The sequence below is a fragment of the Phreatobacter oligotrophus genome, from assembly GCF_003046185.1.
Lineage (GTDB): Bacteria > Pseudomonadota > Alphaproteobacteria > Rhizobiales > Phreatobacteraceae > Phreatobacter > Phreatobacter oligotrophus.
Genome location: NZ_PZZL01000013.1, coordinates 1 through 50,394, shown reverse-complemented (window position 1 = coordinate 50,394; position 50,394 = coordinate 1). Strand labels below are relative to the sequence as shown.

Below are 50,394 nucleotides of genomic sequence, written 5' to 3'. Positions count from 1 at the left end.
CAAGCCTGGCGATCCTGGCCTACAATATGAAGCGGGCAATCGCTGTTGTGGGCGTGGCTCCGATCCTCAGGGCCATCAGAGCATGAACCGCTCGTACGTTCTCTAACAAACCGGCGAGCCCGCAGCGTCCAAGCGCTTAACGTTCTCACACAGCCTCGGGCCCCAAGCCGACATCGGAAAGCCTGCTCTGTCCAACCAATCGTCTCCAGCCGGAGACGCCGGAACTCGGCTGCGTGAAATCTGTCCGGCTTCAACCCTCTCCGACCTCAAGAGCCATGGTCCCGAGGCAGGCATGGACGCGGCTTCCCTGGGCCGGCGGGTGGCCATCGTTACTGGTACCGGGTGCGCTATCCGCCCCCGGCCCGATCTGCACAGGGAAGTCCGCGCTGTGGCGCGCTGACGCAACGATTCCTGCAGAGACCGATCGGCGGTTCGCTCTCCGGAGGGACTTGCGCATCAGTCTCGCCCTATTCTGACGCGCCCCCGGCGCTCCTGGCACTGGTTGGGGTCTCGCCAAAGCGCGATCGAAACCGACGGTTGAAATAGGAGACATCCGAGAATCCAACCGCCAAGGCGACGTCGATCACCCGCAGCGCCTCGCCGGCGGCGTCTGCCCCGGTCAGCAGACGGTAGGCACGCTCAAGGCGGAGTTCGAGGAGATGGGACGAATACGATTGGCCACTCTCCTCGAACAACATTTGGATCGACCGTGATGACAGTCCGCAGGCGCGGGCCACGGTGCTGAGTGAGAGCCCCGGGTCGCAAGCATTGTCGGCGATCCACCTCTTCACCAGTTCGAAGCGCGCTGCCCGCTCCGGCGAACGCAAAGAAGGATCGGCGTCGGGCCGCACATTCCCAAGGGCTATCGCAATCAGGGCGGCGAGGTGATCCCCCATCAGCGCCAAGGTGGCCGGAGATGAGTCTCCGGCATGGCTCACGATCAGGCGGCCATAGGCCTGGACGAGCCTCATGGCCTTGGCGTTGCGTCCAACGGACTGCATCACCACGTCGTCCGGTGCGTCCAGATGGGCGCTCATCAGCCGGCGCGGGATGATGACGCCGACATATCGGCCACCGTTCGGGGCCGCGAGTGCCCCGAACTCGTCGCTCGACAAGAGAACGCCATCGGTTCCTCTCAGCACGGTCTCTTGCCCGCGCTGGCGTGCGACCACCGAACCGGCCTCGGACCAGGCGAAGGTGAACGAGTTGGAGTTCGGATCAACCAGTTCCCGGTCCCGAAAACTCTCGGCAGGACTGGTGACGGAGCGTGAAAGCGTGATCGCGCCTGCGCGCACGACCTCCATCTGGACGCGAAACGGCTTGTCGCTGAGAGGCCGGAAATCGAGCCCGAGGACGGCACGGGCGACATCCTCGCGCCAGAGCCGCATCGTGGGGGGATCGGCGATCGTCGGACTGTCGAGGTGGATAACGGTCGGCTGGTCTGCACCCATGGCCTGCCATGTCCCCTGCCATGCGCTGGTCCTACAGAGACCAGCCGTTCCGACACCTCACCGTATCCCGTGGGATTTCGAGGGGTCCATAGAGGGTTCTACGCAAAGGACGTTATCCTGCCCTGCAATTGCCCTTCCCCCAAAGATAAGGCCCATACCAGCCAGTGGCATGGACTTTCGCGCAGCCGGTCATGGAAAGTCCACGCCGCAGAGTCCAAGACCTGCCCCCGCCAACCTCTAGCCTTTACCCAATGGAACGTCTGTGGGGCGCCGGGCGCCCGGGCAGAAACATCGTGGGGGCAGTCCGTGCAGAGTTGGATGGGTTGGCGAGGCAGGCACCGCGCCGTTTTGGTGGCGCTGCTGCTGGCAAGCGGTTCCGATCTTGCCGTCGCCCAAGCCCAGCAGGGCAGCTGGACCATGACAGCCGATACCGAGGCTCGCTATTACTCGTGGCGGGACTCCCTTGGCAATCGCGGGAGCCAGGTCTTCGTTCCGGTCGGCTTCCAGCTCACGGGTCGGCCCAGTTCCGACTGGAAGCTCGAATCGGTCGTACGCTCCGGCTACATGTGGTCGAGCCAGAATTCGGGCGGTGCGAGCAGCAATCTGGCCCGACCCGTCGACCTGACGCTGTCGCAGCGTGTCACCTATTTCGGCATCAACGGAATCCAGCCCTTCGCGGCAATCTCGGTGTCGATCCCCACCGTCTCAAGCTTCGCCGGGGTCAACGTCAACAATTCGAAATCGGCACTCGATTCCGACATCGTGCCCAATCCGGTCTTCGGCCAGGGCCTGAACATCGGGCCGTCGATCGGCGCCAATATCGCGGTCAATGAAAACGTCACCGTCGGCTGGGGGCTCGGCTACACGTCGCGGGGATCGTTCCTGCAGAGCCAGGTTCCGAACTTCTTCATCCGCTACAATCCGGGCGACGTTACGACAGCCAATTTGTCGGCCGGCTACCGCGGCGATGCGCTCGTCATCAAGGCGATGCTCTCCTATTCGTGGGAACAGGTCACGACGCTCACGAACCCCTTCGGCACTGCACCGCAGTTCCGGGCCGGCGACCGCATCATGGTCGGCGTGAAGAGCGGCTATACGTTCAACGATCGCTGGGCGGCATCCCTGAACCTGGACTTCACCAGCATGGGCCGCAACCAGGTCCTGTCGGCGGCTCCACCGCCGCCTCTCGTGACCGAGCCCGCGAATTCCAATTCCAACATGGTCCGACTGACCGGCGGCGTCACCTATTCGGGCGCCAGCTACACGATCGGACCGACGCTGTCGTTCCTCTATCGCGACCGCAACGGCTACGACTCCACGACGTTCCAGTTCCTGCCGGCCAAGAGCACCTGGACCCTCGGCCTGGCCGGTGCCTACGACCTGGGCAACGGCGTGAAGTTCAACGCATCGGTGGCGCACGTCTGGATCAACCAGAGCGTCAATCCCGACAAGGTGGTGGGTGGCGTCATCCAGGTCGGCTCGGGCCAGCCCGCTGTCGCGACCAACGCCTGGATCGCCAGCTTCGGAACAAGCTTCAGGATGTGATGCGATGACTGGAACCCGTTCGAACACGCTCGTCATGGCCCGAACGATCGCCTCGGCGATGGTCGTGGCATCCGTGCCGCTGCTCGTCCCCGTCCCGGCATTGTCGCAAGCCGCGCAGACGGCACCGTCCGCCTGTCCGGAGGGGCGCACCTTCTCCGGTGCCTGTGTCAGACCCGACCTCTCCTCCGACATGCGCCTCCACATCCTGTCGGCGACGCAGCCCAAACTGAGCGTCTCTTCCCCGCCCCTGCTGCCATCGCAGGATGGCCAGTTCGCCCAGCCGCGCGATCGGGGCGAGTTGCAGCGCCTCTATGGGGTCGACGTCCCCAATGGCTATCGAGCGCCCTGAGGACCGCCGGCCGAACATCGCCTTGTCCCTTGAGTGACTGTCCGCATTCCGAGAGGTAGGTCATGCGCGCCGACCGATGGTTCAGGTCTTCCAGGGTCCGCGCGGTCCTCGGCTCGATGCTGCTCTCGGCCGTCATCGTCATGGGGCTGGGGACAAGCGCGCACGCCAACACGGTGACCGACAAGCTCAAGGACTGCATGGGTGTCGTCGGCGCCGTCGTTAACGGCGTGGACGCGGTGGCCGAGGGCTCCCTCAAGGTCGCCAATGCCCTGGCTGATCCCACCTATGCCCAGTGCGTCTCGCAGGCTGCCGCCGGCGACCCTTTTACCATCGCCGCCATGGCTGCGATGACGGGCATCTACATCGTGACCACGGCCGGCGGCAACGAGCCGTTCACCGATCCCAAGAGCTGCAACGCGGCCATCGGCACCTTCGTCGCGGGCCAGATCGCGGACTTCCTCAGTGGGCTCATCGAGGACCCGGACAGCCTGATCGGCGGCGCATTGCGCAGCATGCTGCCACAGGTCGCCATCGACGTGATCAATTCGGTCGCCCATCAGGCGGCGGGCGAGATCGGCGCGGCGCTCAGCGAAAAGTTCATGGCGGCGCTCGGACCCATCGGAGAATATCTGAAATGCGGATGCGCGGCAGCCGGGACGGCCGCGATTCTGAAGAACGTCGCTGAGGACATCGTCAATGCGGCCGCCGCGGCAGGCAACAGCGCCGAGGCCTGCACTGATCTGGCCGGGATGGTCCTGGACGATCCCAAGGCCGTTGTCGGCGCCCTGTTCGACGATCCCGGCGCCGTTGCCACCGCCGTGGTGGAGGCCGTGTGCGGCATCAACAAGACCACCAAGGAGATCTGCGGCACGATCGGCGAGGTCTACAAGACCGCCAAGGAAGTGTGCGACGCCGTCCAGGTCTGCCCCGGGCTCGACGAGATCTGGGGCGGCGTGAAGGATGTCGGACACAGCATAGGTTGCTTCTTCAAGAGCTGTTCCGATGAGCCGCCGCCGCCAACAGGCCCTCCCGCAGCGTGCAGTCCGGGCACGACCTACCAGACCCTTGCCGACACGCGCACCTGCACCTGCGCGCTCCCCAACGGCTGGAAGACGGTCTGGACGAACATCTACAGCAGCCTGAATGGCGGCTACATTCCGACCCAGGTCTATAGTTGCGCGGCCTGTTCGGCCGCGGAGACCAATGTCGACGGCTGGTGCCGCGCCTGCCCCCATGGTTTCAACCGTGACGCGGCAACCGGTCAGTGCTCCCGGCCGATCATCTGCGCGCCCGGCCACCTGATCAACACCGACAATTCCGGCTGCTGGAGCTGCCCGGCCGGCTTCCAGTTCAACACGGGCGGAACAGGCTGCACGCCGAGCTGCGCGGCCCGCCCCTGGCTGCAATACAATGCTTCGGCCAACGACAAGCCGACCACCTACAATGACACCATGTTCGCGCCCTATGCTGGCGGCGCCTGCCAATGCCCGAGCGGTCAATACGACACCGGGTCGAGCTGCGCGGCCATCCCGGCCTGCGCCAGCGGCAACTTCGACCAGAAGGCCGGACGATGCATCCCCAACTGCGGCGACGACGCCGTTCCTAGCGGGCGCTTCATCAACGGGGTCGAGACCTGCGACAGCTGTCCCATCGGCCAGCGCAACATCGACGGCACCTGCCGCACCCCGTGCGCGAGCGACCAGATCCGGGCTGGCGATACATGCATGAGCTGTCCGGTCGGCACCCAGATCAGCGGAGGGCGTGGCGGCAGCGGCGAGTTTCTCTCCTGCGCCTCGGTCTGCGGTCCCGGCAGCATGTTCCAGGCACCGCCCTTCCAGCCTGTGACGCAGGCCAATGCCAATATTGGCGCCGGACTGCAGGGAACCCTCGCGCCGGGTCCCAGCGGCGCGCTGACCGCGGGCGGTGGCCTCGGTGGCAATCAGGTGGCGGGCGGAGTCGAGATCGCGATCCAGAGCCCCCTGCCCGGAGGGGGAATGGCGGGCGCTGCGGCGAGCGGTGGCAGCACGGCTCAGCCAACGACCTGCCGGCCTTGCGCCGACAACGAGCGCACTGTGGCCCTGACCGCGGTCACCGCATCGGGCGGGACCATCACCCAGAACCAGTGCATGGCATGCCCTCCCGGTCAGGTGGGCAGCCGCAACGGCGACCAGTGCGTCGGGCGGGTTGCCGGACTATTTCCTGCAATCCGCCGCGCCGTTCCGCGCGATGTGGTGCCGCCGACGCGGACCGCGCCGCAGCGCCCCGCAGTGCCGACCGAGCGGGCAGCCCCCGCGCCCTCCCGCCCCAACGTCCAGCCGGCCGCCGCGCGGGAACCGCTGCGCTGTCCGCCGGGCCGTGTGCCGAACCGGGCCGGGACAGCCTGCGTGCTGGATGTCGGCGACTTTGACCGCGGCCCGGGTGGCTCCTCGGTGGGTGGACGCAGTGGGCGCTGAGGCGAGTGACAGTGACGAGGAACCCACGGCCATGACCGGACAAATGCTTTCACGCGGTCGGAGATCGCTTGTGGCGCGAGGGCTGGCCCTCGCCATGGGCTTCGTCGCGATCGCCCCGTTCACCGCCCTCAGCCAACCCGCGGAAACGGTGACGATGCGGGACGTCCTGCTCTCGGGCCAGGGATTCCGGCTCGCGGCGGAAGCGATCGACATTGCCGGGTCGAGCGCCACGCGCTCATCCCTGGAAGCGGCTGTCCGTTCCGGCAACCCCGATGCGATGATCGACCGACTGGGGCAACTCGGCGCCTCCAGCGTGCGCTTCACCAACCTGCGCGTTGAACGCAGCCAGGGCGGGCCACGGGCGTTCCTTGGATTTGGCAGGCTCCAACTGACCGGACTGTCCGCAGGCCGGATCCGTCAGGCACAGGGCACAGATGGACAGTTTGGCTCCGGCCCGTCGCAGCCAGCGCGCTTCGCCAGCTTCAATGCGAGCGAACTCGACGCAGCCTTCCTCGTCCGCCTGATCGGCGGTGCCGCGCCGCCGTCCGACGCGGCCAGACCGGTTCTCCGATCGGCGGTTCTGGAGCGCGTCGAAGCCGTGTATGGAACCGGAACACGGGTCTCGGCCGAGCGGGCAACCCTGTCCGATCTCAGGCTGATGCCAGGTGCGCGGGCCGGCGACTTCGGGCTCATGGGTGCGGTCGAGATCAGCGACATCCGGCTCGTCACACCGCCCCGGACCGGCCAGACGCTGCCGAACGAGATCCGAATCAAGGCGCTGGTCATTGGCGCCGATCGCCCCTCGTCCGACGATGTGCCGACGCGGTATCGGGCGCGCCTCGACGAGGTAACCGTGCCGCTGCCGGCGGCTGACACAACCCCTTCCATCCGCAACATCCGCGCACTGGGCCTCGACGCGCTCGTCGTTTCGGCGGCGCTGGAGGGAAGCTGGTCCCCCGCAGCCCGAGAACTCAAGCTCGACAGACTTGGGGTCGATCTGCCGGGCTTGGGTGCCATCACCCTCGCCGGGCTGATGAGCAATGTCGCGCCTGAGGTTTTCACCGAGGTGCCATCGGGCGCCAACGCCCGTTGGAATGAAGCGCAGATTCGCACTCTCAGCGTGACGATCCGCGATGATGGCCTTTTCGAGCGGGTGGTTGCCCGCGATGCCCGCGCCACCTCCCGCTCCGTCGCTGACGTTCGATCGACCTTCTCGCGGCAGGCCTCAGGCATCGTGCAGCGTATGACAGAAGGCGTCCCCAACCGCGCCGTTCCCGATGCGCTGATGCGGTTTGTGTCCGACCCGAAGGTTCTCACCATCGCCATCGCGGCAAAGCCAGGCGCCTCCCTGCCGCTTTCCGCCCTGCTGGCGACCGGCGGGCTCGCGAGCCTTTCCGATAGGTTCGAGCTGACAGCGACCACTCGTTGACGTCCCCAGAAGCGGCGCGCAACGGACGTTGCGTCGTCTAACTCATCTTCGGGTCATTGCGTCCCTCCCGATCTTGCCGGAACTCCAAGCATCCATTGATGCGAGCCCGACCGGCACGACAACCTTCATCGGCGGCGAGAAGGGTGGAGCCTTCACGAAGGAAAGCTTCGGCAACTGGTTCCGCGAGGTGTGCAACGACGCCGGGTGCAGAAATCAGCGCACGGACTGCGGAAGGCAGGCGCGACCAGGGCAACAGAGAACGGTGCAACCGAAAGCATGTTGGAAGCGATATTCGGATGGGTCGGCGGTCGACAGGCGTCGCACGACACCCGCTCAGCCAACCGAAAGAAGCTCGCGGAAGCGTCAGCGCACCTGCTTCGGCGAGAGGGCTTAGGCCGCGCGCTATGCTGGGCCTAAGAGGTGGGATGGTGGGGAAAGCAGAAGTACGATTCTTGTTTTAAAACGTTATTCTAAGTCCGAAGTGCGAGCACAAAGGGAGCTTTGAACCGCCTAAAGAACTTGTCCTGACACTCTTACCTGTACGACGGGCGACGCGCTAACTCGGTCGCCTCTGTGTGGCCTTGTTGGGCCTTAGGATCGGCGCCCCTGTTCCGAGGGACGAGAACGCCAATGACTCGGGTGAGCCTTTGACCGGGACCGGGATTGATCCGGACATCCCGGGTGAAGGCTAGTCGGTCTTCACGATCCTCACCGCCCCCTCGTTCGAGCACCCGTATCGCTCCCGCAGGCCCTTCAGTACCTCTGTTAGTCCTGAAGTGGACATCGGTGGAAGTTGGCTTGTCTCAACTTTCATCATTCCGAGCGGAAGAACGTCGAGGTTGATGGGACGGGAAACACCGAAGTAGAAGGCATGGTCCAACTCAACGACGCGCATTCTCTGGAGGAAACCGTTCGCGATCAGTGCCTGCTCGATCGCCGGTAGCGCTGCAAGCTCGATCTGTTTCCCATTGTTATGGATGAAGAGATACTGGTGTTCCGGATTTGGTGGCACCACCTCGAAGACAGTTAGACCGCCTCGCCCCGAATGGTAGATGCGCTCTTCTTCAATGCTCTGGAGGCGCGACATCACCGACTGAATTTGCCGGTACATGACCCGCATTTCAGGCGTTGCATGTTCCTGCATCTTCCGGATGCCTTGCGTCATCGTGACGGGGTTGAGGGTTTGGAAATCTGGCTTCTGCGTCTCAGTGATCGCGCTGACGAGCGACGCCTTCGCGACCTCCAGATCGTCCACCTTCGTAAGGGAATAGACGATCGCGCGGTACATCGAGTTATCAAACGGAAGCCGGTCTCCCTTCCGGACCATATGGATCGTGGCGCCACCTTGCGAGTGGCGAATTCCGAGTTCGTAGAAGGCGTTCGGGTTGAGGAACGAGAGGTCTGCGATCACGAGGTCAAACGTCAACAGCCGTTCGATGATCTGGCTATCGATCAACCCCGGAGCGTTGATCGTGTCCGCCCTTACGACCTCGAAGTTGGGAAAATGCTCCCAGAAGACAGGGATGATGATCCCCTTCAGGAGCCAATCCGCGTGAACTCGTTCGGGCGTGTCATCCCCGCCGATGGGTCCGACGACGAAGCAGGTCTTCTTCTTGTCTTTGCTTTTGGCGTCGTCGCTCATCAGCGCTCACTCGTGACGGAGGATGCATTTCGCGGCGCTGAGAGCCGCGTCTTGCGCCGCTTGCTGTGCCCGAAGGATTCGCTCTGTGACCTCCGTCGTCGGATAGTGGGGCAGCTTGGGGTCCGCATTAATCCAAATCGAAATTGTCGAGTTGAGCGTCACGACCGCCGCAACCACCTCGATGACTTCTTCGGTCTGAACGGGACCCCTCCTCTCCGCCTCGATCACCCCGAGGGATTTCCGGATCGAATCCACCGAATCGTGGATCGACCAAACGCCGAACAATGGGTTCTCGATAAGCCGACGCTTTTCTGTGGATGAAGCGGATGCCCATGCCCGCCGAAACGCGGCTCCCTCGGAGACGCTGATTGGAGGTATCATCTCGGATATCTGATCGAGTGGACGCCGAATTGACGCGGTCTCTTGGGTCACAAGGCCACAAGCGTTCGCGACAGCGAACGACAGTGAGACCATAAGCACCACGACAATCGTCCGAAGCGACATGAGACCTCCGCTGAGCCGGTCGGATTTCTGCACGCCCAGAGTGCAGACGCAATGGCGCCTTGACAACAATGTTCTATTTTTGTTCCAGATCAGTATGACTAAACGAAAAGGCGAACTGATCGGATCGAGGATCGACCGCGAGTAGCCTCATCAGGCCATCACCACGGCTTGCTCGCACCCTGGTCTTTGATGCCACCAAACCCGCATAACCGCTGGGCCTGAGAGGTGGGATGGTGGGGGAAGCAGGACTCGAACCTGCGAAGGCATAGCCAGCGGATTTACAGTCCGCCCCCTTTGCCGCTCGGGACATTCCCCCGTCCCATGCCCGGATCGGGGCGGTGGCCCCGGGGCGTGGCGCGCTTGATAGGGACACCCCCCTGCCCTGTCAACCGGCAAAGCACCGCGTCGGTCCCGGCGGCGCCGCGGTCCACAGCGCGGCGGTCACGCGGCCTGCGGGAGGCACGGCCAGCGCTTCGCCGTTGCGCCGCGACCAGCCCCATGGGATGAGGGCGCATGAGCACGACCCCTCCGCGCGGCCCGAAGAAGCCGTTCCGCCCCTTCTCCAAGCCCGGCAAGCCCTTCAAGGGCCGTGGTGGCCGGGTGCTGCGCGAGGCCGCGCCCGAATTCGAAACCGGCACGGTGCTGCTCTATGGCTGGCACACGGTGTCCGAGGCGCTGAAGAACCGCGGCCGGCGTATCCGCCTCCTGCTCGCCACCGAGAATGCCGCCAAACGCCTCGACGAGGAGGGCATCGCCCACGAGGCGACCATCGTGCCGGTGCGCGAGATCGACAAGCGCCTCGCCGCGACGCCCGACGCCGTCCACCAGGGCCTCTTCGCCGAGGCCGATGCGCTGGACGCGCCGGATATCGAGGACATGCCGGCCGAGGGCGTGCTGCTGCTGCTCGACCAGATCACCGATCCGCACAATGTCGGCGCCATCGTCCGCTCGGCGGCGGCCTTCGGCGTCAAGGCCATTGTCACGACCAACCGCCACTCGCCGGAAGCAACCGGCGTGCTCGCCAAGAGCGCTTCGGGCGGTCTCGAGCATGTGCCCTTCGTGACGGTGCAGAACCTCGCCCGCGCCATGGCCACCCTGCGCGACCAGGGCTTCCAGATCATCGGCCTCGACAGCGAAGGCGAGGAGGACCTCGACGCGGTGAAGCTGCGCGCGCCCGTCGCGCTGGTGCTCGGCGCCGAGGGCAAGGGCCTGCGCCAGCTCACCCGCGAGACCTGCGACGTCCTCGCCCGCATCGACATGCCCGGCGCGATCAAGAGCCTCAACGTCTCCAACGCCGCGGCGCTGTCGCTCTATGCCGTCACGACGCGGCTCGGCCTGCGGCGCTGAACCGGCTCAGCGGGCCCGCGAGGGCTGGCGCATCGCCGGATCGCCCATGGTGATGACGCGGGCGTCGGACCCGCTGGGATAGTAGGGCGGACGCGGCCCCATCGGCAGGCGCCCGGTCACCGGGTCGCGCGGCGCGCCGGTGACGCCATAGGGCCCGGAGCGGGGCAGGCCCGGGCGGGCGGGAATCACCTCGGGCGGATGGCTGTAGATCGGCGGCTGGTAGATCGGCAGGGCCTGGCCATAGTCGACCGTCGGGCGCTGGCGCCACGTCCCCGCCCTCACCCGCCGCACCGGGCAGCCATCGCAGCGATAGATGTGGCGGGTCACGAGGGTGCCGTCCGGCAGGTGCTCGTCGGTGATGACGATGCTGCGGGTCTGGGCGACGGCCGGTGCGGTCGCCCCGGCAGCCACGAGGAACGCAACGCCGAGCAGCGCCCCGAGAGGGAGCGCGATGCGATGCGAGGGCACGATGCGGGACATGGCAGGACCTCCCGGATGACGCGGGTCGGCCCGCGTGGCTGTCGCCAAGTCTAACCCAGCTCGGGCCCGGCCGCAGGCGCCGCGGGCCGCGGCGGGGCTTCATCCTTGATTCATCATGAACGCGCCCGGCGCGGCATGGTGCCCATCGCGGGCCGCATAGCCGAATACCGCCGCATCGCCAGCCAATACGACCACTGCGACTTAAGTCTCATCAACCATTGTCGAGGCGACAAAGCGTCGCTGCGCGGATTAGTCCTAGGACAGCGGTTCCTCGCGCGGAACCGGCAACGACAAGAAGAAGCAGTCGCGGCCACGCCGCCAACTTGCCACCCCAATTCAGGAAGGAAACACCCCATGACCATGGCCACGGCTGCGGGCGCGCCGGTAACCCCGCGTCCCATGACTGCTGAGGAGCGGAAGGTCATTCTCGCATCCTCGCTCGGTACCGTCTTCGAATGGTACGATTTCTACCTCTACGGCTCCCTGGCCGTGATGATCGGCGCGCAGTTCTTCGCGCCCTTCGACGCCAATACGCGCGCCATCTTCGCGCTGCTGGCCTTCGCCGCCGGCTTCCTCGTGCGCCCGTTCGGCGCCCTCGTCTTCGGCCGCCTCGGTGACCTCGTCGGCCGCAAGTACACCTTCCTCGTGACGATCCTCATCATGGGCGCCTCGACCTTCCTGGTCGGCCTGCTGCCCTCCTACGCCACGATCGGCTGGATCGCCCCGGTCATCCTCATCATCCTGCGCATGCTCCAGGGCCTGGCGCTGGGCGGCGAGTATGGCGGCGCCGCGGTCTATGTGGCCGAGCACGCCCCCGTCGGCCGCCGCGGCTTCTACACCGCCTGGATCCAGACGACGGCGACCATCGGCCTGCTGCTGTCGCTGCTCGTCATCCTCTCCATCCGCGTCTATCTCGGCGAGGCCGAGTTCGCGGCCTGGGGCTGGCGCGTTCCCTTCCTGCTGTCGATCTTCCTCCTCGCCATCTCGGTGTGGATCCGTCTGCAGATGAACGAGAGCCCGGCCTTCCAGAAGATGAAGGCGGAAGGCACCGGCTCGAAGGCGCCGCTGTCGGAGGCTTTCGGCCAGTGGAAGAACGCCAAGATCGCCCTGCTCGCCCTGTTCGGCCTCACCGCCGGCCAGGCCGTGGTCTGGTACACCGGTCAGTTCTACGCCCTGTTCTTCCTGCAGAGCATCCTCAAGGTGGACCTGTTCACCTCGAACGTGCTGATTGCCTGGTCGCTGATCCTCGGCACCGGCTTCTTCATCGTGTTCGGCTCGCTGTCGGACAGGATCGGCCGCAAGCCGATTATCATGGCCGGCTGCCTCATCGCCGCCGTCACCTTCTTCCCGCTCTTCGCCGCGCTGACCAAGGCCGCCAACCCGGCCCTGCACCGCGCCCACGAGCAGGTGAAGGTGGTGCTGACCGCGGATCCCGCGGGCTGCGGCAACGTCTTCAATCCGGTCGGCACCCGCGTGTTCACGGCGCCCTGCGACGTGGCCCGCGTGGGTCTGGCCAACCAGGCCATCAAGTATGACCTGGTGAACGGCCCCGCCGGCTCGGGCGCTTCGGTCACGGTCAACGGCACGGCGGTTCCGATCGACGCGCAGTACGTGGCCAACCTCACCCGCGCCACCCAGGCCGCCGGCTACCCGGCCCCGAACAATCCCGAGATCATCAAGGTCAACGGCTTCTTCGCGGCGCTCGGCAGCGGAACCGCCCTGTGGATCATCGGCATCCTGACGATCCTCGTCATCTACGTGACGATGGTCTACGGCCCGATCGCCGCGGCCCTGGTCGAGCTCTTCCCGACCCGCATCCGCTACACCGCCATGTCGCTGCCCTACCATATCGGCAACGGCTGGTTCGGCGGCCTGCTGCCGGCGACCTCCTTCGCCATGGTGGCGGCCACCGGCGACATCTACTACGGCCTCTGGTACCCGATCGTGATCGCCCTGATGACCTTCGTCATCGGCGTGCTCTTCGTGCCCGAAACCAAGGACCGCGACATCTTCACCTACGACCACTGACGGTCGCGCCTTCCACCGATCGACTGCGCAGCGCCGGGGCCCTCCCCGGCGCTGCTGCTTTGTGACGGCCAGATGACGCTAGGTCATGCGTCTTTGCAAAAATGCAATTGTTAACTGGCGACGATTTAGGCGATTTCGCATTCTCGTGATTGGAAAGTGAGCAGCCGAGGGTCCATCTCACGGGCGTCGACGGCGGACACCTCCCGCCGACAGCTGAACACAACTCGCGGCGGGCGTGTCCCTCCCCCCGCGAATGATCCGATGGAGATCGTCATGAAGAAGCTCATCCTCGCTGCCGTGCTGGCCGCCCCCCTCGCCGCCCCGGCCCTCGCCCAGTCCGAGACCGCCGGTTCGGTCACCGAGGCCGCTGCCGTCACGCAGTACCAGACCCAGGCCCCGCGCGAGTTCGCCGCCCGCCGCTTCGCCAACCCGGCCGCGGTGACGCAGGCCCAGCAGGTCCAGATCGACCGCCAGGGCAACCCCTACAACTACTGAACTGCTCCGCCTCAGGGCGGAACCAGCAACGCCGGGGCCGCAAAGCCCCGGCGTTTTCGTTTGCACGGGTCTTCCCATGGGCCGGGTTGCCAGCGGCGGCGCCGCGGGCGGATAGTCACCCGGTCCGCCGGAAGACCGGGCGCGGCGCACTGGCCGCAGGGAGGCCCGCCATGACGCAACCCACGCTCGACGATCTCGCCGCCATGGTCCCTCACGGGGCGAAGTTGGCGCTCCCCGTGGATTATGCCGGCGTCTCCATGGCGATGACCCGGCCGCTCATCGCGCGGGGCCTGCGCGACCTCCACGTCGTCTGCCTGCCGACCGGCGGCATGCAGCCCGACATGCTGATCGGCGCGGGCTGCGTCGCCACCATCGAGACCAGCGCCATGACGCTCGGCGAGGCGGGCGGCGCGCCCTGCTTCACCCGGGCCGTGCGGGAAGGCTCCGTCAAGGTGATGGACGCCACCTGCCCTGCCGTCCATGCGGGCTTCCTGGCGGCGCAAAAGGGCGTGCCTTTCGCCACCCTGCGCGGCATGATCGGCACCGACCTCCTCGCCAACCGGCCGGACTGGAAGGTCATCCAGAACCCCTTCTCCGACGAGCCGGATCCGATCGTCGCCATCCCCGCCATCCGGCCGGACGTGGCGATCTTCCACTGCCCCATGGCCGATCGCGACGGCAATGTCTGGATCGGCCGCCGCCGCGAGCTCGCCAGCCTCGCCTATGCCGCCGAGCGCACCATCGTCACCGTCGAGCGCATCGTCGAGACGAGCCTGCTGGCCGATGAGGTGACCGCGGCGGGCGTCCTCCCCGCCCTCTATGTCGAGGCGGTGGCGGTGGCGAAGAATGGCGCCGCGCCCATTGGCCTGTGGGGCGAATATCCCGCCGACATGGAGGCCATCGGCCGCTATGCCCGCGAGGCGCGCACGCCGGAGGGCTTCCGCGCCTTCCTCGACGGCGCCGACCGCCTGCTGGAGGCGGTGTGATGGTTCTTGTCCTGCCGCGCGAGCGCCTGATCGTCGCCATTGCCGGCCTGCTCGACGGCGTCCGCCATGTCGCGGTCGGCGCCTCCTCCCCCATTCCGGCCGCCGGCGCCATGCTGCTCAGGGCGCTCGCCGAGCGCGACGGCAAGCCGCGTGTGCGCATCTCCATCCTCGGCTCGCGCGAGCACAACTTCTTCACCAACGGCTCGGCCGAGCTCTTCGACTGCGCCGGCCAGGGGCGCATCGACGCCTTCTTCCTCGGCGGCGGCCAGATCGACGGCGAGGCCAACATCAATCTCGTGGGCACCGGCGACTATCCGCGCAACCCCGTGCGCTGGCCCGGCTCCTTCGGCTCGGCCTATCTCTATTTCGTCGTGCCGCGCGTCATCCTCTTCCGCGAGGAACACACGCCCCGCGTCTTCGTCGAGAAGGTCGATTTCGTCTCGGCGCCCGGCACCAGCGATGGCGAGGTCTACCGTCCCGGCGGGCCGCACGCCCTCCTCACCAGCCTCGCCCTCTTCTCCTTCGACAAGGCGAAGCGCCGGTTCCGGCTGGAGAGCGTCCATCCCGGCCACAGCCTCGCCGAGGTCAAGGCCGCGACCGGCTTCGCCTTCGACCATGATGAGGTGGTGCCGGCGACGCCCGACCCGGATCCCGCCACCCTCGCCCTGCTGCGCGGCCGGGTGCTGACGGAGCTCGAGGAGACCTATCCGCAATTCGCGCGGCAGATGGCGGCGGAGTTGCGCGGGACCGCCGCGGCCTGACGGGCGGCCTCAGCCGAGGCCGATGGCGCCCTCGGCGGCCAGCCGGTCGATCTCGCCGTCGCTAAAGCCAGCCTCCGCCAGCAGCGAACGCGTGTGCTCGCCGAGGCGAGGCGCCGGCCGGTGCGGCACGGCCTGCGTTTTCGACCAGCGCGTCGCCGGCTGGATCTTGCGGATCCGTCCTTCGCTCGGATGATCGACGACGGGGAGGAGGTTCACCGCCTGGACCTGCGGGTCCTCGAGGATCGAACCGAAATCGTGGACAGGCACGAAGGGAATGTCGGCCCGCTCCAGCAAGTCCATCCATTCGGCCGTCGTCCGCTCGCGGAACGTGGCGGCGACCTCGGCATAGAGCGCGTCGATATGCTCGGTGCGCGTCTTGATCGAGACGAGGCGCGGGTCGGAGGCAAATTCATCAGCCCGGCCCGTGGCTTCGTAGAAAGACTTCCACTGCTTGTCATTGTAGACGAGCGCGCAGATGAAGCCGTCGCGGGTGCGATAGGGACGACGCTCCGGCGACAGGAGGCGCTGGTAGCCGCCCTCACCCAATGGCGGGTCGAAGGTGAGCCCGCCAAGATGGTCGGCCAGCGTCAGGCCGACCATGGTCTCGAACATCGGCACGTCCAGCCGCTGCCCCTCGCCGGTCTTCTGCCGGTGATAGAGCGCGGCGGAAATGGCCCCGACCGCCGCGAGGCCCACCACCCGGTCGGCGATGGCCGCGGGGACATAGCGCGGCGTGCCGTCGCCCGCGCGCGCGATGAGGAACGGCAGCAAGGCCGCCCCCTGGATCAGGTCGTCATAGGCCGGGCGGGCCGCATAGGGCCCCTCCTGGCCATAGCCGAACATGCCGGCATAGAGGATGTCGGGCCGCACCGCCCGGACATCGTCATAGCCGAGGCCGAGCCGCCCCATGGCCTGCGGGCGGATGTTGTAGGCGAGGACATCGGCCCCCTCGCAGAGCCTGAGCAGCGCCGCCCGCCCGCCGTCGCTCTTGAGGTCCAGCACGATCGACCGCTTCGACCCGTTGGCATTGAGGAACAGCGCCCCCATGCCGTGGTGGCGCGCCGGGCCGATATAGCGGACGGGATCGCCCCCCGGCGCCTCGACCTTGATGACGTCGGCGCCGAGTTCGGCGAGCCCCTGCGTCGCCGAGGGGCCCATCATCACCGTCGTGAGGTCGAGGATGCGGACGCCCGCGAGCGGTCCCACGGCCCCCTCAGCCCTTCGGCGAGTAGTCGCGGCCCTTCACCAGGCGCGTCGGCGTATAGGTCATCACGCATTCGCCGCGCTGGTTGATGACGCGGTTGCGCGTCTTCACGATGCCACGGCCGGCCTTCTTGGTCGGGCGGGATTCCAGCACCTCGCATTCCACATGCAGCGTGTCGCCGGCAAAGGTCGGCCCCTCGACATTCAGCTCCATGCCGAGGAACGACAGGCCGACGCCCTGGACCACGGTCTGCATGAGGAGCCCTTCCGCGAAGGAATAGACCAGCGCGCCCGGCACCAGCCGCTTGCCGGCGAACAGCGATTCCTCGGCGAGATATTCCATGTTGGTGAAGAGCACCTCGACCATGCCGGTGACGCCGACGAACATGGTGATGTCGGCCTCGGTGACCGTGCGGCCGATGGTCTTGAACTTCATCCCGACCGGCGTGTCCTCGAACCGCAGGCCAAGGCCCACCGTCATCATCTCGTCCGCCATGTCGTCCTCCCGGCTTGTTCTGGTGGGGCGGTGCTACGGGAGGGCAGCGAATTCGTCAACACGATCATCATGATCACATAGGTGATGATCACTCCCCTCCCACGGCCCTCAGTTCATGGTGATGCCGTTCTCCTTCACCACCTTGTCCCAGCGGGCGAGCTCGGCGGTGATGTAGGCGCCATACTCGGCCGGCGTGGAGCCGAGCGGCGTGGTCTGCTGCTCCTCGAGACGGGCGAGGAAGTCCTTGTTGCGCAGCGCCGTCATCATGGCCGCATTGACCTTGGTGACGATCTCGGCCGGCGTGCCTGCCGGGGCAACGATGCCCTGCCAGGCGCCGACCTCGACATCCTGCAGCCCTAGCTCCGTGAGGGTCGGGATGTTCGGCAGGGCGGCGAGCCGATCCTTGCTGGTGACCGCCAGCGGCTTCAGACGGCCGTCCTTGATGAAGGGCAGCGAGGAATTGATCGTGTCCGACATGAAATGCACGCGCCCGCCCGCGAGGTCGACCAGCGCCGGCGCACTGCCGCGATAGGGCACGTGCGTGACCTTGGCGCCGATGCGCCCGAGCAGCAGCGCCGTGCCGAGATGGGTGATCGAGCCGTTGCCGGTGGAGGCATAGGAGAGCTTGTCGGCATTGGCCTTCACATAGGCCACGAACTCGTCGACCGTGTTCACCGGCATCTGCGGATGAACCTCGAGGACCATCGGCACGGTGGCGGTGAGCCCGACCGGAACGAAGGATTTCACGTCATAGCCGAGGCGCGGATAGAGCGCCGGGCTGATGGCGATGGCCGAGGTGTTGTAGAAGAGGTTGTAGCCGTCGGGGGCAGCCGAGGCGATCTCCTGCGCCGCGATATTGCCATTGGCGCCGCCACGGTTCTCGATGACGATGCTCTGCCCCAGCGGCTCGGTCATGTACTGGGCGAGCTGCCGCGCCACGATGTCGGTCGGCCCGCCCGGCGCAAAGCCCACCAGCATCCGGACCGGCCGCGACGGATAGGACTGGGCCCGCAGGATGCCGGGTGCGGCCAGCGTGAGGCCCAGCGCCGAGGCGCCCCAGGTGAACGAGCGGCGGGTGGTCATGGGCGCATCTCCTCGACATGGCCTCGCCACGGCGGGTGGGCATCAGTCGCCTTGCAACGGTCATCCGCGCAGCAGGCTGCCGATGCGGCCGAAGCGGGCCATCGGCCCTTCTGTGTGTGTCCCCCGTGACGGCCAAAATGTCGCAAGGGTCTCGTTGTCCGTCAATCTGATTTCGATTATCACATGCTTGATTGGTGCTTTGAGGGCTCCGCATGCCGCGTCCGCGCAAGAGTTTCGACACCGGCGGGGTGAAGTCGGCCACGCGCGTGCTGGCCCTGCTGGAACTGTTTGACAGCCTGCAGCGCCCGGCGGGCGTGACCGAGATCGCCCGCGCCCTCGGCATTCCCCAGTCGAGCACGTCCATGCTGGTCAACGGCCTGATCGACCTCGGCTATCTCGCCGCCCTGCCCGACCGGCGCGTGCAGCCGACGCAGCGCGTCTCGGTGCTTGGCCGGTGGATCGACGAGCGCATCACCGACGGACGGGTCGCCCGCCTGATGGAAGAGCTCGGCGAGGCGACGGGCGAGACGATCCTCCTCGGCATCGCCAGCGACGTGCACGTCGTCTACATCGCCGTGCGCCCGGCAACGCGCGCCATGCGCCTCCACATTCCCGCCGGCACGCGGCGTCCCCTCGCCGAATCGGGCATGGGCCTGACGCTGCTCTCCGCCATGCCGGAAGAGGAGATCGCCCGCCGGATCGCCCGGGCGGAGCTGTCGCGGGAGGCGGACCGGCCGCCGCTCGACCCCGCCACGATCCACGCCGAGATCGCGGCCATCCGCCGCCGCGGCCATGCGCTGTCCGCAAGCCGCATCGTTCCGGGGGCCGGCATCGTCTGCACGCTGCTTCCGGCAGCAGCCGGCGCCCAGCCCATGGCCATCGGCATCGGCGGCCAGGCCTTCGAGGTGGTTGAGCGCGAGGAGGCCTTCGCCGCCCTCCTCCACCGGGAGATCGCCCGGCATTTCACGCCCTGACCTCGGCGGGTTCACCGGCGAGTAACCAATCCGCAGCCCAGGCTCACCTAAGGGCATGTTTACGCGGCCAAATTCACAGAACATTTAGCGCTAATTGCCCAGAAATTGGCCAGAACAGGGGGAACCCCCTGCCCAAGGACCAGCGCCAATGATCGCCCGCCCCTCCGTCCCGACTGCGCCGCGGCGTCTGATGCGGCTTGCCCGCTCCGCCCGGCATGTGCTGCGGCGGTTCCGCACAGACCGTTCCGGCGCCATCGTCCAGCTCTTCGCCGTTGCCCTGCTGCCGATCATCGGCATTGCCGGCGGCGCGGTCGACTACACCATGGCGAGCGGCCGCAAGGTGCGCCTTCAGAGCGCCCTCGACGCCGCCACCCTCGCCGCCACCCGCTCGGTGACGGCCAGCTCGACCAACGCCCAGATCACCCAGATCGTTCGCAACCATCTTAACGCCAACCTCGATTTCGGCGCGCAGGTGTCGCTCACCGTCGTGGTCGATGCGGCCGCCCGCAAGGTCGACGCCAGCGCCACGCTGGCCCACCAGCCCTATCTGCTGCCGGTGATCGGCATCTCCTCGATTCCGGTTGGCGCGCAGTCCTCATCGCAGCTCGGCCGCGCCCTGATCGAGGTCGCCCTCGTCCTCGACAATTCCGGCTCCATGGCCGGCTCGCGCATCACCACGCTACGCTCGTCGGCGACCGACCTGATGAAAAAGGTCCTCGACATGGCCTATATCCAGGGCGACGCGAAGGTGGCCGTCGTGCCCTTCGCCTCCATGGTCAATGTCGGATCGAACAATGCCGGCGCGAGCTGGATCGACAGCCAAGGCACCTCGCCCATCCACAACGAGAATTTCTCGACCGGCGTAAGCCGCCTGACGCTCTATTCGCAGATGCGCAACGTCTCCTGGGGCGGCTGCGTCGAGGCGCGGCCCTCGCCGCACGATGTCACCGACACCGCGCCCACCAGCGGCAACCCGGCGACGCTCTTCGTCCCCAGCTTCGCGCCGGACGAGCCCGACGAGGGCACCTGGTGGTCGTTCTACAACAACTACCTGGGCGACGGCTCCTGCCAGACCGGGCTTGGCACCGACACGCTATCCCGCCAGCGCCGCACCTGCAAATACAACGGCGCCACGCCCGACACCTCGCTCGCCAACGGCACGCGGCGCGGGCCCAACCAGCTCTGCGACTCCAACCCGATCATTCCCCTGACCGCCAGCCAGACGACGCTGACCACCGCGCTGACGGCGATGCCGGCCTATGGCGGCACCAACCTGCACGAGGCGGTGATGTGGGGCTGGCGGGTGCTGTCACCCGAGCCGCCCTTCACCGAGGGCCGCGCCTACAACACCGCCGACAACCGCAAGATCATGGTGCTGATGACCGATGGCGCCAACGACGCGATCGGCCTGCCGAACATGAACGGCTCGTTCTATTCGGCCTATGGCTATTCAGCGGCCGGCCGCCTCGGCACCACCTCCAGCAACCGCTCGGACATCGTCGCCAAGATGAACGAGAAGACGCTGACGGCCTGCACCAACGCCAAGGCGCTGGGCATCCAGATCTACACGGTGGGCTTCTACGTCACCGATGCGACCGCGCAGTCCATCCTGCAGCAATGCGCCACCAACCCGTCCATGGCGCTGCTGGCCGATTCCGACCAGGGCCTCGCCAATGCCTTCGACGCCATCGGCGACCACATCAAGCGCCTGCGCCTGACGAACTGACAAGGGAACTGGTGCCGGCTGAGGGGATCGAACCCCCGACCTTCGGTTTACAAAACCGCTGCACTACCGCTGTGCTAAGCCGGCCACCGTGCCCTTCGCCTACCAATGGTGGCCGCCTGTGGCAAGACGGCCGTTGCCGCACCCGCGACTCCACGGCACTATGGGGTCTTCACCGGCGGTTAACCCTTCACGCGCCTTATGGATGCCTCTTTTGTTTGGCTCCTGTGCGGCCATCGTCGGCGGTTCGCTCCGCCGCTCGGTCGCTGCGCAGCCCTCCCCCGAGGGAACGGCGATGATGGTTCGCTGCTGCTTCGATGGGGGGAACGTGCCAAAGCGTGACGAGGCCGTTGCGTATGCGTAACCTGACCCGCGACCCCGTGCGTGGTGCCCGTTCGGCGCGCGCCGACGCCCCCCGCTTCCCCTGGTTCACCGTGCTTGCGCTGTCGGCGGGTCTTGCCGGCCTCGCGACGCTGGCCCTGAAGACGCGCACGATCGAGCGCGCCGAGGCCGCGACCGCGCCGGTGACCATCGGCGCCGGGCAGCCTGCTCTGGTGACGCTCGGCTCCTTCGCGCCGCTGCTGGATCCCGCCTACGACCTCGGCGCCGGCCGCCAGACCTTCGCCACGGCCCGCCCCCTCGCCGCCCATATCCACGCGCCGGCTCCCGCGGCGCAGGCCGCCCCTGCCCTGCCGACCGGCCCGCTGGTGCTGGCGAGCCTGCCCGGCCGCGATGTCGGTCTCGAGAGCCGGCCGGGCCTGCCGCTTGCCCCCATGCCGCTCGCCCGTCCGGGCAGCGCCGGCGCCGCCGCCGCCGAGGAGGACGAGGACGGCCCCGACACGACCCTGGTCGCGCCGCTGCCGATGCGCCGGCCCTCCGACGCGCCCGCCGCCGCCGCGACACCCGAAGCGCCGCGCATCGCCACCCGCCGCAACGGCCGCGAGCAGCAGGCCGCCGCCGCGCCCGCTCCGGCCCAGCCGGATGGCCGCAACTTCTTCGAGCGCCTCTTCGGCCCCCGCCGCGACGGCCAGGGCGACGGCCCGCAGCTCGCCTATGCCCCGAGCGACGGCAATCTCGGCACCGATGCCGGGGCCTCCCGCGGTGGCGGCCTCGGCGGCGGTTTCTCCTTCGGGATCGGCGGCCCGGCGCCGCGTCCGCCCATGGGCGTCGCGATCTATGACATCGGCTCGCGCATGGTCTACCTGCCGAACGGCGAGAAGCTGGAGGCCCAGTCCGGCCTCGGCGCCTATCGCAACGACGTCCGCTATGCCCATGTGCGGATGCGCGGCCCGACCCCGCCGCATGTCTATGACCTGACCGAGCGCGAGGCACTGTTCCACGGCGTGCGCGCCATCCGCCTCAACCCGGTTGGCGGCAGCCAGGCCATCCATGGCCGCGCCGGCCTGCTCGCCCACACCTACCTGCTCGGGCCGAACGGCGACTCCAACGGCTGCATCTCCATCAAGGACTACGATCGCTTCCTGCAGGCCTTCCTGCGCGGCGAAATCCGCCGGCTGATCGTGGTGCGGGACCGCACCGAGGCGGTGGCCGCCGTGGCCCGCGCCAACACCCGCGTCTCCTCGCGCTGAGGCGCGGGAGAAACAAGCGGTCACATTCATGTGACAAGCACTGGACGGCGGGCCGGTTCCGGCAATTTACTGCCTCGCCGTCCGCATACCTGTCGGCGGCTGCGCCCCTGTCGGAGGACACCATGACCACGATCAATCGCCGCCATGCCCTCGCCACCGGCGCTGCGGCCCTCGCCGCCCCGGCTTTCCTCACCGCCGCCTCCCGCGAGACCTTCGCCCAGGCTGCCGCCGCGGCCGTCCAGGCCCCCGGCTTCTACCGCTACAAGGTCGGCGACATCACCGTCACCGCCATCAATGACGGCTTCTTCGCCCGTCCGCTCGAGGGCTTCGTCCGCAATGCCGAGCTGCCGGCGGTTCAGGCTGCCATGGCCTCGGCCTTCCTGCCGACCAATGCCGTCCCGATCCCCTTCAACACCCTCGTCGTCGAGACCGGCGGCAAGGTCGTCCTGCTCGACACCGGCAACGGCAATACCGGCGCTCCGACCTCGGGCACCTGGATGGCGAATTTCCGCGCCGCCGGCTTCGATCCGGCCACCGTCTCCTCGGTGATCATCAGCCACTTCCACGGCGACCACATCAACGGCATCCGCCTGCGCGACGGCACCGCCGTCTTCCCGAATGCCGAGATCCAGGTTCCGGAGCCGGAATGGGCCTTCTGGATGTCGGACGAGCGCATGAACGCCGCTCCGGAGGCCATGCGCGGCGCCTTCCAGAACTGCCGCCGCGTCTTCTCGCCGGTCGCCTCCGCCGTGAAGCAGTTCAAGCCGGGCGCGGAAGTGGCCCCGGGCGTGACCTCGATGCCGGCCTATGGCCACTCGCCGGGCCACAGCGTGTTCATGATCTCCTCGGGCAATGCCAAGCTCGTCTACATGGCGGACGTGACCAACCACCCCGCCCTCTTCGTGCGCAATCCCGACTGGTCGGCGATCTTCGACATGGATGCCGATGCCGCCCGCGCGACCCGTCGCCAGCTGCTCGACATGGCGGCGAGCGAGAAGACCCGCGTGCACTTCTACCACGCGCCCTTCCCGTCCAACGGCTACATCGCCAAGGACGGCGCCGGTTTCCAGCTCGTCCCGGCCCAGTGGACCCCGTCCATCTGACCTGACGCCCAGCGCTCTGATCGGAAGGCCCGCCGGCAACGGCGGGCCTTTCGCATGGGGGCATCCGCTTGCCGCCGGATTGACACATTGTCGCAACCCGGCGCATTCATGGGGCACGCGACGGCGGCCGCCCGCAAGGGACGGCCACGGGAATGCGGTGCGTGGCGGGCCTCATGGCCCTCCGCAAGGCCGCAGCTGCCCCCGCAACTGTAAGCGGTGAGCCCTCCCCCATCAGCCACTGACGCCCCGTTCGGGCTTCGGGAAGGCGGGGACCGGGCGACGACCCGCGAGCCAGGAGACCGGCCGACGCGACGTCACTGTCCGTGCGTGCGGGAGGCGCGCCCGGGAGCGGTCCCTTCCGCTTGATCCGTGACACCACCGTCGCGGACGTTTGGCCTCTTCAGGCCGGAATTCCGCGACCATCTGGGTCCGCAGCGGAGTTCCGCCATGCCTGTCGTTTCCCGTCTCCCCCGTCGTCAACGTCTTTCCGTTCTGCTCGCCACGGCGGCGGTGATTCTCGTTCCCGGTCCCGTCGCAGCGCAGCAGCCGCCGCTCCCCGCGGCGCAACTGCCCGAAATCACCGTGTTCGGCGCCAGCAACGTGCCGCTGGAGGCCCCGCGCGTCGGCTCGGCCGTCACCGTCATCACCGCCGAGGACATCGCCAACCAGGGCGCGGCAAGCGTCCCGGACGTGCTGCGCCTCGTGCCCGGCGTCGCCGTCAACCAGTCCGGCGGCCGCGGCAGCCTCACCCAGACGCGCGTGCGCGGCGCCGAATCCAACCAGGTCCTGGTGGTGGTCGACGGCATTCCCATCAACGACGTGAACTCGGGCGATGCCGACCTCGCCAACCTGCCGGTGGACAGCATCGCGCGGATCGAGGTGATCCGTGGCCCGCAATCCGGTATCTGGGGCCCCAATGCCCAGGCTGGCGTCATCTCCATCACCACCAAGTCGGGCCGCGGCCTCGCCAAGCCTGAGCTGACGGCGCGGATCGAGGGCGGGTCCTTCGGCACGCTCCAGGGCTCGGCGACCGTCCGCGGCGCGCAGGGTCCCTTCCACGCCGCCATCTCCATTTCGGGCCTGCGCTCCGGCGGCTTCGTCGTCGCGCCCGGCACCACGCGGCCCAACGGCTCGGACATGGGCTCGCTCTCCGCCAAGATCGGCGCGGACCTTGCCGACTGGTTCGACGTCGAGGGCGTGTTCCGGATGGTCAGCCGCAGCGGCTTCTACAATCCCGGCAACACCGCCTTCGGACCGGGCTTCGTCACCGATCCGAACTACGGCTTCCTTGCCGCCGGCACCGGGCGCAACACCGCCAACGACATCCAGGGCCGTGTCGCCGCCACTGCCAAGCTGCTCGACGGGGCCTGGACGCATCGCTTCTCCGCCGACACCTCGCAGCAGTCGACCAATGCCCGCGACAGCTATGTCTCGGCCTTCGGCTTCCTCGAGAGCCAGGGCTTCTGGTCGCGCACCGAGCGCAACCGGGCGGAGTACCGCTCGGCCTATACGTTCGAGACGCCCGGCCTGCTCGGCGCCCGCCACACCGTCGTCGGCGGCGCCGACATCACCCGCGAGCATTTCCGCTACTACTACGAGAGCGATGGTTTCTTCGGGCCCTTCGTCAACGACACCTATGCCGGCGCGGGCCGCTCGCGCGAGCGCAAGGGCCTGTTCGGCGAGTATCTCGTCAGCCTGCCGACCGGCCTGTCGCTCTCCGGCGCGCTCCGCCAGGACTGGAACTCTGCCTTCCGCAATGCGCTGACCTGGCGCGTGACGGCGGCCCAGACGCTTGGCACCGGCACGAAGCTGCACGCATCGATCGGCAAGGGCGTGACCAACCCGACCTTCTTCGAGCTCTTCGGCTTCTTCGCCAATTTCACCGGCAACCCGACGCTGCGGCCTGAACATTCCATCGGCTGGGATGCCGGCATCGAGCAGCGCTGGTTCGGCGGCAAGCTCGTGACCGACGTCACCTATTTCCGCGCCAGCGTGCGCGATGCCATCGTCCAGTCCGGCGGCACGGCGATCAACCTGCCCTTCGAGACGACCCGCCAGGGCGTCGAGGTGGCAGTGACGGCGCGCCCGCTCGGCTGGCTGTCGATCACCGGCTCCTACACCTACACGGACACCCAGTCGGCCGAACTCGTCGGCGGCGTCTATGTCGGCAAGGAGGCGCTGCGCCGTCCGCGCCATGCCGCGAGCCTCTCGGCGGTGGCGACCCTGCCGGACGACAAGACGAAGGTCACAGTCACCGTCGCCCACAACGGCACCATGCGGGACAGCTTCTTCGGGCCGGCCGGCGCCACGGACGTGCGGCTCGGCGCCTACACGCTGGTGGGCGCGCAGATCTCCCACGAACTCAACCGCAATGCGACCGTCTATGTGCGCGGCGAAAACCTCTTCGGCCAGCGCTACCAGGAGGTCTTCGGCTACCAGGGGCCGGGCGCTGCCGTCTATGCCGGCATGCGCGTGAAGCTCGGCGGCGAGTGAGCCGCCGCGCCGCGGTTTAAACCGTTTCGCATCGCTGCCTTGCCGCGCCCCCGTCGACAGGGGCGCGGCTTTCGGCCAGTCTCCCGCTCGGCAGACGAGCGGGCCGGCAGTGCCCGCCGCATCGGGAGGATCAGCATGTCTCAGCGTATCGCAGTGGTCACGGGCGCAGGCTCCGGCATCGGGCGGGCTTCGGCCCTGGCGCTCGCCAAGGCGGGCTATGCCGTTGTCGTGGCGGGCCGCCGCAAGGACGAACTGGAGAAGACCGTGGCGATGGCCGGCGGTGCGACCGTCGTCGCCGCCCCCACCGACGTCTCGGACGAGGCCTCCGTCGCCGCCCTGTTCAAGCTGGTCAAGGACCGCTTCGGCCGCATCGACGTGCTCTTCAACAATGCCGGCATGGGCGCCCAGGCCGTGCCGCTGGACGAGCTGCCGATCGAGAAGTGGCGCCAGGTCGTCGACGTCAACCTCACCGGCTCGTTCCTCTGCGCCCGCGAGGCCATGCGGATGATGCGCGCGCAGACCCCGAAGGGCGGCCGCATCATCAACAACGGCTCCATCTCCGCCTATGCGCCGCGCCCCTATTCCGCGCCCTACACGGCGACCAAGCATGCGGTGCTCGGCCTGACCAAGGCCATCTCCCTGGACGGCCGCGCCGACAAGATCGTCTGCTCGCAGATCGACGTCGGCAATGCCGCCACCGAGATGACCGAGCGCATGGCGAATGGCGTCCTGCAGGCCGATTTCACCACCAAGGTCGAGCCGCGCATGGACGTCCGCCACGTCGCCGACGCCGTGGTCCACGTCGCCAACCTGCCGCTCGACGTCAACGTCCTGACCATGACCATCATGGCCAATGACATGCCCTTCGTCGGGCGCGGCTGAGGCGTCAGGCCGTCTCGACCCTGAGCCAGGCGAGATAGGCCTCGTCCCCCTCCGGCACGTCGACCACCAGGAAGGCCGGCGTGTCGTAGGAATGGGCCTCGCGGAAACGGGCCTGCGCCTCGGCGAGGCGTGAGCGCACCGTCTTGAGGATCATCACCACCTCCTCGGCGCGCTCCACCTGGCCCTTCCAGCGGTAGAGGGAGCGCATGCCGGGGAGGATGTTGGCGCAGGCGATCAGCCGGTGCTCCATCAGCTCCTCGGCGATGGTCTCAGCCTCGACAAGGCTCGCAGCGGTCGTATAGACCAGCACGACGTCATCCGGCTTCTCGGTTCGCGTCACCTGTTCCTCCCTGTCCGGCGGATCTTCCCTTGGCCGACCTGCGCCCCGACCCGAAGAAGATCGCCTTCGTCGCCTCGCCTGCGCCCGAGGCCCAGGAGGCCATCGAGCGGCTGACTGCCCGCTATGGCAATGTCGCGGGTGACGAGGCCGAGGTCGTGGTGGCGCTCGGCGGCGACGGCCTGATGCTGCAGACGCTGCACAAGTACATCTCCTCGGGCAAGCCGATCTACGGCATGAACCGCGGCTCCGTCGGCTTCCTCATGAACGAATATGCCGAGGATGGGCTGATCGAGCGCATCTGGACCGCCGAACGCTCGGTGATCCATCCGCTGGCCATGACCACCATCGACATCCACGGCGAGCGGCAGGACGCGCTGGCCATCAACGAGGTGTCGCTGCTGCGCGAGACCTCGCAGGTGGCGAAGCTGCGCATCTCGGTCGATGGCCATGCGCGCATGGACGAGCTCATCGCCGATGGCGTTCTCATCGCCACGCCCGCCGGCTCGACCGCCTACAATCTCTCCGCGAACGGCCCGATCCTGCCGCTCAACGCGACGCTGCTGGCGCTCACCCCCATCTCGCCCTTCCGGCCCCGGCGCTGGCGCGGCGCGCTGCTGCCCGACCGGGTGGCACTCACCATCGAGGTGCTGGAATCGGCCAAGCGCCCGGTCAGCGCCACCGCCGACCACCACGAGGTCCGCGACGTCGCCAAGGTCTCGGTGGAGATGGACCGGACCAAGTCCATGATCCTGATGCACGATCCCGGCCACAGCCTCGACGAGCGGATCCTGCGCGAGCAGTTCGGCGCCTGACGGCCGCCATCAGCCTTAACGGTCCGCTAATCGCCGGCCGGTATGGTAGCGGCGATGATCCGCATCGACTTCAACCGGCTGCGATTCCTCGTGATCGACGATAACGCGCACATGCGCCGCATCGTGCGAACCCTTCTGCATGGCTTCGGCGCCCGCGAGGTCTACGAGGCCGAAGACGGCGCGGCGGGCCTCGAGGCCTTCACCCACTACATGCCGGATATCGTCATCACCGACTGGTCGATGCCGATCTTCGACGGGCTCGAGCTCACCAGCATGATCCGCCAGCCTGGCGCCAACGCGAACCCCTATGTCGCGATCATCATGCTGACCGGCCATTCCGAAAAGAAGCGGGTGCTCGAGGCGCGTGACGCCGGCGTCACCGAGTTCCTGGCCAAGCCCATTTCCGCCAAGGCCCTCTACCAGCGCATTCTCAACGTCGTGGTCAATCCGCGTCCCTTCATCAAGACGAAGACATTTTTCGGCCCGGATCGCCGACGTAACCACAATTCAAGCTATGTCGGACCCGAGCGGCGGAAGGGCGAGAAGGCCGAGATGATCAAGGTCGCCCCGCTGCTCGACAAGACCAAGAGTTCCGTGTGAGGCCGTTTCCATGACCAACCCGCCTGCCACGAAGACACCGATCAAGCCGACCGTCCGCACCGGCAAGAAGGGCGGCCTCGACGAGGCCAGCATCGACACCTTCGCCGACCACGAGGTCGTCACGCCGAAGCGCAACCTCAAGAGCTTCTCCAAGAAGGCCAAGATCAAGGTCGACGAGTTCGGCTTCGACATGGAGGCCATCGAGCGCGCCGAGGCGGCGCTGGCCGAGCTCTCCTCCGAATTCGACGACTGGATGGCCAAGGAGGTCGAGCGCCTGACCAAGGCGCGCGACGCCATCGCCGCCTCCGGCCTCGATGCGGCGACCCGCTCGGCCGTCTACACCGCCGCCCACGACCTCAAGGGCGAGGCGGCGACCTTCGGCTATCCGCTGGCCGGCCGTGTCGCCGAGAGCCTGTGCGCCCTTCTCGACGGCATCGCCGACGATACGCGCCTGCCGGTGGCGCTGGTGCTGCAACATGTCGATGCGATCCGCGCCATCGTGCGCGAGAATGCCAAGGGCACGGATCACCCGGTGGCGGTGACGCTTTCCGAGCGCCTGGGCGAGGCGACGACGGAACTGCTCGTCGCCGTCAACGGCGCGCCCTCGATCGTCCCCTGATCGATTGACCCGTCGGCCGCCTCAGGCGGCCGCCACCAGCGGGAACTCCACCGCCTCATCATCCAGCGCCTCGCGCCCGGCCACCAGGTCGCGGGCGAAGGCGCGCGCTTCATCACGGGCCGCTTCCGCCGCGAAGCGGCGAAGCTGGGCGAGCAGCACGTCGAGGTCACCGTCGGCAACCGGCGCATAGGCGGTGAGCACCCGCTCGACCATGCGGCGGCGCAGCTGGGCATCGCCTCCGCGCTGGAACGGCAGGCCGTCCTCGTGCCAGGCATCGAGCGCCGCGCGGAAGGCCGGATAGGTCGAGACCGGCAGGCCAGCGCGATCGTAGAGGGCGCGGAAGCCGGCGCCGCGGCGGTCATGGACGAAGCCCGCGGCCTGGCGCAGCGACAGGCCGGAGAGCTCGGCAAGCGCCTGTTCGAACAGCCTGACATTGCCCGAGAGCAGCGCCCGCAGCACGAGGCCGGTGGAGAGCTGGCCGGACTGGCGCAGGTGCCGCACGAGCGGCGCGATCCCCTCCCCGCCGCAGGTGGCGGCAATGGCGACGGTCGCCTTGTCGGAGGCCTCGCGGGCGATGCGCTGCGCCTTGTCCTCGGGCAGCCAGGCGCGGCCGGCGACGAAGGCGGAGAGCGCGGCGGAGAGCTTCACCACCAGCGCCTGGCGCGCACCCGCCGACAGGTCGGCGCGGGCGAACAGCGCCTCGCGAATGTCGGCATCGTCGCCGAAGCGCTCGATGATGCGGTCGATGGAGAAGGCCGGCACGTCGACCGTGTCGAGCGCGACGACGGCGAGGCAGGCCTCCAGACAGCCGACCTCGGCGATGGCGGCGGCGACGGGCGCCGGGACATGGTCGCGGCGCGCGACGGCATACTGGACGAGCGGCGCACCCGCCCCGACGAGATCGACCAGTTCGGCATCGAGCAGCAGCGGCGAATGCCGCGCCACGATGGCGGCGATCTCCGCCTGGTCCTGCAACAGGCCGACGATGACCGTGTGCGGCGCGTCCTCGGAGGGCGCGAGAGCATCGGCGAGGGCCCGCCGCACCAGCGGCGAGGGATCATCGAGCAGGGTGATCATCGCGGCCTCGGCGGCGGCGCTGTCCTCGCGGCCGAGGTCGGAATGGAGATAGGCGCGGGCGAGAGCCGCGGTCGCATCGGCCCGGTCACCGGCCGGGGCCGTCTGAATCCACCGCAGGAAATGACGTACGATCATCGGGACTGCCTGAACCGCGGCAAGGAACTGGAACGCAACGGGATTTCACGCTGCCGAACACAGACTAGGGTGCGCCGCTTAACAAAGCGTTCACCATGCTTTTTAAGTGAAATTTGGCAAAGGGATCAGCGCCGGACGTCGGGGCGCAGGAAGCTCGACAGGTCGAGCGGCTGGGCGCGCCGAGCCATGTCGACCCGCACCGGATAGAACGGCCCGCCCATGGCGCCGGCGGCGGAAGTGGCCGTGCTGCTGCTTGAGGACGAGCCCTGGGGCCCGAGGGCCGTGGCCACATTGACGCGCTGCGAGGCCGCCGCAGCGTCGCGCCCGAGCGAGGTCCAGGTGGCCGCGACGAAAGCGTTGATCGGCCCGCCGCCATTGCCCGAGAACAGCGAATGGAAGGGCCGGCCCGGATCGGCATTGATCGAGGGGATCGCCGACCAGGCGCTGGCCTGTTCCTGCGCGGCGGTGGCCGCGGCAAGCGTCGTTGCCGTTCCCGTGGCGGCGGTCGACGTGAAGGGCTGCGACTGGCCGGCCGAGAGCACCTGGTAGACCTCGGCGACCGTGCGCGGCCGGCCCTGATCGAAGAAGATGCGGCGGTTGGCATCGGCCGCGTCGGGGAAGAGCCGGGCGGCGGTCGCCTGCGGGTTGCTCTGGTTGGCGTTGATCAGCCGGACGGCGCCGCCCGACCCGAGGAAGTGGGCCATGTAGAGCTCGCCCTCGGTCGGGTTGCGACCGGTGGCCGAGCGGATCTCGGTGGCGTTGCGATTGGTGAAGGCGCCGGCCATCAGCGCGGAGACCGCCGGATCGTCGCGCAGGGCGAGGATCTGCTGGCGCGCCGCCGGATCGGCCACCGTCGGGCGTCCGCTGGAATCGCGGCCGATCTGCTCGGCATATTTTCCAAGGCCGAGATTGCGCCCCTCGTCCCTGACCATGGTGAGCCAGGTCGAATCGATGAACTGGTAGAGGCCGCGCGCGCTGGAGGTGGAGGCCTGCGCCGCCGGCTGCAGGCTCGATTCGCGCCGGGCGGTGCGCAGCAGGTAGTCGAAACCGGCGCCGGTCTTCTCGGCCGCCTCCTTGATGGCCGAAACCACCCGGTTCACGCCAGCTTCCGTGGCCGTCGTGGGACGGCTCTGCGGTTCGGCTGACGAGCGGAAGAGGAACATCTCGGTTATGTCCGGAGGGAAGGACCCGTGACCATGGAGCCTGCTCCATTATGGTAAACGAAGTCGTAACGCCCTGCCCCGCCCGAGGCCGATCATGACCGCCAGCGTCACCGCCACCACCGTCATCACCGACGACCGCCGCCATCCCCGCGGCGGCATCTACTTCGACGATTTCGAGGTCGGCCAGCTCATCCGCCACCGCATCACCCGCTCGGTGACGCAGATGGACAACGTGCTGTTCTCGACGCTGACGATGAATCCGCAGCCCCTGCACATCGACCGGCAGTTCTCCGAGGCCTCCGACTGGGGCCAGCCGCTGATGAACTCGCTCTTCACCCTCGGCCTGCTCATCGGCATCTCCGTGCCGGACACCACCAACGGCACGCTCTTCGCCAATCTCGGCATGACCGACGTGAAGTTCCCGCACCCGCTCTTCGAGAACGACACGATCCATTGCGAGAGCACGGTGACGGCCAAGCGCGAATCGAAGTCGCGCCCGACCATGGGCGTGATCGAGTTCCACCATCGCGCCTTCAACCAGAACGACAAGCTGGTGGCCGAGTGCACACGCCAGTCCCTCGTCCTCAAGCGCGGGGCCTGAGCCCATGCGCTCGCTCCTCTTCGTGCCCGCCGATTCCGAGAAGAAGCTCGCCAAGGGCCTCGAGAGCGGAGCCGATGCGCTGATCCTCGATCTCGAGGATTCGGTCTCGGCCGCCAACAAGCCGCTGGCGCGCGAGACCGCCCGCGCCTTCCTCGCCGCCCATGCCGGCACGGCGCAGCGGCCGCTGCTCATGGTGCGGGTGAACGCCCTCGATACCGGCCTCACCGATGCCGATCTCGATGCCGTGGTCGCGGCGCGGCCCGACGCCATCATGCTGCCCAAGGCCGAAGGCGGCCGCGACGTCGCCCATCTCGACGCCAAGCTGACGACGCGCGAAGCCCTCGCGGCTCTCCCCGAGGGGCGCATCCGCATCACCGTGGTGGCCACCGAGACGGCAAAGGCCGTCTTCACCCTCGGCAGCTACCAGGGCGCGAGCCCGCGGCTCTCCGGCCTCACCTGGGGCGCCGAGGACCTCTCCGCCGATATCGGCGCCGAGACCAATCGCGGCGCGGATGGCCGCCACACCGAACCCTTCCGCCTTGCGCGCGCGCTCTGCCTCATGGGGGCGGTGGCGGCCGAGGTGCAGCCCATCGACACGGTGTTCCCGGCGTTCCGCGACGAGGATGGCCTGCGGCGCGAATGCGAGGAGGCCCGCCGCGACGGCTTCACCGCCAAGATGGCGATCCATCCGGCGCAGGTGCCGGTCATCAACGCCGTCTTCACGCCCGACGAGGCGGCGATTGCCGAAGCGCAGAAGGTCGTGGCGGCCTTTGCGGCGCAGCCCGGCGCCGGCGTCGTGAACATTGGCGGCGAGATGTTCGACCGCCCGCACCTGACCCGCGCCGAGCGGCTCCTGAAGCGCGCTGGGCGCTGAACGCAGTTCCGTTTTTGGAACCGCAGCCGTTCCACAATGCCCCTCACCCTTCCCTCTCCCCGCAAGCGGGGAGAGGGGGACTTCGACGTTTGGAAGACTTTGACACCCTCTCACCAGGCCAAAACGGTGTCAGGTCGAGTACGACGCTGTCGACCCCTCTCCCCGCTTGCGGGGAGAGGGAAGGGTGAGGGGCCATCAAAAGGGGATCGGGAGGGGCTGAAGGAGCCGTAGCCCCCTGCCCTTACTCCGCCGCGAGGACGAGGTCGTCGCGGTGGATCATCTCGTTGCGGCCCTTGTAGCCGAGCACGGCCTCGATGGCCTTCGAGCTCTTGCCCATGATCTGCACCGCCGCCACCGCGTCATAGGCGACGAGGCCGCGGCCGATCTCCGCCCCGTCGGGCCCGCGGACCACCACGCAGTCGCCGCGCTCAAAGGCGCCATCGACCTTGCGCACGCCGGCCGGCAACAGGCTCTTGCCGCCCCGCAGGGCGTCCACGGCGCCTGCGTCGAGCCAGAGCACGCCGCGCGGCTCCAGCGAGCCGGCGATCCACTTCTTGCGGCTGGTGACGGGATGGGTGGGGGTGAGGAACCAGGTGCAGGGCCCGCCCGATTCGATGCGCGACAGCGGCGCGTCGTGCTTGCCCGAGGCGATGACCATGGTCGTGCCGGCGGTGGTGGCGATCTTGCCGGCCTCGATCTTGGTGGTCATGCCGCCTCGCGACAGTTCCGAGGCAGCGCCGCCCGCCATGGCCTCGATCTCCGGCGAGATGCGCGGCACGACGGGAATGAGGGTCGCGGAGGGGTCCTTCTGCGGCGGGGCGGTGTAGAGCCCGTCGATGTCCGAGAGGAGCACGAGGCAGTCGGCGCCCACCATCGTGGCGACGCGGGCCGCCAGCCGGTCGTTGTCGCCGTAGCGGATCTCGTCGGTCGCAACCGTGTCGTTCTCGTTGACCACGGGCACGGCGCGGACGCCGAACAGCGTCTCCATCGTGTTGCGGGCATTGAGATAGCGGCGGCGCTCCTCGGTGTCGTGGAGGGTCACGAGGATCTGGCCGGCGACGATGCCGTGCTGGCCCAGCACCTCCGACCAGGCGCGCGCCAGCGCGATCTGGCCGACTGAGGCGGCCGCCTGGCTCTGCTCGAGCTCCAGCGGCCCCTTGGGAAGCTTTAGCAGCGTGCGGCCGAGGGCAATGGCGCCCGAGGAGACCACCAGCACGTCGGCGCCGCGGGCCGCGTGGCGGGCGATGTCGGCGCCGAGCGTCTCCAGCCAGCCCTGGCGCAGCGCGCCCTTGGCACCATCGACGAGCAGCGAGGAGCCGACCTTCACGACGATGCGGCGGAAGGCGCCAAGCGCGGGGGGTGAATCGGAAGGGGCCATAGGGCTGTGCCGGACGCTGAGGGGCTGCCTGAAACCAAGAACCCCAGCAGGGTGGCGACCTTGCTGGGGTTCTTCAGGAAATTGGTGCGGTCGAGAGGACTCGAACCTCCACTCGGTTAAGAACTACCACCTCAAGGTAGCGCGTCTACCAGTTCCGCCACGACCGCATGCCGAGTTGCCCCGGCGAGGCGGCTGTCTAGCAGAGCGTTTCGGTGGCCGCAAGGCTCAAAGAACGCTCTGTCGACAACCTCATTCGAACTCCATGATCACCGCGTCCACGGCCAGGCTGTCGCCCGCCTTGGCGGCGATGGACTTGACCTTTCCGTCCCGCTCGGCGCGCAGCACGTTCTCCATTTTCATCGCCTCGACGACGCAGAGCGCCTCGCCCGCCTTGACCTCCTGGCCGACGGACACGGCGATCGACTTGACGAGGCCGGGCATCGGGCAGGTCAGCTTCTTGCCCGTGTCGGCGGCGGTCTTCACCGGCATCAGCGCGGCGAGCTCGGCCTCGCGGCGGGTATAGACATGCGCCGTGGTGGCGATGCCGCGATAGGCGAGCGTCACGCCGTTCGGGATGGCCTTCACCAGCAGGTTCACCACCTTGCCATCGACCTTGCCGGCAAAGACCGGCTGGCCCGGCGTCCAGGACGAGGCGACGGTGTGGGTGCGCAGCTCCGTGCCGCCGGCCCCATCGAGCAGGCGCACGGCGATGAGCCCGTCATCCTCGAAGACCTGAACATCGTGGCGGCTGCCTGCCATCAGCACCACGCGGTCGCGGTCGAAGGCGACGCGGTGGCCCTGGCGCATCTGGTGGGAAATCTTCCGCTTCCGGACGTTCTGGATGTGGTCGATGAAGGCGGCGACCGCCGCCATGACCCCGGCCGCATCGCCCTCGGGCGGACGGGCCTTGAACCCTTCCGGATATTCCTCGGCGATGAAGCCGGTGGAGAGGTTGCCGGACTGCCAGCGCGGGTGCTGCATCAGCGCGGCGAGGAAGGGGATGTTGTGCTGGATGCCCTCGATGGCGAAGGCATCGAGCGCATCGGCCTGCGCGGCGATGGCCTTGTCGCGGGTCGGCGCCCAGGTGACGAGCTTGGCGATCATCGGATCGTAGTAGAGCGAGATCTCGCCGCCCTCGTAGACGCCGGTGTCGTTGCGCACAATGGCGTCGCCCGCGGGCCCTTCCGCCGGCGGGCGGTAGGTCACGAGCCGGCCGATGGACGGCAGGAAGTTGCGGTACGGGTCCTCGGCATAGATGCGGCTTTCGACCGCCCAGCCCTTCAGCTTCACCTGGTCCTGGGTGAGGCTGAGCTTCTCGCCATAGGCGACGCGGATCATCTGCTCGACGAGGTCCACGCCGGTGATCATCTCGGTCACCGGATGCTCCACCTGCAGGCGGGTGTTCATCTCGAGGAAGTAGAACGACTTGTCCTGCCCGGCGACGAACTCCACCGTGCCGGCGGAATCGTAGTTCACGGCCTTGGCCAGCGCCACGGCCTGCTCGCCCATGGCGCGGCGGGTGGCCTCGTCGAGGAGCGGCGACGGCGCCTCCTCGATGACCTTCTGGTTGCGGCGCTGGATCGAGCATTCGCGCTCGCCGAGATAGATGACGTTGCCGTGCTTGTCGCCGAGGACCTGGATCTCGATGTGGCGCGGATTGACGATGAACTTCTCGACGAAGACGCGGTCGTCGCCGAAGGAGGACTTGGCCTCCGACTTCGCCAAGGTGAAGCCCTCGGCGACCTCCGAGGCCGAATTCGCGATGCGCATGCCCTTGCCGCCGCCGCCGGCGGAGGCCTTGATCATCACGGGATAGCCGATCTCGTCGGCGATGCGGGTGGCGTGGGCCGCGTCCTCGATCACGCCGAGGAAGCCCGGCACGGTCGAGACCTTGGCCGCAGCCGCCGCCTTCTTCGACTCGATCTTGTCGCCCATGGCCGCGATGGCATGCGGGTTCGGGCCGATGAAGATGATGCCGTTGTCCTTCAACGCCTGGGCGAAGGCCTCTCGCTCCGACAGGAAACCGTAGCCCGGATGGACGGCCTCGGCGCCGGTCTGCTTGCAGGCGGCGATGATCTTGTCGATGACGAGATAGCTCTCGGCCGCAGCCGGCGGACCGATATGGACGGCCTCGTCAGCCATCTCGACATGCATGGCGTCACGGTCGGCGTCCGAATAGACCGCGACCGTCTTGATCCCCATCTTCCGCGCCGTCTTGATCACGCGGCATGCGATCTCGCCGCGGTTGGCGATCAGGATCTTCTTGAACATGCAGGAAGTCTTTCCGGCGGCACGCACAGTGGAGAGAATGGAGGCGTTCTAGAGCCACGGGCTCGTCGGCGTCCACTCAGCTAATGGGATGACGACCCGGTGTCGCACCGGGCCGTCTCCACCATGCAAATTACCTGCCGGACGGGTCCGCAGGCGCCGGTCAGCCGCGCAGCGGCTTCAGGGCCGTCGCCCACTTCACCAGTTCATCGAGGACCTCCTTGGCGCTGGTGGCCATGAGGTCGTTCGGGGTGAACTTGGCGTCCGGGCCGAGCCAGGAGCCGAAGCCCGGCACGGCGACGGCCTGCGGGATCGGCATGACCTTCAGCGTGGTCAGCGTCGGCTTGATCTGCTGGACGGCGCGCAGGCCACCCGAGACGCCGCCATAGGCGACGAAGCCGGCCGGCTTGTAGGCCCATTCCTGGGCGAGGAAGGTCAGCGCGTTGTAGAGCGCCGGCGAGACGCCGTAATTGTACTCGGGCGTCACGAAGACGAAGGCGTCGGCGGCCTTCACGCTCGCCGACCAGGCCTTGGTGTGCTCCTTCTCGTACTTCGCCATGCGCGGATGGTTCGGCTCGTCGAAGACCGGCAGGTTGAAGCTCGCGAGATCGACCAGCTCGGAGGTGAAGCCGCCATGGGCGTTGGCGACGTCGTTGAACCAGGTGCCGAGCTGGGGGCCGACGCGGCCGGGCCGCGTGCTGGTGATGATGGTGTGGAGCTTGAGGCTCATCGGGTTCTCCCTAGCGCCGCCGACCATCGGCTGACGCGATGCGGAATTCGTGGTTACTCTTTGTAACCGAGGCTATTCTGGTAACTTATCACCGCGGGTTCAAGGAGGCACAGCCATGGAACGAGGTCACACCGATGTAACCGCCCTCGCCGAGGGACCCGAGGATTGCGCCGCGGTGAAGCCGGTCCTGGCGCGGATCGGCGACAAATGGGTGGTGCTGGTGGTGCGGCTTCTCGGCCGCCGCGGCCCCCGCCGCTTCAACGAACTGCGCCGCGAGATCGGCGCCATCTCGCAGCGCATGCTCACCCTGACGCTGCGGGGCCTGGAACGCGACGGCCTCGTCACCCGCACCGTCCATCCGACCGTGCCGCCCCGCGTCGATTACGAGCTGACGGATCTCGGCCGGTCGCTGATGGGCCCGATCGAGGCGCTGGGCAACTGGGCCTTCGCCCACAAGGACGAAATGGACGCGGCCCGCGCCCGCTTCGACCGGTTGCATGGCAAGGCTGCCCCTCCCCCGTCGGCCAGGCCGACGGCCAAGGCGGCGGGAAGCGCCCTCAAGGGATGACGCGCAGCTCGCTGTCGCGGCCGACAAGGCGGCCAAGGGTGCGCAGGCGGTTCGACAGCCGCTCGCCGGCGAGCCCGCCGAGGTCGCCGGACAGCGTCAGCACCAGCCGCCGGTCCTCCACCGCCAGCGGCGCGCGCGGCAGCGCGCCGGGCATGGCGGCCGAGACGAGATAGGCCACCCGCATCGCCGCGCCGAGAATGCGGGCACGGTCGAGCAGGCGCACGCCGACCAGTTCACGGATGCGCGGCGACATGAATTCGTCGAGCAGGCCCTCGTGGCGATAGAAGCTCGCCAGCGCGATATAGGCGCGGCCGGGATGATCGACGCCGACGAAATTGGCGTGGGCGATGATGTTGAGGCTCTGCTCGCCGCGATAGTCGGGATGGGCGCGCCAGCCGATATCGGCCAGCAGGCAGGCGGCGTGACGCAAGCGCCGCTCCTCGCCGCTCTCCTCCAGATGGGCGACCTCCATGAACCGGTCCGTCCAGGCGATGAGCTCCTCGCCATGGCGCGGCGAGCGCGAGCGCAGGAGGCAGAGCTCGCGGGCGGCGGAGATCAGCGGATCGGTGGCGCGCTCCTCCTCGTCGAGGAGCGAATAGAGCAGGCCCTCGCGCACGCCGGTGACGGAGATGACGACGCGGTCGACCTTGGCGGCGCGGACCACCGCCTCCAGCACCAGCGCGCCATAGGCGAGCAGCGGCCGGCGGCTTTCGGCCACCACGTCGATGCGCGAGATCGTGTCGGTCGGCTGGCGGCTGACGAGATAGCAGAAATCAGCGATCTCCTTCCCCGACAGCGCATAGCCATGCATGACGTTGAGCGGATAGCCGCGCTGGGCCATGTGGAGCTTGGCGAGCGAGCGCCAGGTGCCGCCGACCGCATAGAAGGTGCGGCCCTTGCCCTTCTTCAGCACGTCGACCTTGGAGACGAGCTTGGCGGCGATGCGCTCGGCCTTCTTCACGGACTGGCCGGACGTGTCCTGGAGGGCGAGGCCGCCGAGCGGCAGCGTCACGCCCTGCCCGATCTTTTCGCCCTTAATGTCGACGAGTTCGAGGGAGCCGCCACCGAGGTCGCCGACAATGCCGTCGGGATCGTGGATGCCGGAGACCACCCCGAGGGCGGCGAACATCGCCTCGTCGCGCCCGGAGAGGAGGCGCAGCGGCACGCCGCAGATCGCCTCGCAGGCGGCGATGAAATCCTGACCGTTGGCGGCATCGCGCACGGCGGCGGTGGCCAGCACGTGCAGCTCGCCGACGCGCAGCTGGGTGCAGAGCGCCCGGAAGCGGCGGATGGAGGCGAGCGCCTTGGCCACCGCGTCGTCGGACAGGCGGCCCGAGGTCTGCACGTTGCGGCCGAGGCCGCACAGCGCCTTTTCGTTGAAGATCGGCGTCGGCGAGCGCGTCAGCGCCTCATAGACGACGAGGCGGACGGAATTGGAGCCGATATCGATGACGCCGATGGTCGGCCCGAGCTGCAGCCGCCCGGGCGCGATCTCGAAAAGGTCACTCTGCGGCCCGCTCGACCCGGCTGGCGAAGCGACGGGGAGACGATTCTTTGAGTGATTTTCCACGTCCCGACAGGCTCGGATTGGTCATGAAGTATTGATGGGCGTTGAAGGCCTCGTCGCCTTCGGCCGGCTTGATACGCTCCGAGGTCCCGTCCGGCAAGAGACGCCAGCTCTGCTGGTTGTCCTTGAGGTTAGCGATCATGATCTGGTCGAGCACCTGTTCGTGGACCGTCGGATTGACCACCGGGCAGAGAACCTCCACGCGGCGGTCAAGGTTCCGCGGCATCAGATCGGCCGAGGACAGATAGACCCGCGCCTTGGCATGGGGCAGGCCGTGGCCACCGCCGAAGGCATAGATGCGGCTGTGCTCGAGGAAGCGGCCGACGATGGACTTGGCGTGGATGTTCTCCGACAGGCCGGGCACGCCCGGACGCAGGCAGCAGATGCCGCGCACGACGAGGTCGATGCGCACCCCCGCCTGGCTCGCCGCATAGAGCGCGTCGATCAGCATCGGATCGACCAGCGAGTTCATCTTCAGCCAGATGGCGGCGGGCTTGCCGGCCTTGGCGAAGGCGATCTCCTCGGCGATGTGCTCCAGCAGCTTCTTCTTCAGGCTGAGCGGCGAGATGGCCATCGCCTCCAGCTCCTGCGGCTCGGCATAGCCGGTGATGAAGTTGAAGATGCGGGCGACGTCGCGGCCGATGACCGGGTCATCGGTGAAATAGGACAGGTCGGTGTAGATGCGCGCGGTGATCGGGTGATAGTTGCCCGTGCCCACATGGCAGTAGGTCACGAGGTTCTCGCCCTCGCGGCGGATCACCATCGACAGCTTCGCGTGGGTCTTCAGCTCGATGAAGCCGAAGACGACCTGGACGCCGGCGCGCTCGAGGTCGCGGGCCCAGCGGATGTTGGCTTCCTCGTCGAAGCGGGCCTTGAGCTCGACGAGGGCGGTCACCGACTTGCCGGCCTCGGCGGCCTCGGCCAGCGCCTTGACGATCGGCGAGTCGGAGGAGGTGCGGTAGAGCGTCTGCTTGATGGCGACGACATTCGGGTCGCGCGCCGCCTGGTTGAGGAACTGCACCACCACGTCGAAGCTCTCATAGGGGTGGTGGACGACCAGATCCTTCTGGCGGATCGCGGCGAAGCAGTCGCCGCCCTGGTCGCGGATGCGCTCGGGGTAGCGCGGCGCATAGGGCACGAATTTCAGGTCGGGCCGCTCCAGCGAGACGAGCTGGGCGAGTTCGTTCAGCGCCAGCACGCCCTCGACGCGGAAGATCTCGTCCTCATGGACGTCCAGCGCGCTGGCGATGAACTGGCGCAGGTCGTCCGGCATGGAGGCCTCGGCCTCGAGGCGGATCACCGAGCCGCGGCGGCGGCGCTTCAGCGCGGATTCGAAATGGCGGACGAGATCCTCGGCCTCTTCCTCGATCTCGAGGTCGCTGTCGCGGATGATGCGGAAGGCGCCCTGCCCCCTCACGTCGTAGCCGGGGAAGAGCCGGTTGATGAACAGGCCGACCGTCTGTTCCAGCGTCACGAAACGCTTCGCGCCGGTCTCGGCGAGATCCGGCAGCTTGATGAAGCGCTCGATCTTGGCGGGCACGCGGATGAGCGCACGCATGGAGCGGCCATCGGCGATGCGCTGCAGGGCCAGCGCGACGGTGAAGCCGAGATTGGGGATGAACGGGAAGGGATGGGCCGGGTCGATGGCGAGCGGCGTCAGCACCGGGAAGACATGGCCGAGGAAATGATCCTCCAGCCAGGCGCGCTCCGCCTTGGTGACGTCATGGGCGTCGACCAGCACGATCCCCTCGTGCAGGAGGTCCTCGCGCAGCTCGCGCCAGCGCATCTGTTGGTCCGAGGCAAGGCTCGCTACCGCTTCCGAGATCTTGGCGAGCTGCTCGGCGGGCGTGAGCCCATCCGGCGAGACCGTGCCGACGCCCTGTCGCACCTGTCCCCGTAGGCCGGCGACACGGACCATGAAGAACTCGTCGAGGTTGTTCGCCGAGATGGAGAGGAAGCGCAGCTGCTCCAGCAACGGATGGTTGCGGTTGGAGGCCTCCTCCATGACACGCCGGTTGAACTGGAGCCAGGACAACTCCCGGTTGATGAACCGCTCCGGCTTGTCGATCAGATCGCTGACGAAGGTCGGCTTGGCGACCTCGCGCACGGCGGAGGCCGCGGCGGCCGACTGGTTGCGCCCGAGCCCCTTGACCTCGGCGGCGACGCGGGCTGTCGCATCCTTCTTCGTCTCGGCGGCGGTCATGCTGAACCTTTCGGGCGGGTTGGTGGTCACCCTTCGCCCGCCATCATGACGGCACTGTGACGGCCGTCAAACAGCTTGAACGCGAGCCGTCAAAACAAGTTCGGCTGCATCACCCGGTCGAGGACCTGCGCCGCCAGCGGCCGGGTCAGCCGCCGCCCGGTCTCCAGCGCCTCGCGGTCCAGTTCGGCGACGAGGCGGCGCGCCGCATCGAGCGAGCGCTCCATCCGCCGCGCCAGATATTCGACGATGTCGCCGTCGACCACGAGCTGCCGATCCGCGAAGAGCTTGACCAGCACGGCGCGCAGCAGCGCATCCTCCGGCTCCTCCAGCGCAACGACCGGCAACGCCCTCAGCCGCGAGGCGAGGTCCTTGAGGCCGACGCCCCAGGAGACCGGCGCCTCCCGCGCGGTGAGGAGCAGGAAGGCGTCCTCCTCGCGCGCGGCATTGAGGAGATGGAACAGCGCGACCTCGGAGGTGCGCGGTCCGGCATCTTCCAGGAGCAGCGCCCCGGTCGCCAGCGCATCGGCCGGCACGATGCCGGCGAGATCGCGCGCCGCGACCCGTCGGGCACCGGCGATGTCGGCCCAGATCGACCCGAGATGGCTCTTCCCCGCCCCCGGAGGACCGATCAGCGCGACGGTCTTGGCCGGCCAGTCCGGCCAGCCCTCGACGAGCCCGAGCGCCGCGGCATTGCAGGGCGCGGGGAGGAAATCATCGCGGGACAGGCTTTCGGGCAGCGCCAGATCCAGGGCCATCTGCCGCGGACCGGGCCGCGGTGCGGTCGGGACCATCTCACCTCTCCGGACGTGCCGGACCTCCAAGCGGCTCTGGCCGCGTGACGCCCGTATAGAGCGGGCTCGCGAGGTATTGCCTGATGGCGAACCGCGTCAAGACGCCGATGGAGGCGGCGAGCGGCACGGCGAGCATCAGCCCGGCAAAGCCGAACAGGGCGCCGAAGGCGAAGAGGGCGAACATCAGCCAGACCGGATGCAGGCCGACCGATTCACCCACGAGGTTCGGGTAGAGCACGTAGGACTCGAAGAAGACGCCGATGCCGAAAATGGCAAGGATGACGAAGACCATGGTCCAGTCTGGCCAGAACTGGACGATGGCGACGCCCGCGGCGAACATCAGGCCGGTGATCGAGCCGACATAGGGGATGAAGCTGAGGAACCCGGTGCCGAGCCCGATCAGCAGGCCGAAATTCAGGCCCGCGCCGCTCAGGGCCATGCCGTAATAGATCATCAGCACGAGGCAGACCGTGGCCTGCCCGCGCACGAAACCCGCCATGGCGATGTTCATCTCGCGCATCAGGCCGAGGATCGTCTCCTTGTGGGGCAGCGGCAGCCAGGAATCGACCTTGTCCATCATCCGCGTCCAGTCCTTCAGCAGGTAGAAGGCGACGACGGGCGTGATCACGGCGAGGCCGAAGAGATAGATGAAGGTCGCGCCGCCCGCCCACAAGCTCTGCTGGACGAAGCTGGCGATCCAGCCCGTCGACTGCGTCACGAGTTCGGCAACGCTGCGGGAGACGTCGGGCAGCCGGTCGCCGAGGACCCGCTGCAGCCATTCGCGGTTCTGCTCGGTGGCCAGCGCCTGCAATTGCACGACATAGCTCGGCAGCCGCGCCACGAAGGCGGTGAGCTGCGTCGCGAGCACCGGCACGATCAGCAGCATCAGCACGATGAAGACGACGACGAAGGTGCCGATGACAGCCAGCGCGCCGACGACCCGCGGCACCCGCAGGCGCTCGAGCCGGCTGACGAAAGGATCGAGGAAATAGGCGAGCGCGAGGCCCGCGACGAAAGGCAGGAGAATGCCGCGCAGCACGTAGAGGGCCAGCGCCAGCACGGCGAGGCCGCCGATCCAGAAGCCGACCTGTCTCTGGAGCGTCACCGGTGATCCTCTCTGCGTCCCGCGGCGCGGGTCGATGCTGGGCAAGGCCAAGGTCGCAAGGCGCGGCCCGGCTTTCAAGGGGCGCGGTGCTGCGCCGCAGTCAGGTCGACATGTGCCGGGTCCAGCCGACCATGTAGGCGGCGGCTGACGCCAGGGTGAGGCCGGCGACCGCGTACATGGCGATCATGATGGCCCATCCGAGGTCGATCTTGAGCCCCTGGGCGGCGAGGACCAGCGCGGCGAAGATGATCTGCGCGGCCGTGTTGGCCTTCGAGACCATCAGTGGCTGGATGGTGAGCGGCTTTTCCATCAGCGTCGCCAGCACCACGGCGCCGACGATCATGATGTCGCGGGAGACGACGAGGATCGCCACCCAGGGCGGAATGAAGCCGAAAATGGCGAGGGAGACGTAGATCGAGACGATCAGCGCCTTGTCGGCGAGCGGATCGAGATAGGCGCCGAGCTCGGTCTGCTGGTTGAAGTGCTTGGCGATATAGCCGTCGACCGCATCCGTCACGCCGGCCACGACAAAGGCCGCGAGGGCGATTTCCATCTGCTTCTGGGCGATCGCCCAGACGACGATCGGCACCAGCAGGATGCGCAGCAGCGTGAGAAGATTCGGAATGTTCACTGTCGCGCAGTCGATGCAGCCCCCGGGAGGCGGACCTTAGTGGCCGCCTGTTCGGATTCCAAGGCGGCGCAAAGGCCTATGCAGAGGCCAGACGCCGTCAGGCCGCGTCGCAGCGCCGCACGAAGGCCTGGATGCGGGTGATCGACGGCGCGTCGTTCAGAAGCGGTGCGTGGCCCTGCCCCGGCACGGTGAGGATGTCGAGGTCCGGCCGCCGCGCCGCCATGGCGGCGACGGTGCCCTCCGACAGGATGTCGGAATTGGCCCCGCGGATGACCATGACCGGCACGGCACCCAGTCCGTCGAACTGCGGCCAGAGGGTCGGCAGCGGCTGGTCGAAGTTTACCGCTTCCAGGGTCTTGGCCAGCGCCGGATCGAAGGCGGCTTCCAGCCTGCCCTCGCGCTCCATCCAGATGCTGCCGGCCTGGCGCCGCCAGTCCTCGTCGGTGAGCGCGGGAAAGCGTGACTGCGAGATGGTCTTGAGCAGCGTCACCGCCTCGTCCCAGTTGGCCGGGCCCGGCAGGCGGCCGAGATAGCTCTTGATGCGGGCAAGGCCCGCCCCGTCGATGACCGGGCCGATGTCATTGAGGATGGCGCCGGCGATGAGGGTCGGCCGCGCCGCCGTGGTGAGCATGGTGAGGAGCCCGCCCCGCGAGGTGCCGAGGAACACGGCCCGCTCGAGGCCCAGCACCGTGGTGACGGCGAGCAGGTCGTTCAGCTCGACGGGCAGCGCATAGTTCTGCCAGTTCGGATCGCGGTCCGAGAGGCCGCGCCCGCGATAATCCAGCGCGACCACCTGCCGCTCGGCAGCAAGCGCCCGCGCCACCACGTCGAAATCACCGGCATTGCGCGACAGGCCCGGCAGGCACAGCACCGGCAGCCGGCCACTGACCGGCTGCCCATAGAGGCGGGCATGGAGCTTCAGTCCATCGGAGGACGTGACGAAACGGCTGGTGAAACCGCCCTGGACGCCCTCCATGCCCCCTGCCCCGCTCACGGCTTCTTCGGATCCACGGCGATGCGGATGGAGAGCTCGCGCAGCTGCTTCGGGGTCGCCTCGCTCGGCGACCCCATGAGCAGGTCTTCCGCCCGCTGGTTCATCGGGAAGAGCGAGATCTCGCGCAGGTTCTGCACGCCGCAGATCAGCATGACGATGCGGTCGATACCGGCCGCCATGCCGCCATGGGGCGGCGCGCCGTAATGGAAGGCGCGATACATGCCGCCGAAGCGCTCGATCACCGTCTCCTCGGAATAGCCGGCGAGCTCGAAGGCCTTCACCATGGCCTGCGGGCGATGGTTGCGGATGCCGCCCGAGGCGATCTCGTAGCCGTTGCAGGTGATGTCGTACTGGAAGGCCTTGATCGACAGCGGATCCTGGCTCTGCAGCGCCTCAAGGCCACCCTGCGGCATGGAGAAGGGATTGTGGGAGAAGTCGATCTTCTTCTCGTCCTCGTTCCACTCGTAGAAGGGGAAGTCGACGATCCAGGCGAGCTCGAACCGGTCCTTGTCGATGAGGTTCAGCTCCTCGCCCACCTTGGTGCGGGCAAGGCCCGCGAACTTCACGAACTTCTCGGGATTGCCGGCGACGAAGAAGGCCGCGTCGCCTTCTTTCATGCCGAGCTGGTCGCGGATCGCGGCGGTGCGCTCAGGGCCGACATTGTTGGCGATGGGACCGGCGCCCTCGCCGCCCTCGCGCCACATGATGTAGCCAAGGCCAGGCTGGCCCTCGCTCTGCGCCCAGGAATTCATCCGGTCGCAGAAGGCACGCGAGCCGCCGCCCGGCGCGGGGATCGCCCAGACCTCGTTCTTCGGATCTTCCAGCATCCGCGCGAAGACTTTGAAGCCCGACTCGCGGAAATGATCCGAGACGCCCTGCATCACCAGCGGGTTGCGCAGGTCCGGCTTGTCGGAGCCGTATTTGCGCATGGACTCGGCATAGGGAATGCGCGGGAACTTCTGAGTGACCGGCTTGCCCTCGGCGAAATCCTCGAAGACGCCGCGGATGACCGGCTCGACCGAGGCGAAGACGTCTTCCTGCTCGACGAAGCTCATCTCGAGGTCCAGCTGGTAGAACTCACCCGGCAGGCGGTCGGCGCGCGGGTCCTCGTCGCGGAAGCAGGGCGCGATCTGGAAGTAGCGGTCGAAGCCGCTCATCATGATGAGCTGCTTGTACTGCTGGGGGGCCTGCGGCAGCGCGTAGAACTTGCCGGGATGGATGCGGCTCGGCACGAGGAAGTCGCGGGCGCCTTCCGGCGATGAGGCCGTCAGGATGGGCGTTTGGAACTCGAAGAAGCCCTGGCCCTTCATGCGCCGGCGGATGGCGTCGATCACCTCGCCGCGGGTCATGATGTTCTTGTGCAGCTTCTCGCGGCGCAGGTCGAGGAAGCGGTACTTGAGCCGCGTCTCCTCCGGATAGTCCTGGTCGCCGAAGACCTGCAGCGGCAGCTCGTCCGCCTTGCCGAGCACCTCGAGGTCGGTGATGAACACCTCGACGTCGCCGGTGCCGATCTTGGGGTTCTTCAGCCCCTCGTCGCGCGCCTTGACCCGGCCGTCGATGCGGATGACCCACTCGGCGCGGCAGGCTTCCAGCGCCTTGAAGGCCGGCGAATCCGGATCGGCGAGGCACTGGGTGATGCCGTAATGGTCGCGCAGGTCGACGAAGAGGATGCCGCCATGGTCGCGGATGCGGTGGCACCAGCCGGACAGCCGGACGGTCTCGGCCACATGGGTTGAGCGCAGCTCGCCGCAGGTGTGGGAACGGTAGCGGTGCATGGAAGCCTCAGGGTCTTCTGGTGGGCGCTTGGCGCGCCGGGCCGAACGGGAGTTGCGTCCCTTTAACGGATGGATGCGCCGTCTTCAAACGGAAGCGGCGGGAAGCGGCGCGGCAATGGGGAGGTCAGCGGGCGACGATCTCGATGCGGCGGTTGCGCGCCTTGTTGGCAGGGCTGTCGTTCGGAACCAGCGGCCGCGTCGCGCCATGCCCCTCGGCGAGGAGGCGGCCTGCCTCGACGCCGCGGCGGATGAGATGGGCGACGACCGCCTGCGCCCGGCGCTGGCTCAGGTCGACGTTCTGGGCCGCGATGCCGTCGGAATCGGTGTGGCCGGCAATGGTGAAGCGGACGCGGGGGCAGGTGTTCATGGCCTGCGCCACCCGGTCGAGACGCGCCTGGCTCGCCGGCTCCATCACGTCGCGGCTGATGCGGAAGGCGATGCCGCCCTGCGCGAGTTCCGCCGCGACCGCAGCGATGCAGGCCGGCGGCGCCGGGGGCGGCGGCGATGCGGCGGGGGCTGTCAGCGTCGTGGTGACCGTGAACCCGAACGGAGCAGACCCGGTGATGGCGGCGCGCGCCGCCGTTTCCGATGCGGCGTCCGGCACGCGGCCGGTGACGGCGAGGCTCGTGCCCTCCAGCCTCGCCTCGCCCGTCTCCACGAGGGCGAGGTGGCCGACCCCGGCAATGGCTGCCGTCACGAAGCCCTGGGGCGCCCCGGAGGCCAGCTCCTGCTCGTCGATGACGGTGGCGGGCGCGGCGAGCGCCTCGGCCGCCGACCGGATCTCGACGCGCTCGGCTTCCGAGGAGACATAGCCCCGCAGCAGCACGCGTCCGTCGCGCTTCACCGCCGCCCAGCGGAAGGGCGACACCACGGGGGCGGCGATGGTGGCGCTGGCGACCGTGACGCCGACAGCGGCGCCCGGCCCCTCGCGCAGGGCCCGGTTCACCGCGACATAGCCGGCACGGTCGGCGGGCTCGCCGGTGACGGAGAGGCTGCGATCGACGATTCGCACCTCGCCGCCCCTGAGCCGGGCGAGCTGCATGAGGCCGAACCGGGCCGCGCCGGCCCAGTCGATCCCGGCGGGAGCCCCGGCAGCGACCGCTGCGCCGCCCTCGGGCTGAAGGCCAAGCGAGCGGGCGAAGGCCGCGATGGCATCGCGATCCTCCGGCGAGGCCACCACACCGGCGATCCGCACCGTGTCGCCGCTGCGCCAGAGCGTGAGGGTGAAGGGTGCGACCCGCGGGGGGTTAAGCGCCTCGCGCTGCAGGGTGAAGCCGGTCGGCAGGGCGGCAAGGGCCGCGCGGACCGCATCGGCGCCGGCGAGGCCGTCGGGGCGGCCCTCGACGGTCAAGGTCGTGCCGGAGACCAGGACCGCTCCGGGCTTCAGCCGGGCGATGATGGCCCCGGCCCAGGTGGCGGCCTCGCGGAAGGCGGCCGGTGCGTCGGGACGGATCTCGGTCGTATCGATCGTGGCGATGTCGCCGCCTGCAGCGCGAAGCGCAGCCGCCAGCGCCTCGCGCGTCGCCTCATCCGGCAGGACCCCGCCGATGGCGACGAGATCCCCCTCGCGCACGAGGGAGAGCTGCGTGCCTGTCTCCGCATGAGCACGCTCAGGCGCCGGCACCAGGGCGGCGACCAGCGCCAGCCAGCCGGCGACAGCGAAACGGATCCGACCTGCAGCCGCCATCATCATCCCCCGCCAGTTCGTCCGAATCCGGCATCGGCGCGCCGGTGGTGCGGACATGCCGCCGCCCCCGTCGCCACGCAAGGGAAAAGACGCCGCGCGCGCCTGCCGGCCGCCGCGCTCGCGCGCGCTCACGCGACCGCTACTGGCCTCCGGCAGCGGCAGCGCATACTTATAAGGAGAGCGGAGCGTGCCGGGCCTCGCCCGGTCGCCGCGCCTCAATGAAACCGGCGGCGTCCCGGCGCCGTTGATCGCACATCGCCGATCACCGAGCCCGGACGAAGCGCCCGAGACGAGGAAGCCCCATGTCCATGCCCCGTTCGATCCGTCCCGCACTGGTCCTCGCCGCCCTCCTCGCGGCCGGCCCCGGCCTTGCCCTCGCCCAGAGCTTCAGCGGCGGTGGTGGCGGCGGCGGCGGTGGCCACGGCAGCAATGACGGCACGATCGACCAGCGCTCCAACCGGATGACCGTGTCGATCCGCACCGTGCCGGTCGGGCAGTTCTGCCTGCGCGCCGTCGCCGCCATCGGCTACGACCCGCGCTCCAATCAGCGACTCTATGCCATCCAGTTCGACTCGGGGCCGATGACCTCGCTGGGGGCGGTCGCCTACGAGAACGCCTTCTCGAGTGCCCGCACCGAGCAGGACGCCGCCTCCGCCCTCGCCAGCGCCCGCCGCGACTCGCAACCCTACAGCCGCAGCGCCGGCGCCTGCTGATCCCGCGATTCGACGGACGAACTGGTCCTGGCGCAAACTCCATGAACCCCGCGGCGCGCCTTCGGCCCCGTGGGGTTCAGCGGTTCTGGAGGGCGGCCCGCGAGGCATTTGCCCCCCCTTGGGCGCCGCTGTTCCAAAACGGCGCGATTCCACGCCCCCGGCGCGTGGAGAACCTACCGACATACCGCCAAAACCGCTGGCTTTGCCGACAAGGCCGCGGATCGGACGCGGGAGACGTTAACCCGTTCACGCCGGCGTGAATTGCCTTTTTGTTCGATATTTCAACGGATTGCGGATGCTGTGACGTGGCGGACTGCGGTTAAAACGCGCGTGTCCTTCCTGCAACAGTCCTTGCCAAAGCCTTTCCACACGGCCTCTGCGGCGCTTGTTTCGATTGATCGACGCAAGGGCATCGGTAAAGGTGACCCTGCGACGAAGGGGGGCACCCCGGTCGCACCGCCCTTCCTGGGGTCGAACGGCAGACAGCCACGACAGCAGAAAAGGCGGCCACACGGGGAATATCGGAACCAAAGCCGTCCAACGGCGCGGAACCAGGCTCCCTCAGGAGAAACATTTGGAGGTCTACAACATGAAGACGGTTAAGAGCCTTCTTCTCGGCGCTGCGGCGGGCTTCATTGCCCTCTCGGGCGCCCAGGCAGCGGATCTCCCGGGCAAGGCTGCTCCCGCCGAGTACGTTCGCATCTGCGACACCTACGGCGCGGGCTTCTTCTTCATCCCGGGTTCCGA

44 protein-coding genes, 3 tRNA genes and 1 riboswitch are annotated in these 50,394 nt (G+C 68.1%); of the genes, 23 read left to right on the top strand and 24 right to left on the bottom strand.

The window, feature by feature from the left end; genetic code table 11:
- Nucleotides 1–467: 467 nt before the first annotated feature.
- Complete coding sequence (locus C8P69_RS20695; protein WP_108179352.1) at nt 468–1,451, bottom strand: AraC family transcriptional regulator; 984 nt, start codon at nt 1,449–1,451, stop codon at nt 468–470.
- Between the two features lie 351 nt (nt 1,452–1,802).
- On the opposite strand from C8P69_RS20695, the gene C8P69_RS20690 reads away from it, so the two are divergent.
- From C8P69_RS20690 to C8P69_RS20675, 4 genes are all read left to right on the top strand, one after another.
- On the top strand, nt 1,803–2,996 hold the full coding sequence (locus C8P69_RS20690; RefSeq protein WP_146167397.1) for a hypothetical protein: 1,194 nt from the start codon (nt 1,803–1,805) through the stop codon (nt 2,994–2,996).
- Between the two features lie 4 nt (nt 2,997–3,000).
- The gene (locus C8P69_RS20685) at nt 3,001–3,345 is read left to right on the top strand and encodes a hypothetical protein (RefSeq protein WP_108179350.1); all 345 of its coding nucleotides are present in this window, start codon (nt 3,001–3,003) and stop codon (nt 3,343–3,345) included.
- A 62-nt stretch (nt 3,346–3,407) separates the two neighbouring features.
- A complete protein-coding gene (locus C8P69_RS20680; protein ID WP_108179349.1) occupies nt 3,408–5,798 on the top strand; it encodes a hypothetical protein in 2,391 nt (796 codons plus the stop codon).
- A 94-nt stretch (nt 5,799–5,892) separates the two neighbouring features.
- On the top strand, nt 5,893–7,227 hold the full coding sequence (locus C8P69_RS20675; RefSeq protein ID WP_146167396.1) for a hypothetical protein: 1,335 nt from the start codon (nt 5,893–5,895) through the stop codon (nt 7,225–7,227).
- 688 nt (nt 7,228–7,915) lie between these two features.
- Here C8P69_RS20675 and C8P69_RS20670 read toward each other — a convergent pair.
- The 3 genes from C8P69_RS20670 to C8P69_RS20660 form a co-directional block, all read right to left on the bottom strand.
- Complete coding sequence (locus C8P69_RS20670) at nt 7,916–8,869, bottom strand: hypothetical protein (RefSeq protein ID WP_108179347.1); 954 nt, start codon at nt 8,867–8,869, stop codon at nt 7,916–7,918.
- 6 nt (nt 8,870–8,875) lie between these two features.
- On the bottom strand, nt 8,876–9,373 hold the full coding sequence (locus C8P69_RS23605) for a hypothetical protein (protein ID WP_146167395.1): 498 nt from the start codon (nt 9,371–9,373) through the stop codon (nt 8,876–8,878).
- A 231-nt stretch (nt 9,374–9,604) separates the two neighbouring features.
- A tRNA-Tyr gene (locus tag C8P69_RS20660) sits at nt 9,605–9,689 on the bottom strand.
- Between the two features lie 197 nt (nt 9,690–9,886).
- Here C8P69_RS20660 and rlmB point away from each other — a divergent pair.
- Nucleotides 9,887–10,720: a 23S rRNA (guanosine(2251)-2'-O)-methyltransferase RlmB gene (rlmB, locus tag C8P69_RS20655; RefSeq protein WP_108179345.1), complete on the top strand. Its 834-nt coding sequence runs from the start codon at nt 9,887–9,889 to the stop codon at nt 10,718–10,720.
- A 6-nt stretch (nt 10,721–10,726) separates the two neighbouring features.
- Here the strand turns inward: rlmB and C8P69_RS20650 are convergent, their stop codons facing one another.
- Nucleotides 10,727–11,200: a hypothetical protein gene (locus C8P69_RS20650; protein ID WP_108179344.1), complete on the bottom strand. Its 474-nt coding sequence runs from the start codon at nt 11,198–11,200 to the stop codon at nt 10,727–10,729.
- A 354-nt stretch (nt 11,201–11,554) separates the two neighbouring features.
- Between C8P69_RS20650 and C8P69_RS20645 the strand changes: the two genes are divergently transcribed.
- The 4 genes from C8P69_RS20645 (at nt 11,555) to C8P69_RS20630 (ending at nt 15,470) form a co-directional block, all read left to right on the top strand.
- Nucleotides 11,555–13,228, top strand: a complete 1,674-nt coding sequence (locus C8P69_RS20645; RefSeq protein WP_245902164.1) for an MFS transporter — start codon at nt 11,555–11,557, stop codon at nt 13,226–13,228.
- A 273-nt stretch (nt 13,229–13,501) separates the two neighbouring features.
- The gene (locus C8P69_RS20640; RefSeq protein WP_146167394.1) at nt 13,502–13,723 is read left to right on the top strand and encodes a hypothetical protein; all 222 of its coding nucleotides are present in this window, start codon (nt 13,502–13,504) and stop codon (nt 13,721–13,723) included.
- Nucleotides 13,724–13,893: 170 nt separating this feature from the next.
- Nucleotides 13,894–14,709 carry a CoA transferase subunit A gene (locus C8P69_RS20635; protein ID WP_108179342.1) on the top strand — a complete coding sequence of 272 codons (816 nt, stop codon included), beginning with the start codon at nt 13,894–13,896 and terminating at the stop codon, nt 14,707–14,709.
- Nucleotides 14,709–15,470: a CoA-transferase gene (locus tag C8P69_RS20630; protein ID WP_108179341.1), complete on the top strand. Its 762-nt coding sequence runs from the start codon at nt 14,709–14,711 to the stop codon at nt 15,468–15,470. The genes C8P69_RS20635 and C8P69_RS20630 overlap by 1 nt, the downstream gene beginning before the upstream one ends.
- Nucleotides 15,471–15,479: 9 nt before the next feature.
- Here C8P69_RS20630 and C8P69_RS20625 read toward each other — a convergent pair whose 3' ends face one another.
- The 3 genes from C8P69_RS20625 to C8P69_RS20615 all read right to left on the bottom strand — a co-directional run bounded on the left by C8P69_RS20625 (nt 15,480) and on the right by C8P69_RS20615 (nt 18,252).
- A complete protein-coding gene (locus C8P69_RS20625) occupies nt 15,480–16,676 on the bottom strand; it encodes a CaiB/BaiF CoA transferase family protein (protein ID WP_108179340.1) in 1,197 nt (398 codons plus the stop codon).
- A gap of 7 nt (nt 16,677–16,683) precedes the next feature.
- Complete coding sequence (locus C8P69_RS20620) at nt 16,684–17,169, bottom strand: MaoC/PaaZ C-terminal domain-containing protein (protein WP_108179339.1); 486 nt, start codon at nt 17,167–17,169, stop codon at nt 16,684–16,686.
- 108 nt (nt 17,170–17,277) lie between these two features.
- Entirely contained in the window at nt 17,278–18,252 is a 975-nt protein-coding gene (locus C8P69_RS20615; RefSeq protein ID WP_108179338.1) for a Bug family tripartite tricarboxylate transporter substrate binding protein, read from the bottom strand.
- Between the two features lie 212 nt (nt 18,253–18,464).
- Between C8P69_RS20615 and C8P69_RS20610 the strand changes: the two genes are divergently transcribed.
- Entirely contained in the window at nt 18,465–19,226 is a 762-nt protein-coding gene (locus C8P69_RS20610) for an IclR family transcriptional regulator (RefSeq protein WP_108179337.1), read from the top strand.
- 148 nt (nt 19,227–19,374) lie between these two features.
- Nucleotides 19,375–20,952, top strand: a complete 1,578-nt coding sequence (locus tag C8P69_RS20605; protein ID WP_108179336.1) for a TadE/TadG family type IV pilus assembly protein — start codon at nt 19,375–19,377, stop codon at nt 20,950–20,952.
- Between the two features lie 9 nt (nt 20,953–20,961).
- Here the strand turns inward: C8P69_RS20605 and C8P69_RS20600 are convergent.
- Nucleotides 20,962–21,036: transfer RNA gene (locus C8P69_RS20600), tRNA-Thr, on the bottom strand.
- Between the two features lie 269 nt (nt 21,037–21,305).
- Between C8P69_RS20600 and C8P69_RS20595 the strand changes: the two genes are divergently transcribed.
- From C8P69_RS20595 to C8P69_RS20580, 4 genes are all read left to right on the top strand, one after another.
- Nucleotides 21,306–22,538, top strand: coding sequence for a DUF2778 domain-containing protein (locus tag C8P69_RS20595; RefSeq protein WP_245902163.1), 1,233 nt, complete (start codon nt 21,306–21,308; stop codon nt 22,536–22,538).
- 122 nt (nt 22,539–22,660) lie between these two features.
- Nucleotides 22,661–23,641: an MBL fold metallo-hydrolase gene (locus C8P69_RS20590; protein WP_108179335.1), complete on the top strand. Its 981-nt coding sequence runs from the start codon at nt 22,661–22,663 to the stop codon at nt 23,639–23,641.
- A gap of 104 nt (nt 23,642–23,745) precedes the next feature.
- Nucleotides 23,746–23,963, top strand: a riboswitch (cobalamin riboswitch).
- Nucleotides 23,964–24,088: 125 nt separating this feature from the next.
- Entirely contained in the window at nt 24,089–26,134 is a 2,046-nt protein-coding gene (locus tag C8P69_RS20585) for a TonB-dependent receptor plug domain-containing protein (RefSeq protein WP_108179334.1), read from the top strand.
- A gap of 135 nt (nt 26,135–26,269) precedes the next feature.
- On the top strand, nt 26,270–27,016 hold the full coding sequence (locus C8P69_RS20580) for an SDR family oxidoreductase (protein WP_108179333.1): 747 nt from the start codon (nt 26,270–26,272) through the stop codon (nt 27,014–27,016).
- 4 nt (nt 27,017–27,020) lie between these two features.
- On the opposite strand, the gene cutA is transcribed toward C8P69_RS20580, so the two are convergent.
- A complete protein-coding gene (cutA, locus tag C8P69_RS20575) occupies nt 27,021–27,356 on the bottom strand; it encodes a divalent-cation tolerance protein CutA (RefSeq protein WP_170118322.1) in 336 nt (111 codons plus the stop codon).
- A 29-nt stretch (nt 27,357–27,385) separates the two neighbouring features.
- On the opposite strand from cutA, the gene C8P69_RS20570 reads away from it, so the two are divergent.
- The 3 genes from C8P69_RS20570 to C8P69_RS20560 are packed head-to-tail and all read left to right on the top strand — an operon-like array spanning nt 27,386 to nt 29,387.
- On the top strand, nt 27,386–28,168 hold the full coding sequence (locus C8P69_RS20570; RefSeq protein ID WP_245902162.1) for an NAD kinase: 783 nt from the start codon (nt 27,386–27,388) through the stop codon (nt 28,166–28,168).
- Between the two features lie 54 nt (nt 28,169–28,222).
- Entirely contained in the window at nt 28,223–28,768 is a 546-nt protein-coding gene (locus C8P69_RS20565; RefSeq protein ID WP_108179332.1) for a response regulator, read from the top strand.
- Nucleotides 28,769–28,778: 10 nt separating this feature from the next.
- Nucleotides 28,779–29,387 (top strand): Hpt domain-containing protein, encoded by a 609-nt coding sequence (locus C8P69_RS20560; protein WP_108179331.1) that lies wholly within the window; start codon nt 28,779–28,781, stop codon nt 29,385–29,387.
- 21 nt (nt 29,388–29,408) lie between these two features.
- Here C8P69_RS20560 and C8P69_RS20555 read toward each other — a convergent pair whose 3' ends face one another.
- Together C8P69_RS20555 and C8P69_RS20550 are read right to left on the bottom strand one after the other, a co-directional pair.
- On the bottom strand, nt 29,409–30,599 hold the full coding sequence (locus tag C8P69_RS20555) for a DUF2336 domain-containing protein (protein WP_108179330.1): 1,191 nt from the start codon (nt 30,597–30,599) through the stop codon (nt 29,409–29,411).
- Between the two features lie 125 nt (nt 30,600–30,724).
- Nucleotides 30,725–31,762 (bottom strand): lytic transglycosylase domain-containing protein, encoded by a 1,038-nt coding sequence (locus C8P69_RS20550; protein ID WP_245902161.1) that lies wholly within the window; start codon nt 31,760–31,762, stop codon nt 30,725–30,727.
- A gap of 94 nt (nt 31,763–31,856) precedes the next feature.
- On the opposite strand from C8P69_RS20550, the gene C8P69_RS20545 reads away from it, so the two are divergent.
- Entirely contained in the window at nt 31,857–32,363 is a 507-nt protein-coding gene (locus C8P69_RS20545) for a MaoC family dehydratase (protein ID WP_108179329.1), read from the top strand.
- 4 nt (nt 32,364–32,367) lie between these two features.
- A complete protein-coding gene (locus C8P69_RS20540; RefSeq protein WP_108179328.1) occupies nt 32,368–33,237 on the top strand; it encodes an HpcH/HpaI aldolase/citrate lyase family protein in 870 nt (289 codons plus the stop codon).
- 241 nt (nt 33,238–33,478) lie between these two features.
- On the opposite strand, the gene proB is transcribed toward C8P69_RS20540, so the two are convergent.
- The 4 genes from proB to C8P69_RS20520 all read right to left on the bottom strand — a co-directional run bounded on the left by proB (nt 33,479) and on the right by C8P69_RS20520 (nt 37,613).
- On the bottom strand, nt 33,479–34,615 hold the full coding sequence (proB, locus tag C8P69_RS20535; RefSeq protein WP_108179327.1) for a glutamate 5-kinase: 1,137 nt from the start codon (nt 34,613–34,615) through the stop codon (nt 33,479–33,481).
- A gap of 82 nt (nt 34,616–34,697) precedes the next feature.
- Nucleotides 34,698–34,782 (bottom strand) — tRNA-Leu (locus C8P69_RS20530).
- An 82-nt stretch (nt 34,783–34,864) separates the two neighbouring features.
- Complete coding sequence (gene accC / locus C8P69_RS20525; RefSeq protein WP_108179326.1) at nt 34,865–36,886, bottom strand: acetyl-CoA carboxylase biotin carboxylase subunit; 2,022 nt, start codon at nt 36,884–36,886, stop codon at nt 34,865–34,867.
- 160 nt (nt 36,887–37,046) lie between these two features.
- A complete protein-coding gene (locus C8P69_RS20520; RefSeq protein ID WP_108179325.1) occupies nt 37,047–37,613 on the bottom strand; it encodes an NADPH-dependent FMN reductase in 567 nt (188 codons plus the stop codon).
- A gap of 115 nt (nt 37,614–37,728) precedes the next feature.
- Between C8P69_RS20520 and C8P69_RS20515 the strand changes: the two genes are divergently transcribed.
- Nucleotides 37,729–38,181: a winged helix-turn-helix transcriptional regulator gene (locus C8P69_RS20515; protein WP_108179324.1), complete on the top strand. Its 453-nt coding sequence runs from the start codon at nt 37,729–37,731 to the stop codon at nt 38,179–38,181.
- Here C8P69_RS20515 and ppx read toward each other — a convergent pair.
- From ppx to C8P69_RS20475, 8 genes are all read right to left on the bottom strand, one after another.
- Nucleotides 38,171–39,751, bottom strand: a complete 1,581-nt coding sequence (gene ppx / locus C8P69_RS20510; RefSeq protein ID WP_342750214.1) for an exopolyphosphatase — start codon at nt 39,749–39,751, stop codon at nt 38,171–38,173. The two genes, C8P69_RS20515 and ppx, sit on opposite strands and share 11 nt — an antisense overlap.
- A complete protein-coding gene (locus C8P69_RS20505; RefSeq protein WP_108179323.1) occupies nt 39,684–41,951 on the bottom strand; it encodes an RNA degradosome polyphosphate kinase in 2,268 nt (755 codons plus the stop codon). Before C8P69_RS20505 ends, ppx begins: the two co-directional genes overlap by 68 nt.
- Nucleotides 41,952–42,040: 89 nt before the next feature.
- Entirely contained in the window at nt 42,041–42,742 is a 702-nt protein-coding gene (locus C8P69_RS20500; RefSeq protein WP_108179322.1) for an HdaA/DnaA family protein, read from the bottom strand.
- A 1-nt stretch (nt 42,743) separates the two neighbouring features.
- Nucleotides 42,744–43,847 carry an AI-2E family transporter gene (locus tag C8P69_RS20495; RefSeq protein ID WP_108179321.1) on the bottom strand — a complete coding sequence of 368 codons (1,104 nt, stop codon included), beginning with the start codon at nt 43,845–43,847 and terminating at the stop codon, nt 42,744–42,746.
- A 100-nt stretch (nt 43,848–43,947) separates the two neighbouring features.
- Nucleotides 43,948–44,478 (bottom strand): CDP-alcohol phosphatidyltransferase family protein, encoded by a 531-nt coding sequence (locus C8P69_RS20490; RefSeq protein WP_108179320.1) that lies wholly within the window; start codon nt 44,476–44,478, stop codon nt 43,948–43,950.
- Between the two features lie 97 nt (nt 44,479–44,575).
- Nucleotides 44,576–45,472, bottom strand: a complete 897-nt coding sequence (locus C8P69_RS20485; protein WP_245902160.1) for an alpha/beta fold hydrolase — start codon at nt 45,470–45,472, stop codon at nt 44,576–44,578.
- A complete protein-coding gene (gene aspS, locus C8P69_RS20480; protein WP_108179318.1) occupies nt 45,469–47,247 on the bottom strand; it encodes an aspartate--tRNA ligase in 1,779 nt (592 codons plus the stop codon). The genes C8P69_RS20485 and aspS overlap by 4 nt, the downstream gene beginning before the upstream one ends.
- Nucleotides 47,248–47,371: 124 nt before the next feature.
- Nucleotides 47,372–48,934 carry an OmpA family protein gene (locus C8P69_RS20475; RefSeq protein ID WP_146167393.1) on the bottom strand — a complete coding sequence of 521 codons (1,563 nt, stop codon included), beginning with the start codon at nt 48,932–48,934 and terminating at the stop codon, nt 47,372–47,374.
- Nucleotides 48,935–49,236: 302 nt separating this feature from the next.
- Between C8P69_RS20475 and C8P69_RS20470 the strand changes: the two genes are divergently transcribed.
- Together C8P69_RS20470 and C8P69_RS20465 are read left to right on the top strand one after the other, a co-directional pair.
- Nucleotides 49,237–49,647, top strand: a complete 411-nt coding sequence (locus tag C8P69_RS20470; RefSeq protein ID WP_108179316.1) for a hypothetical protein — start codon at nt 49,237–49,239, stop codon at nt 49,645–49,647.
- Nucleotides 49,648–50,236: 589 nt separating this feature from the next.
- Nucleotides 50,237–50,394, top strand: a 158-nt coding sequence (locus tag C8P69_RS20465; RefSeq protein ID WP_211353852.1) for a porin, incomplete at its 3' end; no start/stop codon positions are given.

What these genes read in the sequence shown, in the direction of transcription:
- C8P69_RS20555 (WP_108179330.1), bottom strand. Translation starts at nt 30,599, where the DNA reads ATGATCGTACGTCATTTCCTGCGGTGGATTCAGACGGCCCCGGCCGGT.
- accC (WP_108179326.1), bottom strand. Translation starts at nt 36,886, where the DNA reads ATGTTCAAGAAGATCCTGATCGCCAACCGCGGCGAGATCGCATGCCGC.
- C8P69_RS20470 (WP_108179316.1), top strand. Translation starts at nt 49,237, where the DNA reads ATGTCCATGCCCCGTTCGATCCGTCCCGCACTGGTCCTCGCCGCCCTC.
- C8P69_RS20630 (WP_108179341.1), top strand. Translation starts at nt 14,709, where the DNA reads ATGGTTCTTGTCCTGCCGCGCGAGCGCCTGATCGTCGCCATTGCCGGC.
- C8P69_RS20500 (WP_108179322.1), bottom strand. Translation starts at nt 42,742, where the DNA reads ATGGTCCCGACCGCACCGCGGCCCGGTCCGCGGCAGATGGCCCTGGAT.
- C8P69_RS20610 (WP_108179337.1), top strand. Translation starts at nt 18,465, where the DNA reads ATGCCGCGTCCGCGCAAGAGTTTCGACACCGGCGGGGTGAAGTCGGCC.
- C8P69_RS20680 (WP_108179349.1), top strand. Translation starts at nt 3,408, where the DNA reads ATGCGCGCCGACCGATGGTTCAGGTCTTCCAGGGTCCGCGCGGTCCTC.
- C8P69_RS20685 (WP_108179350.1), top strand. Translation starts at nt 3,001, where the DNA reads ATGACTGGAACCCGTTCGAACACGCTCGTCATGGCCCGAACGATCGCC.
- C8P69_RS20590 (WP_108179335.1), top strand. Translation starts at nt 22,661, where the DNA reads ATGACCACGATCAATCGCCGCCATGCCCTCGCCACCGGCGCTGCGGCC.
- C8P69_RS20585 (WP_108179334.1), top strand. Translation starts at nt 24,089, where the DNA reads ATGCCTGTCGTTTCCCGTCTCCCCCGTCGTCAACGTCTTTCCGTTCTG.
- C8P69_RS20645 (WP_245902164.1), top strand. Translation starts at nt 11,555, where the DNA reads ATGACCATGGCCACGGCTGCGGGCGCGCCGGTAACCCCGCGTCCCATG.
- C8P69_RS20620 (WP_108179339.1), bottom strand. Translation starts at nt 17,169, where the DNA reads ATGGCGGACGAGATGATGACGGTGGGCCTTGGCCTGCGGTTCGAGGAC.
- C8P69_RS23605 (WP_146167395.1), bottom strand. Translation starts at nt 9,373, where the DNA reads ATGTCGCTTCGGACGATTGTCGTGGTGCTTATGGTCTCACTGTCGTTC.
- C8P69_RS20580 (WP_108179333.1), top strand. Translation starts at nt 26,270, where the DNA reads ATGTCTCAGCGTATCGCAGTGGTCACGGGCGCAGGCTCCGGCATCGGG.
- aspS (WP_108179318.1), bottom strand. Translation starts at nt 47,247, where the DNA reads ATGCACCGCTACCGTTCCCACACCTGCGGCGAGCTGCGCTCAACCCAT.
- C8P69_RS20605 (WP_108179336.1), top strand. Translation starts at nt 19,375, where the DNA reads ATGATCGCCCGCCCCTCCGTCCCGACTGCGCCGCGGCGTCTGATGCGG.
- proB (WP_108179327.1), bottom strand. Translation starts at nt 34,615, where the DNA reads ATGGCCCCTTCCGATTCACCCCCCGCGCTTGGCGCCTTCCGCCGCATC.
- C8P69_RS20615 (WP_108179338.1), bottom strand. Translation starts at nt 18,252, where the DNA reads ATGACCACCCGCCGCTCGTTCACCTGGGGCGCCTCGGCGCTGGGCCTC.
- C8P69_RS20695 (WP_108179352.1), bottom strand. Translation starts at nt 1,451, where the DNA reads ATGGGTGCAGACCAGCCGACCGTTATCCACCTCGACAGTCCGACGATC.
- C8P69_RS20550 (WP_245902161.1), bottom strand. Translation starts at nt 31,762, where the DNA reads ATGTTCCTCTTCCGCTCGTCAGCCGAACCGCAGAGCCGTCCCACGACG.
- rlmB (WP_108179345.1), top strand. Translation starts at nt 9,887, where the DNA reads ATGAGCACGACCCCTCCGCGCGGCCCGAAGAAGCCGTTCCGCCCCTTC.
- C8P69_RS20635 (WP_108179342.1), top strand. Translation starts at nt 13,894, where the DNA reads ATGACGCAACCCACGCTCGACGATCTCGCCGCCATGGTCCCTCACGGG.
- C8P69_RS20640 (WP_146167394.1), top strand. Translation starts at nt 13,502, where the DNA reads ATGAAGAAGCTCATCCTCGCTGCCGTGCTGGCCGCCCCCCTCGCCGCC.
- C8P69_RS20595 (WP_245902163.1), top strand. Translation starts at nt 21,306, where the DNA reads ATGCGTAACCTGACCCGCGACCCCGTGCGTGGTGCCCGTTCGGCGCGC.
- C8P69_RS20650 (WP_108179344.1), bottom strand. Translation starts at nt 11,200, where the DNA reads ATGTCCCGCATCGTGCCCTCGCATCGCATCGCGCTCCCTCTCGGGGCG.
- C8P69_RS20515 (WP_108179324.1), top strand. Translation starts at nt 37,729, where the DNA reads ATGGAACGAGGTCACACCGATGTAACCGCCCTCGCCGAGGGACCCGAG.
- C8P69_RS20505 (WP_108179323.1), bottom strand. Translation starts at nt 41,951, where the DNA reads ATGACCGCCGCCGAGACGAAGAAGGATGCGACAGCCCGCGTCGCCGCC.
- C8P69_RS20520 (WP_108179325.1), bottom strand. Translation starts at nt 37,613, where the DNA reads ATGAGCCTCAAGCTCCACACCATCATCACCAGCACGCGGCCCGGCCGC.
- C8P69_RS20675 (WP_146167396.1), top strand. Translation starts at nt 5,893, where the DNA reads ATGGGCTTCGTCGCGATCGCCCCGTTCACCGCCCTCAGCCAACCCGCG.
- C8P69_RS20475 (WP_146167393.1), bottom strand. Translation starts at nt 48,934, where the DNA reads ATGGCGGCTGCAGGTCGGATCCGTTTCGCTGTCGCCGGCTGGCTGGCG.
- C8P69_RS20545 (WP_108179329.1), top strand. Translation starts at nt 31,857, where the DNA reads ATGACCGCCAGCGTCACCGCCACCACCGTCATCACCGACGACCGCCGC.
- C8P69_RS20670 (WP_108179347.1), bottom strand. Translation starts at nt 8,869, where the DNA reads ATGAGCGACGACGCCAAAAGCAAAGACAAGAAGAAGACCTGCTTCGTC.
- C8P69_RS20540 (WP_108179328.1), top strand. Translation starts at nt 32,368, where the DNA reads ATGCGCTCGCTCCTCTTCGTGCCCGCCGATTCCGAGAAGAAGCTCGCC.
- C8P69_RS20560 (WP_108179331.1), top strand. Translation starts at nt 28,779, where the DNA reads ATGACCAACCCGCCTGCCACGAAGACACCGATCAAGCCGACCGTCCGC.
- C8P69_RS20565 (WP_108179332.1), top strand. Translation starts at nt 28,223, where the DNA reads ATGATCCGCATCGACTTCAACCGGCTGCGATTCCTCGTGATCGACGAT.